Origin of the sequence: Nitrospira sp. NS4 (assembly GCF_049546785.1) — a bacterium.
GTDB lineage: Bacteria > Nitrospirota > Nitrospiria > Nitrospirales > Nitrospiraceae > Nitrospira_D.
Map to the genome: position 1 here is coordinate 222744 of NZ_JBMWAN010000002.1, position 55730 is coordinate 278473.

The following is a 55730-nucleotide window of genomic DNA, read 5'->3' on the forward strand; positions in this document are numbered from 1 at the left end:
CGGCCTGGCCACCCGCTTTCCGTAGAGATGCAGGACCGCTCCCGGAGTGGCCAACAGATCGCGACAGCCCTGACTGCTCGTCACGGCTTCCAGATCCTGGCCGATCACATTCACCATTGCCGCCGCGCTCAAGAGCCGGACCTCCCCGAGCGGCAACCCGCAGAGCGCCCGCACTTGCTGCTCGAATTGCGACACGGAGCAGGCGTCGAGTGTATAGTGCCCCGAGTTGTGAGGGCGCGGGGCAATTTCGTTAATGAGGAGCGCGCCGGTTCGTGTGTGAAACAGCTCCACACAGAAGACGCCGACGCCATTCAATGCGCGCACCGCGCGCATGGCCAGATCGCGGGCCTGCTCGGAGACCACGCCCGCAATCCTGGCAGGAGCCGTCGACAGGCGCAAGATTCCGCCTTCATGCCGGTTTTCCACGACGGGATAGACACGCTGATCGCCGTCCTGCCCCCGCACCACGAGGACCGACAGCTCCCGCTCGAAATTCACTCTCGACTCGACAATCCACCGTGCCCCCCGGGGCACCATGGCTCCGAGCGCTGCCTCTACACCCGCGGTTTCCGCCGGATGCCTGATGGTCCATTGGCCCTTTCCATCGTAGCCGGACGTCGCCGTCTTGCAAATGACAGAACCACCCAATTCATTGACGGCATCGGCAAGCCGGTGAGGGGCCTCAACTATCCGGAACGAGGGCACCGGAAATCCCCGCGCCTGAAGAAATTGTTTTTGTTCGATCCGGTCTTGAATGACCCGAAGGACCGCACCGGATGGCCGCACGGGATGGCGCTCTGCCAGCTGCTCGCAGAGCGCAGCCGGCACATTTTCCCATTCCAGCGTCACCGCGCTGACCGACCGGGTGAACTCCTGAGCCGCGATGGCATCAGAAAATGATTTGGTAAAGGAGAGGCCGGCGACACGATGCGCCGGGGCGTCGGAGTCGGGATCCCAGACCGCCACCCGGTAGCCCATACGCAGAGCAGCCGCCGCAAACATGGCACCCAGCTGCCCCCCACCTAACACGCCCAGGGTGGCTCCGGGATAAAGAGGCGCGTCGTTCACGACGACTGGCTCGTCCGGTCTGCCTGGAGATTGCCGACGCTGCGACCCTGCGCTTCCGGAGAATTCAACACGCTTTCAGTTTGCCCCTTGCGGAAGGCCTTGACCCGCTCGGCAATCCACGCGTAGCGACCGGCCAGAATTTGTGCCGCCAACAATCCGGCATTCTCCGCCCCGCCGATGGCCACGGTGGCGACCGGAATACCCTTGGGCATTTGCACGATGGACAAGAGCGAATCGAGCCCCCGAAGATTTTCCGTCGGGATGGGAACCCCGATAATCGGCAGGTGCGTCTTGGATGCCAGCATGCCGGGAAGATGAGCCGCTCCGCCTGCCCCGGCGATAATCACTTCGATGCCCCTGTCCGAAGCCGCCTCCGCATACTCAAAAAGCCGGTCAGGGGTCCGGTGGGCCGACACCACCAGGAGTTCATAGGGAATATCCAGATCCGAGAGGAGCGCGCCCGCTTTCTCCAGGATAGGAAAGTCCGACTTGCTACCCCCTAGAATGCCGATCAGCGGTTGATTTCCCCGTTTCATGCGAGGCATGGCCCGACGAGACGATCGTCCAGTTCCGCTCATAAAAACATCACCCCTTGTTCACTCACAACTACCGCCGATTCGTGCTTCTGGCTCCGGCCGCCACCTTAGCGATTCTCTCCCCATGGGTCAAGGCGACACCCGACAACGTCCTCCTGATCCGGCTGTTTCACCGCTTCAAATTGACCCGCGCCGTACGTTTCTTCTATGATGACCGGGTAGGGCATTTTCCTGACCCATCACGTAAGGGATCACCGTTGTGGCTCGCCCTGGCGTAGATCCGAAAAGCAAGCTCTCTGTACTCACTCCGCATGAGAGCGGACTGAGTGAGATCGCCGTCGATGACCTGGCGACCTCGACCCGACTCCAATCGTGGGAAGCGGTCCAAATTCCCGAGCGCCTGAAGTTTTCCTCTCGTCTCGCGATTAAACTGGTTGTCATTTTTCTGCTGATTATTGCGTTCCTCCCCTGGACGCAGACCATCACGGTCACCGGCCAACTTTCGGCCTATTCCCCCTTTGAACGTCCCCAGGACATCGAAGCCCAGATCACCGGACGCATCCAGAAATGGCATGTCTATGAAGGTGTGCGAGTCAAGAAGGGCGATCTCATCGTCGAGCTGGAAGACTACGACCCCAACTTCATGGCCCCGGACCTCCTGTCGTTCCTGGATCAACGCAAGAAGGCGTTGGACCAGACCAGACAAGCCGCACTAGCCCGCGCCGAACAACTCGATAAGCGCATCAAGGAAATGCAGAATCTCGTCAAGGCTGCCGTCCCCTCGGCCCAGGCCCGGGTGGTGGAGGCGGAGAACAAGGTCCGTGAGGCCTACCAAAAAGTCGAAGCCGCCAAGATCGCCGTCTCGACGGCGGAGTTGAACGTCGATCGGCACAAGCAACTGGCGGAACAGGGCCTCGTCTCCCAACGCGAACTGGAATTGACGATTCAATCCGCCATTGCCAGCAAGGCCGACCTCCAGGGGGCGCAAGCCAACCTCAGGGGAGCCGAGCAGGGCATGAAAGCGCTGAGCTTCGGCCGTGACCAGATCAACGCGGAAGTCCTCCAGCGCCTCCTTGATGCGGAGGCCGCACGTGATGCATCGGTTGGAGAAGCAGCGAAGGCCACGGATCAACTGGCCGATATCTCATTGAGAATGTCCAATGCGACCCAGCGCCGCATCGCCGGTAAAGTTCTGGCTCCGATCGACGGGACCGTCGTCAAGATGGCGGAGGCCGGAGCCGGCGAAACCGTTCGGCAGGGCGACAAGATCGTCCGTATCTCGCCCACAAGTCTCGACAAGGCCATCGAAATGACCGCGGACGGCATCGACGCGCCGCTGCTGAACGTCGGGCGAAAAGTGAAAATCCTGTTCTATGGAATCCCCGCCATCCCGCTGCCGGCCTGGCCTGAATTGATGTCCGGAACCTATACCGGCGTCATTAAAGTCATCGACCAGGTCGACGACGGCAAAGGCAATTTCCGCTTCTGGGTGGTGCCGGACCCGGAAGATCGCCCGTGGCCCGAACAAGCCCATGTGCGGCAGGGCACCAAAACCATGGGCTGGGTGATCCTGAATCGTGTCCCGCTCTGGTACGAACTGTGGCGGCGATTCAACCTCTTCCCGCCGGACTATCAGGAGCGTCCGCCCAGCTTGATCGACACCCTCTTGCCGAAAGCGGGACGAGGTGCCAAGTAATCGCCTCGCGTTCCGCAGGTCTTTGTCCATTCTCGTCTTCAGCGCCTACATATCCGTTCCATCTGCCGGCCCTTCGGCACATGGCCATTCATTCTATTGAGGGAACGAAAGGAGTATCCATGATGACGTTACGGTTGGGCCTGGCTTTGAGCCTGCTGTGCCTGTGCGCGTTCGCAAATCCCCGTCCTGCCGCCGCCGAGACGGATTCGGCCAAGGGACTCCCCGCCATTTCCTTGAGTCTCAATGAAATCCACGCCTGGATCGACCGTTCCCACCCCCTCTTGAAGGGAGCCGTCACCGAAAAAACCATGGCCCGCGGCCGCATGCTCAAAGCCCTCGGCGCGTTCGAACCCACGCTCATCAACGACACGGAGATCGAACGGTTTATTGACAAGGGAACCGGCCAGACCTTGAACGGAGGCTTCAACGACACCTTAATTGAAGCACGGGATCCGATGGGGTTCCGCTACAGCGCCGGCGTCCGTACAGCCCTTGGCACTGAAGCGAAGATTCCCGACCTTGCATTTGGCCCTAATAACCAGCAGCAAGTCATCCTGGGCGGGTTCTTTCCGCTCCTCAAAGGCTTGATGGTCAATCCGGAGAAGGCCGAATTGCAGCGCTCGGAACTTGCCGATCCGCGGGCCGATGTGCGCATCGCGCAGACCCGGCAGGATTTGTTCCTCGCGGCCGCCACGCAATTCTGGGACTGGGTCGCCGCCGTGCGCTATGTCGACATGCAACGCAAAGCCCTGAAGGTGGCGGAAGACCGGTTCAAACAGGTGGAAGGACGTGCCAAAGCCGGCGCCGTGGCTCCGCTCGACGTCGTCGAAGCGAATCAGGAAGTTCAGCGCCGACGCGAGGTGGCCATCGCCGCGCAACGTCAGGTCGAACAGGAGCAGTTCAAGCTCTCCATGTTTCTCTGGGAAAACAATGCGCCCACGCTGCCCGCGATCGACCGCGCGCCTGACTTCCCGGCACAGACACTCTCCCCCTCCCCATCCCCCGACACTGTCCAGGCGCACAAACTCCAGGCCAGGAATGAACGTCCGGAAATTAAGGAAATCACCATCGAGGCCAAGCTCAACGATATCGATCTCGAACTCGCCAAGAACAACCTGCTTCCCAGCCTCGACGCCGAAGCGGCGCCGGCCCGCGCGCCCGAGAAATTCGTCCTCGGACTCGGCTATCGGTTCGGGCTGGAATTGAAAATTCCGCTGCTCCAGCGCAAGAGCCGGGGCGAGGTGCTTGAAGCCCAAGGCAAAGCCGATCGATTCGTGATGGTCCAGAAATTCCGCGAGCAGCAGGTGGTCATCGACGTTGATAATGCCCTCTCCGCCATCGAGCGCGCCAAGGAACGGATGGAGGCCGCGGTGCAATCGCTGCGTCTGGCCAAAACCCTCGAGGAGGGGGAACGATTCCGGTTCAGCCTGGGCGCCACCAGCATCTTGTTCGTCAACCTCCGTGAACGGAATTCGGTGGATTCGGAAGCGCAGGTGATCCGCGCCAAAGCCGACTATCAGAAAGCCCTGGCCCTGTATCAATGGGCCATTGGCGCCTGGGCCTCCGGCACTCCCGGCCCCACCCCGGTCAATTACCGGGCCCGGGACTGAGTCTGACCGAACGTGGCATTTTCAGTGAGGATTTGCTAGGGTGACAGCATCGGCGGCGACCCCGGGCACAGGATAATCAGCCTGAGCCTGTCACCTTTCGTCGGGCAACGGCGGGGCGACTTAGCAGGATGCTGAAACAGTCCGCCAGCGGGGTTCTCGCGTCACGCAGAGACTCAACGTGCCAGAGCGTACGCCTCGCCTCTTCGATTGCTGCGGCCTTGCTGGACGGCCATTGTGAGCATCCTGGGAGCGATTTGTATATGGTTGTCTATACGAAACGATCACTGTGTTTTTAAAGGGAATTGAGTTTTTCCGCAGCCTGTTAGAGCGGGGATCAAGACGTCATGGCGCAAGGCCATTCCGACAACCAGCCAAACCTCTTCCAAGCCATGCTGGGGCACCTCGGTCTCCTCTTCCGGCTGGAACGGCGCATCCTCGCCCTCATCTTCTCATACTCCCTGGCGATCGGCCTCTTCTCCCTCATCGTCCCGCTGACCGTCCAGGAGCTGGTCAACACCTTTGCCTTTGCCATCCAGCCGATTACCATCGTCACACTCTCAGGCATCATGATCACCGGCCTGGCCTTCGTGGGCGCCTTCAAAACCCTCCAGTACTACGCCGTGGAAGTCCTTGAGCGCCGGGTCTTCGCCCGGATCACGATCGCCATGACCCAGCAACTGCCCAGAATGCAGTTTCAAGGGTTCAAGCCCAGGCTCGCAAACTACTTTCTGGAAACGGTGCTCATCCAGCGCGCGCTGTCCGTGCTGCTCGTTGACTTGATCAATGTGGTCGTCGGCGGCGCGGTCGGCATGTCGATCCTCGTCTTCTATCATCCCTATTTTCTGCTGTTCAACATCCTGCTCCTTGTCGGATTCAACATCGTCTTCTTCCTGATGTCCCATGGGGGGCTGCGCACCACGATCGCCGTCTCCCACGCAAAATACGATACGCTGCATTGGATGCAGGAAATCTCCTATAACCTGCTGCATTTCAAAGCCACCGATAGCCAACCGCTCCTCATGGAGAAATCCGACCAACTGGTCGATAAATATGTACAAACCCGGCGCGCGCGGTTTACCATTCTCGCCCGCCAGTACCTCAGTGCCGTGGGCTGGCAAGCCATCGTCCACGGCGGCTTGATCGCCACGGCCGGATGGCTCATCTCCATCGGGCAATTGACCATCGGCCAACTCGTGGCGGCCGAAGTGGTCGTCAGCGGCTTGCTGACGAATTTCGACGCGGTCGTGAAACGGATGGGCCACGTCTACTACTTCATGACCGGACTCACGGAGCTGAACGACTTATTCTCCCAGCCCAAAGACCAGGAATCGGCGGTGCTGTCTGTGCCGTTACCCGACCCCTCGATCCATGGCATCCGGCTCACATGCAAAGACCTGTCCGTGGCCAAGCCCGGCGCCCCTCCCGTCTTTGAAAATTTCAATCTGGAGGCCACTCCGGGAGAAAAAATCGGGATCTATGCCAGCACCTCCATCGCCAAGACGGCCCTGGCTCGTGTGCTGGCCGGCCTCGAGTCTCCCACGCACGGGGTGGTCCGGTATAACGGGGTGGATCTGCGTCACCTGGACCAGCTGGCCATCAACCGCTGCCGGGGATTCATCCTCGACTCCCAACTCACCCTCTTTGAGGGCACAATCGAAGAAAACATTACCTTGGGAAGGCCCTACGTTCCCTACAGCGACGTGCGATGGGCCCTGCGCTTTACTGAGCTTGAAGAAGAGATCGACGCCCTGCCCCAGGGCATCAAGACCCATGCACGGGCGCCCGGCAGAGTGCTGGCCCCATCACAGATTTTGCGGATTCTTCTGGCCCGCGCCATTCTCGCCAAGCCGCAGATTCTGATCTTTGACGGCATCATGCACAATCTGCAGCCGGCGCTGCGGGAAACCATCCTTCGACGCCTCTGCTCAAAGGATGAACCCTGGTCGGTCGTGTTCATTTCGAACGATCCGAACCTCACGCCGCACGTCGATCGTCGCATCATTCTTGAGTGACAAGGACGCTTTTGTGAGACTTTTCGACCGTATTCCGATTCCCAAACCGCGCGGCCCCCAGCTTCTCATCAGCCTCTTGATCGCGGGCCTCGGCTGGTACAGCGGCCAAGCCCTGAGCCAGGTCGACCAGGACTTGCGCATCATGTACACGGAATACACCCTTGGCGCCGCCGATCTAGCCCATATCTCCGCCGATGTGATGCGATACAGAAATACCATCATTCGCGCCTTGGAAGCCCACAGCCAGAAAGAGTTTGAACGCATCACCGAGTCCCTCCCGACTCAGCGGGCCAAGATTCAGCATGCCATCGACCGGTATGCCGCAGCCGGCCTGCGGGTCTCCCGCAGCGGACGGAGTGAGCCGGAGGATATCGAAGCGGTCCGGCGCAGCCTCGATCAATACTTCTCGGTCGCGAGCACCACCGTCCAGCTGCTGACGCAGGAATGGACCGTCACCTCCCTAGCGGAACGAGAGGCGCTTCGGAGAAAAGCCGAGGAGCACGCCTCGGACAATGCGGGCCCGAAAATGATTCAAGTCAGTCTGGCGCTCGACCGGCTGTTGGATACGGTGGCCGATGTGGCAAAGGATATGCGCGATGAGGGGACACGGACGATTCAAACCAGCAGCTCGTTGCTGGTGGGGGGCAGCTTCTGCATCGCCTTTCTGAACCTCTTTATCGGGAGGCGCAGATCCGGCCACGACGAACCCTCTGTCGACGATCAGCCGACATCCAATGAGCCCGGAACCCTGCGGGATGCGGCGCAATCGCCGGCCCCGATCCTGCCGAGCGACGCGCACTAACCCGCAACTCTGCCGACCGCCCGCAGCAGTTGAGTCCGCTCATCCTTCGTGAGCTCTTTCCATGTTCCGACCACGAGGCCCTCAATGCCGATGTGCATGATCCGCACGCGATGCAGGGCGGTCACACGGTAGCCCAGCGCCTGGCACATGCGGCGGATCTGGCGATTCCGTCCTTCCGTCAACACAATCCGGAACCGATTCGGCCGCACCCGCTCCATGCGGCATGGCTTGGTCCGGCTCCCGAGAATCACCACCCCGGCTGCCATCTGTCTCAGAAACGCCTCATCGAACGGATGATCGACGTCGACGACATATTCCCGCTCATGCCCGAACTCGGTCCGCAGGATCTCGTTGACGATATCCCCGTCGTTGGTGAGCAGAATGAGGCCGGATGAATCCTTGTCCAAGCGGCCGATGGGGAAGATCCGATCTGGATGGCCGATCTCCGCGATGATATTGCGCGGCACGTGGGACTCGCTGGTCGTCGTCACGCCAACCGGTTTGTGATACTTGATGTAGAGAAACGTCTGCCCCCAGGGAATGACGGTGCCGTCACGGGCGATCACGTCGGTCGGGCACACCTGATCGCCGAGCTTGGCCGTCCGGCCATTGATCGTGACCCGTCCTGATTCAATGAGGGAATCCGCCTCCCGGCGGGAGCACACGCCATGCTGGGTGAAAAACTTATTGATCCGGACGGAGGTGGAAGCAGGGAGCGCGGGCTCAGATTCGCGCGACATGGCTAAGGCGCTAATGCACTCGGCGGCCGGCTTTGATCCGGCCCAGCATGCGATAAATCAACCGGGCGATCGAAAACTGCGGGGCGACGAACCCGTCGATGGGCGCGATCTCGCTGATATCCATCCCCACAATGCCCGGCCCGTTGGCCAGGGCCGTGATCAGATGCAGGGTGTCGTACCAGCCCAGGCCGCCGGGCTCGGGCGTGCCAAGAGCCGGGATGATGGAGGCGTCCAACCCGTCGCAGTCGAACGTCACATACACCGGCCCCTTGCAGGCCGCCACCACCTCGGGAACCCAGCGCGACGCCCTGCCCTCGTACGGCCCGGACGGATCGAGAATCGAGGCGGCAAAGAATGTCGAAATGCGGTCCGTCGTCTTGATCCGTTGGACCTCTTCCTGGCAAATCGACCGGATCCCCACCTGCACCAGCGGGTGCCCCTCATCCACGACGCGCGCCATCACGCTGGCATGGCTGAAAGGATTGCCCTCATACGCCTGGCGTAAATCTCCATGCGCGTCGATTTGCACGACGCAGAGGTCCGGATACCGTTTCGCGTGGGCTCGAATCGCCCCCAGCGCACCGGTATGTTCCCCCGTCAGCGTCACGAGAAACCGGCCGGTCCCCACGTGCGGTGAGACAAAGGCTTCGATGGCATCCACCGCGGCGCCATCGACTTTTCCCCCGAGATCGAGAGGGGTCGCGGTCGCGATCCCCTTCCATTCCCTGAAGGGTTCGTAGCCAAGCTGCTCGTCGTAGAATTCGACCTGGTGCGAGGCCTCAAGAATGGCCGAAGGTCCGCGGTCCGACCCTAAAATGTAGCTGGAGGTATGTTCATAAGGCGCGGGGAGGACATAGACCCCGGCCTGGTTAGGGTGGCACCAGGGCTCGTCAATCCCTAAAAAGTTTCGGTCCGAACCTTCCCATCCCGATGGCAGCGCCACAGACAATCCTTTAGGCTAACAAGAGATGCGCGTCGGCGCAGCCCGGCATGTACTAGCGCCGCTCCCGCTTCGGCAGATTTTCAGACGGAATAAAGACCGCCAAGGCAACCACGGTCGTCCACTTGCCGGCTTTGCCGACGGCTGACTGAGTAATATTGAGCGTCCGCACGATCTTGCCGCCCATTTTGAACACTTGCTCGCGTTCCTTCCAGGCGCTGTTGGGATCAAATTCGACGCCCAAGGTGGTGGCCAGCATCTGAGCCGCCAGATCCTCGGTATATTCGCCCGTCTCCTCATCCGTTTCGCCGTGCGCATGGTGCTCGGACAGGTAGCCATAGGTATCCCGGTCCGTTGGAATAGCCAACCCGATTGAGGCCGAGACGAGGCGGTTGCGTTCGTTCGTTTCCGACCGCGCCATCACGCAGAACGTGATTTCTCCGGGATTCAGCAATTTCTCGCCGCGTTTCCGCGGGACAATCTTGCAGTTCGGCGGCAGAATGGAGGACACCGTCACGAGATTGCAGTACGCAACCCCGGCGCTGCGAAGGGCCTGCTCAAAGGAAGCGAGCTTCTCTTTGTGGACCCCTACCCCGCGTGTCAGAAACATATGTGTAGGAACCATCGTTCTCTTCTCCCTTGGCTATGCCCACAACCGTTCATCACCGCGCAGACTCATCACGCATCGGGCCGCTGTTGTACCAAGATTGTTCTGGGTTCGCAATATCCTGAGCGGTTTTTTTGCCTCACCCTCCGGCCGGTTCCTTGAGATTCAACACCAGCAGCCGGGGCTCCGTCATGTCTTCGATAGCCGCCCGCACCCCTTCCCGCCCCAATCCCGAGTCCTTCACCCCTCCGTAGGGCATGTGATCGGCACGGAAGGTGGGAATCTCGTTGGCCACGACGGCACCGACCTCCAGATGGCGAAACGCGTAAAACACCTTATTGATGTCCTGCGTGAAAATGCCCGCCTGGAGCCCGTAATCGGAGGCATTCAAGACCGCGATGGCATCGCTCAACTGGCGGTAGGACGAGACCGTCACGACGGGACCGAACACTTCCTGGCAGGACACCTTCATGTCCCGTTTGACGTTGGTCAGGACCGTCGCTTCCAAGACCGATCCCCGGCGCTTCCCGCCCAGCAACACCCTGGCTCCCTGGGCCACCGCCTCTTCAATCCATCCCTCGACTCGCTGGGTCGCCGCCTGATCGATCAGTGGACCCACAACGGTGGTCTCGTCCGCGGGGTCTCCGGCCTTCACCCGCGCCACTTGGAGGAGCAACTTCGTGGAGAACGCATCAGCGACCGAGTGGTGAACCAGGATGCGCTGGACCGAAATACAGGTCTGCCCCGCATACCCGAATCCACCCGCCGCACAGCGCTGCGCCGCAAGGTCGAGATCCGCGTCCGGCTCGATGATGACACCCGCGTTCCCGCCCAGCTCGAGCGTCACTTTTTTCTTTCCGCACTTAGTCTTCAGCATCCACCCCACCGCCGCACTGCCGGTAAAACTCAGCAGCTTGAACCGGGGATCCACCACCAGCCGTTCGGCGATCGCATTGTCGCAGGGCAGCACATTGAGCCCGCCGGGAGGCAGACCGGCCGCCAGCGCCACTTCGCCCAGCAACAACGCCGTCAGCGGAGCCTGAGGAGCCGGCTTGATGAGGATCGAATTGCCGGCCGCCAGCGCCGGGGCGACCTTGTGCGCCACAAGATTCAGCGGAAAATTAAAGGGAGTGATACCCAGGATCGGCCCGATGGGAAACCGGCGCAGCATCCCCAGAAACGACTCGGTGGTCGGGGTCCAATCGAGCGGAACCACCTCGCCGGGAATGCGCTTCGCTTCTTCTGCGGCAATCGTAAACGTCTGAACCGCGCGACCGACCTCCCGCCTCGCATCGGCAATCGGCTTGCCCGCTTCGGCGGTGATCGTCTGCGCAAACTCGTCACGCCGCTTGTAGAGGAGCGCCGCGATTTCTTGCAGGATATTGTACCGGGCGTGGGAGGCCAGCTTGCCCATCACAGGCGCAGCGGCAGCGGAAGACGCCATCGCCTCTTCGGCATCGGCCTCTCCGGCCTGGCAGACCTCCGCAATCAACTGACCATTGAATGGATTCGTGACCCGCGCAGTCGATGTGCCGGGCTTCCATTCGCCGTTGACGAGAAAAGGACGTGGTCCCTGCAAGACCGGCAATCTCCCTACGAAGAAGCGGGAAGGGCGGCGGACTCGGCCGCATCGGATGCTTGCTGCGCGGCGACGGCTTTGGCAATCAGCTCCTCGGTCCCCCAGTCGCGCACCGCCTCCAGCGTGAACGCTTCATAGGTGGACACGCCGTGGCAGCCCGGACAATCGGGCATCGGCACCTTGCGATAAAACACTTCGCCCAGACAGGACATGCACACGAAAAAATCAGCCAGGCCCTCTCGCTGAGGCACAGACCAGAATGATTGTGTAGACGCCATATTCACTCCTACATGAGCCCGTATAAATCGCCCACCTGTGATGCCGAGTGTGAGGGAACACTCGCCGGATCGATCGACAAACACATCCTGCAGCAGTTACGGCTTTGTCGCAAGCAGCCGGTCGATCTCTTCGGCAAACATCTCGAACGGGAACGCGCCGGGGATCGCGATGGCCGGCTCTTTCTCAGTCGGTTCGCTGGCCGTCCGCATGAGAATGAACCCGGGGGTTCCGTGGAAGCCCCAGCGATTCGCCTCCTCACGATCCGCAAAGATCGAGGCCAGGGAGGACTTTTCTTTCATGCAGCGCTCAAATGACGGCTGGTTCAACCCGATAGCCGCGGCATGGCGCAGAATAACGGCTTGATCTAACCGCCCCCCCTCCGCAAACAGCCGGTCGTGCATCGCCCAATACTTCCCTTGTCCGCCTGCACAACGCGCCGCAACTGCGGCCTCGACTCCTGGACCTTGATCGGCGCGGGGATAGTCGCGATAGATAAACTTGACCTTCCCGGTATCAACGTATCGCGCTTGAATTTTCGGCCAGGTCTCCTGGAAAAACTTCAGGCAATAACCACAGGTAAAGTCCGAATACTCGATCAGGGTGACGGGAGCCTTGGCTTGGCCTCTGACCCGTCCGTCAGCATCCGCCGGCTCTTTTGCACCGGACGGAGACACCAGCGCGACCACACAAAGCGCCACCAGTGTGGCTGTCCGGCCGAGAGATCGCCTCATGCGGTCCGCTTGCCGGCTGCACGCCGACGCTCCAGCAGCCCCATCATCAGCAACGGCCAGACGATCGTGGCATCGCTCAACACTTCGGCAAACCGGCCGCCTTCGCCGGGAGGCACAAATTTGCCCCAGGAAATCCCTTCCTGATATGTGCACCCGCTCAACCCGCCCCAGTAATCCGGCTCCGGACAAATCCGGACTCCGTACTGGAATCGCGGCGGCTGGACGTCCATGCCCAAACGATGATTGCCGATTTCGACATAGGGACCGACCTGCTGCGCCCAATTGCGCGGCACCCCGCCGCCGATCGTAAAGATGCCCAGCTTCTTGGCGGACAACATGCGCCCAGCATAACTATTGAGGTCAAGATAGGGATTGAAGGCCGGGTAGGCGTGATGAAGCTCCTGCAACAACGCGAGATCGCCACCCTGCTTGAGTTTCGAACGAGCCTGATCGATGACCCGTCCCATGGCCCAGGTCCCGACATCGAGTCCCATCTCCGAATCGGTGAAGGCCGGAATGTAGACCGGCACATTCTTGAGATACGCGCTCTTAAGAATCCCGGCGCCATCGAATTCTTCCGCTAAGGTCTTCCCGAGTTCGCGGGTAAGAATTTCAGAGGAAAGCATCTTGTCGGGATCGACGCGCTTCATTGTCTGGGAGACGACCTGCTCGACATAGTTGAGATTCGTCTCCATCTCCAACGTATCGTAGACGCGATTGTAGCCCTTCTTAAACAACTCCTCGTCGGACATCGACGGCTTCGCGCGATAATGCGTCTTGCCGACCGATTCGCTCAACCCGTGCGCGATCAGCGCGCCGGTGGATACGATGCAGTGAACCATGCCGTGGTCGATCATCGTGCTGACGATCTTCCCCATCTTGGCGATCGTCATCGCCCCGGACAGCGTCATCACGACCTTGCAATCGGGGTCCTCGACCATCGCCGACAGCACTTCGAAGGCCTCGCCCAACCGGCGGCCACCAAAGGCCGTCTTACCCATCGCGACGAGCAGCTCGTTGAACGAGCCGATCTTTTCCGGATCGAGCGGCTCCAGCGCCTCCAAGCCGTCCTTGGCGCCATCATGAAATTCGCGTGCACCCATCCCACATCACCTTCGTCAAAATCGTTGTGAAAGCGGATTCTTTATACACAACCGCTACCAGAGGCGTCAATGAAGCGCGCGACGCACCGCTCGCAAATGCTGCCCAAATCCCGATGTAGCGCGATGGCCTGCTCGCCTTCGGCGCACGCCGACATTTCACTTGCTATGTTGAGTGTTGATCGCGATACGTGCGATGTGAAAATGCTTGAGAATCCTGTATGGCTTCCCGCATACAAACATAAAAGCAAAACGCACAACACAGGCGAGGCGAAGACACAGAGGGGGATTTCAGGATTTAGCGGATCGCCACCCGAGGCGGCTCCCGCCAAGCGAGCTCGGGGTGGTGGTCCCAACGGGATTCGAACCCGTGTTTAAGCCTTGAGAGGGCTCCGTCCTAGGCCAGGCTAGACGATGGGACCATCCGATTCATCATGAGACACTGCCGCGTGACACCAGACTTTCGGCAGAGCTCCAGAAGGGCGTGCAGAACGGAGGAACGGTAGCATAGGCTCTTTCAGGTTTGCAAACGTCCCGGAAGGAAAGCTGATGCTGCTCCAACAACCACATGCCGGCGAGACCTCTTCCCACTTGCCTCTCACCTCGAGCTTGCCTATAACTGGACCAGTCTTTCGATCCCGACAACCTTGCAGACCCGGCCGGAGGCGTTCGATGCCCAACACACACACACCCAGCTCCCCCTGTTCCATCCCATCGATCCGGCAGCCGGAAACTTTCGTACGCCTCTCAGGAGTGCTGTTTGCGCTCGTTATCATATTAGGAGAATTCACGGCCTGTGCAAGCCCCCAGGCCAACAGGCCGGCGCCGCTCCGATGCCCCACGGCACTCAAAGCCATGGTGAGTCCCACGAAGCCCACGGTCCACGTCTCCTACACAGAACCATCCTTTAATAGTACGGGCGCCCCGCTCAAGACCCTGGCGAAGACCACGATCTACTATGACTTCGGCGACGGCCGCGTGCCCGCCCAAGAGGTCCCCGCGAGCAAGCCGACCGGAGGAGGAGACATCACCCAAACTGTGACTATTCCCCTCACCGGTCAGAGCGAGCAAGCCGTCTTCATCTGTGTCACGGCAACCGATAAGGCGGGGCACGAAAGTTCGACAATTCCTTAGCCCGCTGGCCGATTTCCTGACGAGGCGGCGCTCTTGACAGAGCGCGCGGTCAGGGCTAGCTTCAAGGCTATTCGGCCGCTCAACGATCGACCCGGCTGATACCGTCGCAGCCCATATGCCCCACCACCGAGGTTGACTATGGCAGAGTCCGTAGAGCCCCAACATACAGGCATCGCCTCACGCCAGGAGGCCCCCGATCCCCAGGCCTCCAGGCAGGGGCTGGAACTGCTCATCGGTTCGAATATTTTTCGCAATACCAACGGCGTGATCAAGATCCAGGGGAAAGAGCAGCTGTTTCTGGAATCGAAACCGGAGCAAGGCCTGCTCCTCGCGACGCTTGATCTGTACAGCGAGGCCGGCGTGCATGTCGGACATCTGCGGCGTAACGTGCTAGTGCTGAATCGCACGGAACAATTTGCCGTCGACGTCCATCGTACCGACGGGTCCAACCCATCCGATCTGCCCTCCGTCACCGTCACGGATCGCCTCACCGGCCGGACCGTGCTCGAAGCCCGTGCGGTCGCCGACAAGAAAGTGCAGATTGTGACCGGGAAATTTTATTCCCATAAAGGGATGCCGGTGGACATCACTCCGCACTACTGCCGCATCGGCTCCGGCACGACTCTCTTCGGCGACATAACCGAAAACAAGGGAAGCGCGGTCGTCCTGGGCTGACCCTTCACTTCGCACACACCGGGCCGCCAATCTCCCGCTTCCAGCCTGCCGCCACCGCAACGCGAAAGTGGAAGAATCCTTTGCGAAATCTCCTTCGTCACATAGAATGACCCCATGTCAGACATTGCCAAACCCAGCGTGCAGGCCTTCCTGGTCTGCGATCAGGTGATCGAAGACAGCCTCACCAAGAAAAAGAGCCTGATCGGGATCTTCACCCACTTACAGGCGGCGGCGTTCCCCTTCCAGCATAACCAGATGGGGCTCTATTTCTGCCTGACCGACGCCGAGGGCACCTACCACTTCGATATCGATCTGGTCTATCTCAACACCGAACAATTGGTCTGCCGCGCGACGCTCCCAAACATTGCGATCGGAGACCGGCTCCAGATTTCCGACTTCGGCATCAATATCCCCTCGCTGATCTTCCCCGCTCCCGGCCGCTACGAGTTTCGTCTAAGGATGGAAGGCCATCTCATCGCACAAAAAGACTTTCACGTGATTCAGATGCCCTCCGCCCAGCCACGCGAATCTCCCGAACCTCATTCCTGAAGGCCCTTCCTCCCCGCTTCTCGCTGAGACCCGACTGTGGTACAACTAGGCCGCGACCCGGCAGCCCCGTTCACCTCAGCAACCGGCGAGAGATCCCACAGATGACCGACCCGAACCCGACCGTGCCTTCAGACTTTATCCGCGACATCGTGGCGGCAGACTGTGCCGCCGGCAAACATAACGGACGCGTCGTCACCCGGTTTCCCCCGGAGCCGAACGGCTATCTGCACATCGGTCACGCCAAATCAATTTGCCTGAATTTCGGCATCGCCAAGGAAAATCCCGGCGGCATCTGCCACCTCCGGTTCGACGACACCAACCCCACCACCGAGGACCCGGAATACGTCGAGGCCATTCAGGACGATGTGCATTGGCTGGGCTTCGACTGGCAGGGGAAAAAGTTTTTCGCCTCTGACTATTTCGAGCAGCTCTACAGCTTCGCCGTCGTCCTGATTCAAAAGGGCAAGGCCTATGTCGATAGCCTGACCGCCGAGCAGATGCGTGAATATCGCGGGACACTGACGGAGCCCGGCAGGAACAGCCCCTTCAGAGCCCGCTCCATCGAAGAGAATTTCGATCTGTTCCGGCGGATGCGCGCCGGCGAATTCCCGGACGGCGCCCATGTGCTCAGGGCCAAGATCGACATGGGTTCTCCCAACATCAATCTGCGCGATCCCGTGCTGTATCGAATCCGACATGCCGCTCATTACCGGACCGGCACCGAGTGGTGCATTTATCCGGCGTACGACTACGCCCATCCTCTTTCAGATGCGATCGAAGGGATCACCCACTCCATCTGCACCCTGGAATTCGAGGACCACCGCCCCCTCTACGATTGGGTCGTGGCGGAAACCGACGCCCCCCATCGCCCACAGCAGATCGAGTTCGCCCGGCTGAATCTGACCTTTGCCGTCATGAGCAAGCGCAAGCTGCTCGAACTGGTTGACAAGAAACTCGTGGCGGGATGGGACGATCCGCGAATCCCGACCATCAAGGGGTTGCGGCGGCGCGGCTACACGGCCGAAGCCATCCGCGCCTTCTGCGAGCACATCGGCGTCGCCAAGCGCGATGCGGTCGTGGAAATGCAGCTCCTCGAGTATTTCATTCGCGAGGATTTGAACAAACGGTCCCCGCGCGTCATGGCGGTGCTCAACCCCTTGAAGGTGGTCATCGAGAACTATCCCGAGGGCACCGTCGAAGAGATGGAGGCCGTGAACAACCCCGAAGACCCGTCGGCCGGAACCAGGCGCGTGCCCTTCTCGCGGGTCTTGTACATCGAGCAGGACGATTTCCGCGAAGATCCGCCAAAGCAATTCTTCCGTTTGGCGCCAGGGCGAGAAGTCCGCTTGCGCTACGCCTACATCGTGAAATGCACCGGGGTCGTCAAAGATCCGCAGACCGGCACGATCACCGAATTGCGCTGCACCTACGATCCCGACACCAAGAGCGGGTCGTCGCAGGAACAACGGAAGGTCAAAGCGACCATTCACTGGGTCTCCGCCGCCCATGCCGTTCCGGCCGAAGTGCGCCTCTATAATCCATTGCTGACAACGGACCTGGCCAAGATTCCCCCGGACCAGGATTGGACGCAGTTGCTCAACCCGCAGTCGCTTGAACGCCTCACCGGATGCCTGGTCGAGCCGGGCCTCAAGCAGGCGCCGGTCGGTGCGCGGTTTCAATTCGAACGGACAGGATACTTCTGCGTCGATCCGGACAGCACGCAGACCGGCCTGGTCTTCAATCGCACCGTCTCCCTCAAGGATGCCTGGGCCAAGATCGAGAAGGCCCAAAAGACGAGCTGATCCCGATTCACCCCTTCCGCAATCCTACTCAGGCCGGCCGCCTGGACAGCGGCCGATTTTCACTTATTTCTTCGAACGAGAGACGCACTGGTCTACGATGGGCCCAGGACGGAGTCCGCTCGCAGTGAACCCCTGCGAGCGCCACCCCGCCGCTCACCCACGTTCAGGAGATCATCATGATCGAGTGCCGCGAGCATCCGCGTATTCCGGTTGAAGCCCAGGTTTACTTTTCCACCACCAACCACACCGACATCCGCCAGGGCACGATGTTCGACATCTCCGCCGGAGGCTGCGCCGTCATCAGCACCGTACCCATCAATCCCGGCTCCGGCGTCCGGCTCCTCATCCGGGCCACCGACCTGGGATCGGCGATCACCGTGCATGCCGCCGCGGTGCGCTGGGCCAACCACGGCGAATTCGGCGTCGAGTTTCTGAGCCTCTCGGATCTGGACCGGAGCCGCCTTCAGCGCTTCCTCCATGTCGTCAAGCCGCAGACAGCGTCCTAGCACAACGCCCCGCGCCCTTGCCTGACCCTGCCGGAAGAATGATACACTCTTGGCATGACCTGTCCGGTCTGCAAGAAAGCCACGACGTGGGAACAGAATCACTGGCGCCCGTTCTGTTCAGAGCGCTGTCAGATCACGGACCTGGGAACCTGGGCCGCGGAAGGCTACCGGATTGCCGGCACGCCGCTGACGATCGACCCTGAACAGGGCCAGGAAGAGGATTCAGGCCGGTAATACTCCGAACCGATTCACGCCACATCATTCATCGCAGACTGCCCCTAACAAACGGCGCCCACTCACGCATCAACTCGCACACCTGCCCCCCGCCATTTCCGGCATTACAACAAATCCACAAGGTGATGAATGTGCCGGCCGCGTCCTCATTTTCCCAGTTGGCAAGTTCCGTCCATCTTGCTAATGTCTCCCTTCCAACACACTCTCTCACCAGGAGCCCGCACCATGTTGCCGACAAAAGGCTATGCCGCCCTGACCGCCAAAGCCCCGTTGACGCCCTTCTCCTTCGAACGTCGCGCCGTCGGTCCTCACGATGTGCTGATCACCATCACGCATTGCGGCGTGTGCCATTCCGATATCCATCAAGCGCGCGACGAATGGGGCGGCTCGATTTTCCCCATGGTGCCGGGGCACGAAATCATCGGGACCGTGGCGCAGGCGGGGGCCGAGGTAACAAAGTTCAAAGCCGGGGACCGGGCCGGCGTCGGCTGCTTCGTCGACTCCTGCCGGACCTGCGCCGCCTGCCGGGAGGGGCTGGAACAGTATTGCGAGAAGGGGATGCTGCTCACCTACAGCGGACGAGCGGCAGACGGATCGATTACCCAAGGGGGCTACTCCACCCAGATCGTGGCGGATGAGCAGTATGTCTTGCGCATCCCCGAAAGCTTGTCGCCGGCCGGCGCGGCGCCGCTCTTGTGCGCGGGAATTACGACCTACTCTCCGCTGCGCCACTGGGGCGTGGGGAAATACCACAAACTGGCGGTGGTGGGCTTGGGCGGGCTCGGCCATATGGCGGTGAAGATCGCGCGGGCGCTCGGCACCGAAGTTACCGTCTTGAGCACCTCGGAGAGCAAGCGAGCCGACGCCATGCGGCTGGGGGCCCACAAATTCGTCGTCACCTCCCAGCCTATGGCGCTCGTCAGACTGCAACGGCACTTCGACTTTATCCTCGACACCGTCTCGGCTCCGCACGACTACAATATCTACCTCAACCTGCTGAAAACCGACGGCACCATGATCCTGGTCGGCGTCCCCGACAAACCGGCCCCGCTGGAGCCGTTCTCGCTGATTATGCACCGGCGCCGCATCGCCGGCTCCGTCATCGGCGGCATCCGTGAGACACAGGAAATGCTCGACTTCTGCGCCGAGCACAATATCGAATCCGATGTCGAAGTCATTCCGATCCATCAGGTGAACGAGGCCTACGAACGAGTTCTCAAGGGCGACGTCCGCTTCCGCTTCGTCATCGACCTGGCGTCGCTGAAATAGCGCATCCGTATTGCGCCCGCATCCATCAGCCTTCGACGGAAATCGCGATTCGTACATGCCTGGCAGGCCTGCTCTGCTCCGGCGAGAGGCGAAGCCGCATGGTGTCGCGCCCCGTTCGGCACTGCACCCTGTTCGATTCCAAACATCGTCAAAATGGAACAGCAAGGAGCGCTCTCCATCGCCGGCATGACCAACACCGGCTCGCCTGACTTCAACGCCGGCAGATCGGCGCCATGCAAGTTCTGTCGGACCTTTGCGAACTGGTTCCACTTCTCCGCCACACGAGCCTGGCAGCCCATCGCCTTGACCTCGGGGCAGAACCTTCAGCTCGGCCCATCGGCAGCGATACCCAGGCAAAATACCTAGCCGCTACACCGAGCCTCGCCGTCATGGCGTCGTGGAAACTACTACAAAATAATCGAAGGTCTTCCGATGGCACCTCCTGCTGGAAGATCGTATAAGACGACTCATCATTATTCACGCTGGTTTTCTCTTTTGACTCATGACAAGTAACCCGACACAACGGTCCGCGCCGGTTGAGAGACGCCAGCTCTGGATGGCACTGGCATGGCTCGGCCTCTGGTGGGCCTTGACGCTGTCGGTCGGCGTCGAGATTTTGCGGCATTCATTCTAGCGCCCTCCTATCCGCACACTCTTTTCAGGCATGGCCTCATCATAAAAAAACATAAAGAGGCCGGGATTCTTTGCTGGGCGCTTCCGGATATCGAGGGGGTCAGGCGTCCCGTTGATCAGACTCTTATCGCTGGTGCCTATTTCTCTCCCTCCCCTTGTGTAAGGGGAGGGACGGTGGGGTAGAGAACCTCGACGGCAGCAGGGCGCGGGTGGTTGGCCCACTGAGCCATGCCGCCGTGCTCAGAATTCGACCTCCCCCACCTCCTGACGAAGGAGAGGGCACCTGGGCATACTGGCGTCAATCCAAACGGGCACCCTGCTCACAGACCCACACGAAATCCTGACGCACCCTTTTCTGATCGCTCAGCCCGGTTTCTATCCGGCCATTCGCGTGAGGCCTGGTGCCAATCTCATCCGCTGAACAAATTGTGATGCAGATCCCACTTTGCTGTGTCTCTGACGACACAGCTTCTTCCGCGGCGTTTCTCAGCACCGGACGGTGATACCACTATATCCTGTGAGTCCCTTCAATCTTTTGCCCTGATATAGATTAGGTGACTTAAGATCTCGATCGGTACGAGCCTTGCTGTAGCAGTCGATGCAAGGAGGGATTCATCATGCGAGACCCTGCGTTATGGACAAGCTGGTACGTCGCTCTGCTCCTCTTCCCCCTGATCATCGTCGTCTTGCTGGTCCGGGATTTTCTTTACCAGCGAATACGCCGTCGCTGAGCGACCAAGCAGACGAGACAGCAACGGAGGGGGCGAGAATCTTCCTGATTGCTCAGTCTGATGAGCTTCAGACCGTTACGGCGCGCGGCGTTTCCCTGAGCCACCGATTTCCCAATGCAGCCATCGTTCAGCTGAGAGTGAAACATGCAGAATGGACCGCTCTTGCGGGCCTTTCACCGGCCACCCACTGAGCGATTTCGCTCAGATTGCACCGTGCAGAACAGCACAGAGTCGTTAACGTGCCTCCCTCAGCATCTGCGCTTGTGAAGTCTCTCGCTCCAATCTCTTTGCTTTGTTTGATTTCTTCTACATCCTTTTGGTCGTCCGCTGGCGCGTCTTCAGGGGAATACAACTTGCCTCTTCCACGGCTTCCAGGAAGATCCGCGTAACCCCAAGGAGAAGGGTATGCTGGAACAAGATACAGTGGCCGAGGAAATTCTCAATATGGTGAAGGCTCATCCCGGCTGCACATTGGATGAGCTCACGGAACGCCTGCCGAGATGGAATTGGTCCGAGGTCTTTATCGAAGTAGACCGCCTGAGTCGGCTGGGCCGCTTGCAGCTGACCCAGAGTGGGGCCGGATTTATTACGACGCTCCACCCGCTCTAAACACTGCCGGAGTCAGCGGCACTGTGGGAGCGGACCAGGAATGGACACGGGTGGAGGTTCTGGCAGTAGTCTTCCCTGCTGACCATGATGCGATCTCTTCTTCTCCTGGGAGAGACCTCCACCCCCATTCCTTCATGGCTCCCCGTCCCTCCGTAACACGCACAACCCGAACAGTCCTCACCCGTTGCGCGGCGGCTCATCCCGGCGGCTTGGCTGGGTTTGAGAGCGGGCTCCAAACTGAGATCGGGTCGCACGGCGCCCCTTCCCGGCTTGTTCTTCCCCTGGCATCGGGAGTAGGATAGCCCGGTTTGTTGACCATTGACGTTCATCATTACGAGGAGAGGTATCACCATGACGAATCGGCGTGTGCAGGCATTCGGTGTCATCGCATTGTTGGGCATGTTGGTGGGTGGTTGTGCGAGTGAGGGGACGACGGGATCATCATACGTCCCGCCTCAGGGCATCGACCGTATAGCTGCAGGAGGTGTGGAAGATACCTTGGAGGCTTGTAAGGCGCGCATCCCCAAGGACGCCACCGCGGGGCAGAGGATGCTGGCAGAGCAAAGCTGCAGCCGCGATCAGGCCGCCCGTCGCTAGTCCTGTTCTGCATAGAGGGGGAGACGGAGCCACATCGTCTCCCCCTCTCTTGTTTTGCTTCCTGCGCACTCCCTATCCAGCTTTCCTGACTGCTACGCGGCCTCTATGGTACGGCCACGCCCCCTGTGAGAGCGTACAGTTTGTCCCACCAATGCCGATGCAGCTCCGCCCACTCCGCTTCTCCCTGTTCGACACTCTCGACTGAACACACAAGCAACCGGCCGTCATTCTGTGGGACCGTTCGCTGAGGACGTATTTTCAGCCTGATCGCATCGAACTCCAGGAAGACCACGTGGTCCTGATCGAGAAAGTGAGCCTGTCGGGTCCACAAGGATAGGCCCGAGTAGGAAATGTCCCGCAACTGCACGTCGACCTGGCGCGTCCCGTCCACCAACCGACCGCGCCGGAGGCAGGGAATCCTGGGAACACGCCGCCGGCTGGGTTTATACGGCATATAGGCCGACGGAATCCCCTGTAGGACCGCCCAGAAACTCTTCCACAACCCTGTGGCTGGCCTGGCCCCCCGCCAGGTCTGATGGGACGAGAACATCAGGCGGATCAGCGCCTGTCGGGTCTCTGCCGGCAGGGTGCCGAACTGCACGCCGACCCGGCACTGCCGGGTGTCCCCTCTTTCCTGACGAACGACCCATCCGCGCACAGAAACGGGGGTCTCGCCATCCGGCAGAAACCGCACAAGCAGCCCTTCGGCGGAGGCCTCCAGGGGTTCCGGCACGACCAGCTGCGCGCCGAGCTCGCTCAGGTCGCTCGTAGTCCCTCTCAGACGACGGTTGCCGGCAAGCACCTCGCAGGGGAAATACATCGGCACGCGCACGCATTGCTGCCGCTGCGGAGGTTCATACGCCGTCGAAATCACCGCGCCGAGGAGGAGCAGATTGACGGCCGCCCAAAAGACGCCGATGGCCATTCCCGGTGACAGGTCCCATGCGGCGGCCCGCACCAGGCCGACAGCCACTCCCGCAGCAAGCAGGCCGAAGAGCACGAGATGCGGCAGCATCAGCCGATTCAGCACCGGGGCGCCCGGCATCCGCTCTCCCTTCGGAGTCACCACGAACGGCCGTCGCGCCCTCGGCGAAAGCAGCGTGCTGACGACCGCTCGGCTCACCGCGAAACACAGCATCGTTTCATAGATGTCGGACCAGATGGCGCTGCGCATCCCCCTGCTCACGGCGTGGGTCGTCATGAGAAAGGCGAGGAAATAGGAAAAGAAGAACACGACGAGCGTGAGGGGATCGGCCCGCAAGACGGGGATATCGAAATACAGCCAGGGCAAGGGCGCCGCCAGACAGATAATGCGTGGCAACCCGAACAGAAAGTAGTGAATCGCCCCCAGATAATCGAAGCGTTGCGCCACCGTTAAGCCCGGCGTCGTGAGGGGGTTCGCCCGAAACAACAACTGAATCGCCCCGGTCGCCCAGCGCATGCGTTGCGTGAGATAGCCGTGGAGCGTTTCCGGCAGCAGACCGGCCGAGAGTTCTCGATTCACGTAGCACGACCGGTAGCCCTTCGCATGGACCAAGAAACTGGTATGCAGGTCTTCCGTGATGGTTTCCTCCCGGAATCCTCCGACTTCCTCCAAGGCGCTGCGCCGGAACAGGCCGCTGCTGCCGGCAAAGAAGGCGCTATTGTGTCGATCACGCCCAGGCTGAATGACGTGGAAAAACAGTCGCTGCTCATCTTGGACCGTCTGCTGCAGCCGCAGATTCCGCTGGAAGATATCCCGATTATAGAAGCGATGCGCGGTTTGGACGATCCCGACCGCAGGATCTTCAAAAAACGGAACCGTCTCTTTGAGAAACGATCGAACCGGAACGTGATCCGTGTCGAACACGGCGATGCATTGTCCGTGGGAACGGGCGATCGCATAGTTCAAATTCCCGGCTTTCGCCGATTCTCCACGATTCGGACGCCGGAGGTAGTGACAGCCCAGTGACCGGGCCAGTTGTTCCACGTCCTCCCGATGACCATCGTCGAGCACGTGCACCTGGAACCGGTCACGCGGGTAATCCTGCTCCAGGCAGCCTACCAGCGTCCGCTCCAGGACAAACAGCGGTTCATGGACAATGGGAACCAGGATATCGACGGTTGGCGCGGACTTCATCGGAGGCGTGCCGCGCTCGACGGAATCCCAGGCCTGATAGACGAAAAACCCGATATGGACCAGATTGTAGAGCTCCGCGAGATAGACCGTGCCGCTGACCGCTATTCCCGCAGGACTGTCGGTGTTCAACGTATAGAGCCCGCGCCAGAGCATGTACTGGGCGCAGAGGAGGAGCAGCGCGCTGAGAATGAACTTCCGCCTGGTCGTGAACCAGGCCGAGAGAACCACCAGCCCGAACAACGTCACTGCCACCGTGCCGGCGACGGACAGACTATAATAAGAATCCAGCCAGCCTCTCACTAATGCCCCGAGTAACAATCCATCGAACGATACACTCAATTCTGGACAGACAGGCCGGCCATCAGCAGGATCGGGGTCTGGAATTATTCCGCAAGGGTGTCGGATATGACATGCGGCATAGACGCTCAGCGTTCCAACCCGGCAAGAGTTTACCCGACCAAAACGGTAATAACCAGGGTGATACCCTAGGTATCCTCAGGCAACAGAACGGCACACAAGACAGGCTCATGACGCGACTCATGCCGGATTCATGGACGTACGGAATGTCCACCCCCTTATTTACCGCATTTACCGCCCGGTCCCCCTGCACATCCCAGTCAAACAATTCGTCCTTATGCCTATACCTGCCGGCTTGCCCTCCTCATAGCTTGCGTCCTTTTGGGCGATGTTCCGTCTCTAGGAGTAGGCAGGTGAATCATCGCTTGTCGGTCACTAAGGAGGAGCCCATGAGACCCCATATATCACTCGATGTCCGAAACGTTCCCGCATCCGTTGAGTTCTATCGGAAGGTATTTAGCCTGGCGCCGCAGAAGCAGACGGCAGACTATGCCAAGTTCGACCTGACCGCCCCGTCGCTGAACCTGTCGCTGGTGTCATCCACGGGCAGAATCAGCTCCGTCGACCATCTGGGTATTGAAGTGAATTCCCCGGAAGAGATCATAGAATGGAAGGCCCGTTTGCAGACTGCCGGCATTCTCCAGAAGGTCGAGGAAAACACGACCTGCTGTTTCGCCCGGCAGGACAAGCTCTGGTTCACGGATCCCGATGGCAACGCTTGGGAAGTGTTCACGGTGCACGAGCAACTGGGGATCGAGGGGACGCTCAGCCAGACAGGCTGCTGCGTCCCGGCCCACCCAGGCTCGGCACAGGCCGCAACTTGCACCGCCTCCTGATGGCGTGTAGCGTAGGGATACGCCTTGTGGAGAAGCAGCCATGACGCAAGATGTACGGGATCTTTGGATGGAGGTGCGCGGGCGGCTGCGCACCTTCATCGCCAAGCGGGTGGAGGCCGACGCGGCGGTGGACGATCTTCTGCAAGAGGTTTTTCTGCGAATCCATGACAAGATCGACAGCCTGCAGGATCCCCGCCGCCTGGTTTCCTGGATCTTCCAGATCACGCGCCATGTCATTATCGACTATTACCGGGCTCCGCACCGGCAGCGGGAAGTGCCGGCCGGGCTTGCACCGGAAGTCGAGGAACAGATGACGCTGGCTGAGCAGGATGACGAGTCCGGTGAGCCACGCGCGCAACTGGCAGGCTGCCTGCGCCCCATGGTGGAGCAGCTCCCGGCAGACTACCGGGATGCGATCAGACTCGTCGAACTGGAGGGCCTCACGCAGCAGACTGCCGCAGCCAGGCTGGGCCTCTCCCTCTCCGGCATGAAGTCCCGTGTGCAACGGGGCCGCCGACGGTTGAAGGAGATGCTGCACGAATGCTGCCTGATCCAGCTCGATGGCAGGCGTGGCATCGCCGAGTTCGCCCTCCGCGACCCTGCCGCGAACCCCTGCGCCCCACCTGCTCCGATCCTCCCCGCCCGGCGACCACCACATTGAGTGCCGCCCATTGCGCTCAGCCCGCTGGGCTTGATAGAAAAGATGTCTTGACCTCTCACTGGAGCATCGTAACGATCATGTTCTCACGAACTGCCTGTAGCCTGCATGTCGTGCTGCTGACGACATCCCTCAGTCTGTCTCTGACCAGCCTGGCCCCGGCTCCGGTTCAAGCAGCCCCGCGAGGCGGCGGCAAGACGGAGGTCCTGCCCGCACAGAAGGCGGCCCCGGCCGCGGTATTCATCGAAACCGTCGGTACGGAATCCGAGTTGCGTCGCCAGCTGCGGCTCAAGAACGGGGTGATGGAGATGAAGGCTGAGAGCGCGCAGGTCCGTTTCTCGGAGGCTCCCCTCAACAGCTTCGGGTTTGTCCCACAGCAGGGGCTGGGCATGGCATTGGTCACACAGAGTCCCGACGTTATGTTGAACCGGGTGGCCCCGGCCGCCAACGCCTACGAGATCCATAAGCTGGCGGACGGCAGTGCCATGGTGGTGGGCTTCGTCGGGCCGGATCTCAAGCCGCAACTCACCCCGCAACTGCGCCCGAAAAATGTGCGGCTGGCGCTCTATTCCAATCCATCCGACAAGGCCCCTCACATCGTCGCCGTGCCGCTCGGCAAACTGGCCGTCGATCAGATGCCTCATCGCGTGGACCCCAAGAACCCGAACGGGCCGGTCGTGTTTGAGATGGATTTGCAGAGCAGCGCGAACCGGCAATCGCCCCATGGTGGACAGTAGGCCGCCGATCAGACCAAGGCCCGCCCAACGGACCCCGCCTGCGCTTGAACAATGAATTCGAAACGTGATTAACGAGAAATGGCTGGGGGACTAGGAATCGAACCTAGGTAGCCGGCTCCAAAGGCCGGCGTCCTACCGCTAGACGATCCCCCAGCGCGGTACGAAACCAAGACGTCGATCTGAGAGTACGGCGTGGGAAAGAGTTTTTGGCTGGGGGACTAGGAATCGAACCTAGGTAGTCAGATCCAGAGACTGACGTCCTACCGCTAGACGATCCCCCAACCGACGCCCACAGTAATATACGGCTTGTGATTCCGTCAAGATCGCGGCGGATTTATTAGCAGAATTCCGCCGATTAGGCCGACGCCCGTTCGATCCCCTGCCGGAGGCGTAGGAGGGTCCGGTCCCGGCCCAGGACCTCCATGACCTCAAACAGGCCCGGGCTGGCAGTCCTGCCGGTCAAGGCCACGCGCACCGGCTGAGCCAGCTGGCCCATCTTGAGGCCCTCTTCTTCGACGAGCTTCTTGAAGGATTCTTCCCATGCCTGCTTGGAAAAAGCGGGCAACGCTTCAAAGCGGGCAAGCAGCTTGCCGAGCACCGGCGCAATCGCCGGCGCGAGAAACTTCTTGGCCGCCTCTTCTTCAAAGACGACCGACTCGCCGAAGTAGGGCCGCACCCATTCCACCATCTCAACGAGTGTCTTAGCCCGTTCTTTGACCAGCACGACCAGCTGCGCCAGCCAGTCCATCGACATCGCCTTCACCTGTTCCTGCAACCCGGCCGCGTCCAGGAGTGGAACGAGCGCCTGCGCCACCTGGCTGGGCGGGCTGCTCTTGATATATTCGGCGTTGATCCAGAGCAGCTTCTCGGGATTGAACACAGCCGGAGAGGATTGCACATTCTTCCAGGAAAATTTTTCGATCAGTTCCTGCCGGCTGAACAGTTCCTGATCTCCGTGCGACCAGCCCAGCCGGACGAGATAGTTCACCATCGCTTCGGGGAGATAACCCATGTCTTTGTAGGCCATGATGGACGTGGCGCCATGGCGTTTGGATAGCCGGGCCTTGTCCGATCCGAGAATCATCGGCAAGTGGCCGAACTGCGGAACTGGAAACCCCAAAGCCTGGAAGATGGGCACTTGTCTCGGCGTGTTGGTCAAATGGTCGTCCCCGCGCACCACATGAGTGATCTTCATGAGCGCGTCGTCAACCACGACGGAGAAGTTGTAGGTCGGATAGCCGTTGGAACGGAGAATGATCAGATCGTCCGCTGCGCTGTTGTCAAACGTGATCTTCCCTTTGATCAAATCATCGACGACAATCTGCCCCTCTTGCGGCGCTTTGAATCGCAGCGCGGCATCGCTCGGCGGATTCGTGATCCCGAGATTGCGACAGCGCCCATCGTATCGGGGTGACAGCCCTTTCGCTTCCGCCTCTTTCCGTCGCGCTTCGAGTTCCTCGGCCTTGCAGACGCACCAGTAGGCTTGCCCCTTCTCCAGCAGCGCCATGGCGTGGCTGCGGTACAGTTCCATGCGCTCGGTTTGGCGATAGGGCCCCTCGTCCCAATCGAGCCCTACCCATTTCATCCCCTCGATGATGGCTTGGATCGATTCATCGGTGGACCGGCTCTGGTCCGTGTCTTCGATGCGGAGAATAAACACGCCCTGCTGCTGCCGGGCGAACAGCCAATTAAACAGAGCGGTGCGGACTCCGCCGATGTGAAGGAACCCGGTCGGACTCGGCGCAAAACGAACACGGACTTGGGTCATGCGGTCATCTCATTCGTAGGGGTGGAAAGGCCGGTATCTATAGCACGCAGGGAAAAGTCTTGTACAGAATCGCGGCGTTGTCAGCGGCCTGTAAATATCAGGCTAGTGGCCTTCCTTCACGAGGTTTTTGTTGACCGCGGGGATCTCGATCACGATGTCCTTGGTTCCGTTCGGGACACACTGGCAGCCGAGACGTGATTGCAACGTGGTCATCGGCGCTTCGTCGAGCTGATCAAACTCGTCGTCAGTCCCCTCGTTACAGCTCTCCAGCCCCTGCTTCACAATCACGTGGCAGGTCGAACAGGCACAGACCCCGCCGCAGACATGTTCCAATTCCACGCCGTTTGCCATCGCGATGTCCAGGATGCTGCCCGGAAGCCCCGTCTCTCCGTAGGGAATCTTGGCGGGATCTACCGTCACTTTGGTGACATCCCCGTCAGCCGCTACATAGGTGATGGTGTAGGGCTTCTCGGGAAGCTCATACTCCGCCTTCTCAATATAGGGGTTTGTCCCGCCCATGTTCCCATTCCTTTCTCTTCTCTGCCTGATGATTCCTTGGAATAACCCGTTGACAGCTCAGAAAGTTGCGTGGTATCTTTAGTCCGACCTTATTGATCGGAGATCATTATAGTCTCCGACTCCATCGATCGGCAATAGCCATGTTGAAGATTTCAAAAAAAGCCGACTACGCCCTCATGGCCCTCCAGCACATCGCATCGGTTCAATTCGGCGACGTGACACCCGGCCGTGTCGTGAACACGAAAGAAATCGCGGAAGAGTACCACATCCCGCTCGAACTGTTAGCCAAGGTGCTTCAGACCCTGGCCAAGAACGGGTTGATTGAAAGCCATAACGGCCCCAAGGGCGGGTATCTCCTGGCCCGCAGCGCAAGGCAGATCACGATCGCGCAGATCCTGGAAGGCATCGAGGGGCCGCTGGGCATCACGGATTGTTCCCATGAAAAAGAAGGCGAACCCTGCCTTCAACGAGAGCATTGCAACATCCGCACGCCGCTGCTCAAGGTTCAGGACAGCATCTACCAGTTACTCAGTAATATGACGCTGCAAGACATGCTGGGGGGCACCCCCCTGATTACGATTCAGTCTTCCACGGCACAAGGAGTCGCACAATGAAACTTCCGATTTTCCTCGATAATCATTCCACGACCCCCATGGACCCCCGGGTCCTCGACGCCATGCTGCCCTATTTCGTGGAGAAGTTCGGCAATGCGGCCAGCCGCAACCACGCGTTCGGCTGGGCGGCTGAAGAAGCGGTCGAGAACGCCCGCAAGCAGATCGCCAAGCTGATCAAGGCGGATCCCAAGGAAATCGTCTTCACCAGCGGCGCCACCGAATCGGACAATCTGGCGATCAAGGGCGTGCTGGAGATGTACAAGGAAAAGGGCGATCACATCATCACGTCGTCCACGGAGCACCGCGCGGTCATCGACACAGCCAAGGCCCTCGAAGCAAAGGGCAAGGCGACGGCGACCTATCTGCCCGTCGATAAGTATGGGATGGTGAACCCGGAAGACGTGCGGAACGCGATCACGGACAAGACAGTCCTGATCTCCGTGATGCTCGCTAACAATGAAATCGGCACAATTAATCCGGTCAAGGAGATCGGCAAGATCGCCAAGGAAAAGGGCATCCTCTTCCACTGCGATGCGACGCAAGGCGTCGGCAAGATCCCCGTCGATGTGCAGGACATGGGGATCGACCTGATGTCCTTCTCGGCCCATAAGATCTATGGCCCCAAGGGGGTCGGGGCGCTCTATGTCAGAAAGAAGAACCCCCGCGTGCGGATCGCCGCGCAAATGGACGGCGGCGGACACGAGCGCGGGATGCGGTCCGGCACCCTGCCGGTGCCGTTGATCGTCGGCTTCGGCAAGGCCTGCGAACTGTGCGAACAGGAAATGGCCACGGAAACCGCCCGGCTCACGGCGATGCGCGACCGTCTGCAGGCCGGGATCATGAAAGCCCTCGAAGAAAGTTATCTCAACGGCCATCCGACCCAGCGCTTGCCGCACAACCTGAATATTTCCTTCGCCTACGTCGAGGGCGAATCGCTCCTGATGGGCATGAAGGACATTGCCCTGTCATCCGGTTCCGCCTGCACCTCGGCGACGCTGGAACCGTCCTATGTCCTGAGAGCCCTGGGCGTCGGTGTGGAACTCGCTCACTCGTCGATCCGCTTCGGCCTGGGCCGCTTCAATACGGACGAAGAGATTGACTACACGATCAAGAAGGTTATTGAGATTGTGACCAAGCTGCGTGAAATGTCGCCGTTGTACGAAATGGCGAAAGAAGGGGTCGATTTGAAATCCGTTCAGTGGGCGGCCCACTGAACGGCGTGAAACGTGCCTCGTGAAGCGTACCTCGCATACAACGAACGACGCTTCACGAACGACGGGATACCAAGGAGGCTTTTATGGCATACAGTGACAAAGTCGTCGATCATTTCAACAATCCCCGGAACATGGGGAGCTTCAAGAAGGACGAAGAAGGCGTGGGCACCGGCATGGTCGGCGCGCCCGAGTGCGGCGACGTCATGAAGCTCCAGATCAAGGTCCAGAACGACACGATCGTCGATGCCAAGTTCAAGACCTTCGGTTGCGGCTCCGCCATTGCCAGCTCCAGCCTGGCCACCGAATGGCTCAAGGGTAAGACCATCGAAGAGGCCCAGAAGATCAAGAACACCGATATCGTCCAGGAACTGAACCTGCCGCCGGTCAAGATCCACTGCTCGGTCCTGGCCGAGGATGCGATCAAGGCGGCGCTGGCCGACTACCAGAAGAAAGCCGACTCGAAGTAACGGCAGAAGGGAGCCCACTATGGACGCCACGAATGCGGAAACCCAGACCCCGGTCATCACGCTCACGGACGCGGCCCTGAAGGAAATCAAGCGCCTGATCAACGTCCAAGGCATCGAAGAAGGCGGCCTTCGCCTGGGCGTCAAAGGAGGCGGCTGCTCCGGCCTGAGTTACACCATCAACTTCGACGAAAAGATCGGCCAGTACGACCAGGTCTACGACTTCGATGGCGTAAAGATCATTGTGGATGCCAAGAGCGCCATTTATCTTCAGGGCACGCAGTTGGATTACCATAAAGATCTGATGGGCGGAAATTTCAAATTCGTGAACCCGAACGCCAACAAGACCTGCGGCTGCGGAGAATCCTTTTCAGCGTAAACGGACAGCCCGATGGATGGACATACCCACAACACCGGCACCAGCGATCGACGCGAGCTGCAGATGGCCCGCAGCATGTGCTGGCACTGCCAGTCCGAAGTGTCGGGAGAATACTTCTGCGACCGCTGTGTGAAGGTTCAGCCGGTATCGAAGGAACTGGACTACTTCACCTGCTTCGGCTTTCCCCGACGCCTGTCCATCGATCAACAGAAGCTGGAAACCAAGTTCTACGAATTGAGCCGGGCGTTCCATCCCGACTTTTACCAGAATAAGAGCGATGCGGAGCAGACCATCAGCCTCGGCAACTCGGCCATGCTGAACACCGCCTATCGCACGCTGCGGGACCCGATCCAGCGCGCCGAATATCTCCTCGACTTGGAAGCCGGCGCCGTGAAAGATATCCGTACGACGCCCCCGGCCGACCTCTTCGAGGAAATCCTCGAACTGCAGGACACGCTCGACGAATTCCGCGCCAGCGACCGGACGTCTGACGCCGCCGCTGCGCTCCGCGCCACCCTCCAATCCGAGCGCGCCACGCTGGAGCAGCGTCAGCGGGATATGGAAGCACAGATTCTGCGGCTCTTCGGCCGATGGGATACGCTGCAGGACCGCGGCGAGGCGACCGAACAGGCACGCACCGAGCGCGAGCGCATCCTGAAAGAAATGCGGGACATCCTGTCCAACCGCACCTACGTGAAGAACATCGTCAACGATCTCGTCACGACCATCGCCTAAACACCATGTCACGAATCGTCGGCATCGATCTCGGCACCACCAACTCCCTTGTCGCCTATATGGACAAGGGCACGCCCCGCGTCATTGCAGGCCGCCATGAGCGGGCGATGGTCCCCTCCGTCGTTGCGTTGACCGACAACGGGCTCATCGTCGGTGATCCGGCCAAAGAACACCTGACCAGGAACCCGGAACGCACTGTCTATTCCGTGAAACGGTTTATGGGCAAAGGCCTGGCCGACGTCCAGGACGAGCTCGCCTATTTCCCCTACACATTGACCGAAAAGGGCGGAGTCATCCGCATCAAGCTCGGCGAGAAGACCTATTCCCCCCCACAAATCTCGGCCATGATCCTCAAGGAGCTGAAGCTCCGGGCGGAAGCCTTTCTCGGAGAGAGCATCACCAAAGCCGTTATCACGGTCCCGGCCTACTTCAACGACAGCCAGCGGCAGGCCACCAAAGATGCAGGCATGATCGCGGGACTTGAGGTCCTGCGTATCATCAACGAACCGACCGCCGCCTCGCTGGCCTATGGACTGCAACAGCGCACCCAGGGAACCATCGCAGTCTATGACTTGGGGGGTGGCACATTCGACATTTCAATCTTGAAGCTGAAGAACGGCATCTTCGAGGTACTGGCGACGAACGGCGATACGCACCTCGGTGGCGACGACTTCGACCGGCTGATTGCCGATCTGTTTCTGGCGGATATTCAGAACCAGTTCGGGCTCGACCTCAATGCTCATCCCGATCATATGCAAGGGATCCGGCTCGAAGCCGAACGGGCAAAGATACGCCTCTCAGACGAACTCAAAACCACGGCAACCCTTGATCTGCCGGAAGGCAAGGGCCGGTTCACGCGAGAACTGACGCGCGATCAACTGGAGTCCCTTTGCACCGCGTTGGTTGAACGTACACTGGGGCCCTGTCGCCTCGCGCTCAAGGACGCAGGACTCTCGCCTGCCGACATCGATGAAGTCGTGCTTGTCGGCGGCTCGACTCGCATGCCGCTGGTGCGCCAACGAGTCCAGGGACTCTTCGGCAAACAACCACACTGCGAACTCAATCCGGACGAAGTCGTGGCCCTCGGCGCCGCGGTGCAGGCCGACATCCTGAGCGGCGGCACCACCGACATGCTGCTTCTCGACGTGACACCCCTGTCTCTTGGCATCGAGACGATGGGTGGGGTCATGAGCAGCCTGATCCGCCGCAATACGACGATCCCCGCCAGCGCCAAGGAGATGTTTACCACCTATGTGGACGGCCAAACCGGCGTGGACATTCACATTCTCCAGGGTGAACGGGAACTGGCGAAAGACAACCGCAGCCTGGCCCGCTTCCGGCTGAAAGTTCCGCCCCTGCCGGCGGGGGTGCCGCGCATCGAGGTCACCTTCCTCATCGACGCCAACGGGATTTTGAACGTCAAGGCCACCGACATGCGGACCGGGCAGAGCCAGTCCATCGAGGTCAAGCCCTCCTACGGGTTGGCGGATCAAGAAGTGGAGCGGATGATCGAGGATTCGTTCAAGTTTGCCGCGGACGATGTCAGCGCGCGAAAATTGATCGAGGCCCGGCTTGACGCCGGGGCTCTGATCACCACGACGGAGAAATCTTTGGCCGACGGCGGACACCTGGTGTCGGCAGACGACATGACCGCCATCCGCAACGTGCTCTCGGCCCTGGCCGCCGCCAAAGACGGCAACGATCCCCGCGCTATCCGCGCGCGTATGGCCGAACTCGAACAGGCGGCAAAAGGCCTGACCGTTGCCATGCTGGACGACTCCCTCAAGCGGAGCTTGCAAGGGAAGAAGGTCTCCGACATCACCTGAACAGGCTAGAGACAAGAGGCTAGAGGCGGGGGGATGAACACACGCCCCCTGGCCACGTGCCTCTGGCCTCGCGCCAGGGAGAATCCCATGGATCTGAAATGGAACAACACGGAAGATATCGCGATTCGCCTGGTGGAGGAACACCCGGACACCGACCCGCTGACGGTCCGGTTCACAGATATGCACACCTGGATTGTGGCGTTGCCTGATTTTAAAGACGATCCGAAGAAATCAAACGAGAAGATTCTGGAAAGCATCCAAATGGCCTGGCACGAGGAATACCAGGACTCGAAGGCCTAATTCGTTACGGGGCTCCGGTCCCTTCCCCCACCGGCTGCCCCTCGGGAATCTGATCCAGCTTATAGAAGTCGGTCGGGTCGAGACGGCGCGGCGCAGCCTGGGTCGGCTCACTGCCCTTGGCGAACAACTCAACGGTTCCCTTTCCTTCCCCCTCCTGCTCCGTCTCCGACTCTAACAACCCGGTGGAAGGATCGACCTTTACAAACGTCACGCCATCGGGAATTTCAAACGGCGCGACCGGCAGTTTGAGCAGCGCCTCTTTCATAAACTGAATCCAGATCGGCAAAGCCGACCGCGCGCCGGTCTCCCCCTCGCCCAAGGGCCGCCGATCATCAAACCCGACGTACACGCCGGCCACGAGATTCGGCGCGCCGCCGATGAACCAGGCATTCAGATATTCGTTTGTCGTACCGGTTTTCCCCGCAATCGGCCGGGCGAGCAATTTGGCTGCCTGCCCGGTCCCCTTCTGAATCACATCTTCCATCATGTTGGTAATCAGGTAGGCCGTTTCCTTCGTGATCACTTCATGTGGCTGCTCTTCCATCACCTCAAGCACCTTGCCCGCGTTGTCCTTGACCGTCTTGATCGTAAACGGCTCAACTCTCATCCCTTGGTTGAGAAACACCCCATAGACCGACGTCAATTCCAACAACCCCATGGAGGAGGTCCCCAATCCCAGCGACAGATCGGCGGGCAGCGGACTGGTGATACCGACCGTTTTCGCGAAGTCGATGACGTTCCGGATCCCCACCTTATCCAGCAACCGCACCGTCGCCAGATTGTGGGAATGAGCCAACGCCTCCCGCAACGTCACCATGCCGTGAAACTTGCGGCCATAGTTCTCCGGCTTCCAGATCTTGTCTTCCGCTTCCTGCTCGTAGACCACCGGCGCATCCAGAATCTGGGTGGCAGGACTCATCCCCTGGCTCATCGCAGTGGCGTAAATCACCGGTTTGAACGCCGAGCCGGGTTGCCGATGGGCCTGGATCGCACGGTTATACTCGCTGCGGGAAAAATCGTATCCTCCCACCATGGCCCGAATGGCGCCGGTCCGCGGATCGATCGCCACGAGCCCGCCTTCGACGACCGGCGTCTGCTCCAACACCACTTGCAGACCGTCTTTGGCAACCTTCTTCACCCCGACTTCGATGACATCGCCGGGTTTGAGGATCTTTTTCGGATCGGGATTGAGCACGACATCCTGCGTCGGATCCGGTCCTTTGAGAAAGCGTTTCGCCCAGGCCATATCGTCGAAGGCCAGCTTCGCCGTCACCTCGCCGACCTGGACGACATAATGATCCTTGGCAAACTTGAGCACGATGCCGTCAACCAGATCGCCCGGTTTCAGCGAAGCATCGGCAGCCGGCACACCCGGCGCCGGCAGTGCGGCCGGATCAACCGTCTTTTTGGGACCGCGCCACCCCTGCCGCTTATCGAGATCGCGCACGCCGGCCAGAAACGCTTTCTCCGCCGCCTTCTGCATCTCCAGGTTCAGCGTCGTATAGATTTGCAGGCCGCCTTTATAGACGCTCGTCTCGCCGTACTTGGCGACGAGTTGCTGTCGGACATGCTCCACAAAATACGGCGCGATGTGTTCGCTGCCGGGCCGGCGGAAATTCAGCGTTTCGGCGATCGCCGCATCCCGCTCGGCCGCCGAAATGAACCCCGCCTCCGCCATGCGCGACAACACATGTTCCTGGCGCTTCTTCGCCCGCTCATAGTTGGTGAACGGCGAAAACCGGCTGGGCGACTTCGGCAACCCGGCGAGAAACGCCGACTCCGCCAGGGTCAAGGTCCCGATCTCTTTCCCGAAGTAGGATTGCGCCGCCGACCCCACCCCGTAGGCCCCCTGGCCGAAATAGATTTGATTGAGATAGGTCTCCAGAATCTGCTCTTTCGAGGACACCGCTTCCATCTTGTAGGCCAGGATCAATTCGCGCAGCTTCCGATCGTACGAGCGTTCCGACGAGAGAAACAGCGAACGGGCTAACTGCTGCGTGATCGTGCTCGCCCCTTCGACCTTCCGGCCGCCATGCCGGATGTTCGTCCAGAACGCGCGGAGAATGCCGATGTAGTCCAGCCCCGGATGGTCGAAAAATCGGACATCCTCCGTGGCGATGACCGCCTGCGTCAGCGTCTTTGGAATGTCCGCCAGCGGAGTCAAAATGCGCCGTTCGATGAAGAACTGACCGATCGGCTGACGATCGTCCGCGTAGACCGTGGTGACCAGGCTGGGTTGATAGCTTTGGAGCAGATCGAGCGACGGGAGATCCTGCGAAAAGTGCCAGACCACCCCGGCGGCCGCCGTCACTCCCGCGAGCACCAGTGCCAGCAGGCTGAGCAGGGCGACCTGCCACCAGCGCCACATCCGGCTCCGGGAACGCTCTTGAATCTCAACGAACCGGTCGTCGCCAGCCATACCTGCACGCTCCTTAAGGGAATAAAAACGGGGCGGGATAGTGCTGTCACCTTACAATGCCATCCCTCAAAACTCAAGCAAGGCCGCCGATCAGACAATGGGATACGTCCACCGCGGATCGAGCCTCCCCGCCCCCAGAAACGACCGCCATCACTGACGCTCACCCGCTCAAGAATTCACAGGAACCACCGAGAAAGAATACAGAGCAATCAGACAAGTCCATCGCCCACCGTCCTGTCCGGAGAGACGCACCGAACTTCGCGCGGCCTTCGCAGCAAGCGGGAGAGAGTGCCTTCGATGAAACCCACCCCCACACTCCAAAACGAGCAGCGGCGGCTGGAAGCACTGTTTCGCTCTGACATGCTGGATACTGAACCGGACCGGACGTTCGAAGATCTCGTCCATCTGGCCGCGCACGCGTGCGACGTGACGATGGCCTCTATCAGCTTTCTCGACCGGGACCGCGAATGGCTTCATGCGAAGGCTGGACTGCCCGGCAGCGAATGGTCCGGAGACCGATCCTGGGGTGCCCATCCAAATCTACACCAGCCGAGCGTGATCGTTCCCCACACCCTGGCCGACCATCGATCTACCAACTACCCCATGGTGATAAGCGCCCCGCGGTCGGAGGGCTAGGGCCTCTCGATAGGCGACGGCCTCTTCCAGATAGCGTCGCTCCGTCTCAAGCTTGCGGGCGAGTTCGAACAGACGGGCCACCTCCGCACCGGGTGGAGGCGGCTGGCAGGTCGCCGATCAACGCGATGCTCATCATCTCCGGCGCATTCGGACTGTTTCACAAGGACACCGTCGTCGGCATCGGCGGGTACCGGCACGACACCCTCGGCGAAGACATGGAACTCGTCGTGCGACTCCATCGCCATCTCCGGCTCACAGGCAAACCCTACCGTATTACGTTTACACCCGATCCCGTGTGTTGGACCGAAGCTCAGGAGGACCTCAAGACGCTCAAGAATCAGCGTATTCGCTGGCAGCGGGGCCTGTGTGAGAGCCTGACCAAGAATCTCGACCTGCTGTGTCATCCCAAAGGGGAAACTGTCGGATGGCTGGCCTTCCCGTTCATGGCCCTCTTCGAATGGCTCGGCCCCGCCATCGAAGTCTTCGGCTATCTCTTTGTAACCGTTGGGGATTGATCGTCGGGTTCGTCTCGCTCAAAACCTGGCTGACGCTGCTGCTCGCCGCGGTCAGCATGGGCATCTTATTGTCCGTGAGCACGCTCTTTCTGGAAGAGATTTACTTCCACGTCTATCCGAATCCCCGGCATGTGCTCCTGCTTTTTCTGGGAGCCGTGCTGGAGAAATTTGGCTACCGGCAATTGAATTCGCTCTGGAAACTCATCGGGTTATATCAATGGGTGCGCGGGAGAAAAGCCTCCTGGGGCACGATGACCCGCAAGGCCTCCTGGCAAACCCGCTGACCGGATCCCCCGTCAGTCCTACTCAATCACCAGACAATCAGACCCCTTCCAGACCCATTCGAGGCCCCGCCACCTGTCGGCTTGTGCGATGCGGGACAGTTCATGTATACTGCCCCGTTACGCCTCACTGTCGAGGCGTCTTTTTTTTGACCGAGAGAAGACCACGACTATGACACAGACACGCGCCCCTCACGACCGCCGGAACGATATCCGGAACATCGCCATTATCGCCCACGTCGACCACGGCAAAACGACTCTGGTCGATGCCGTGCTGCGGCAGACCCACGTCCATCGCAAGATCGACGATATGGGCGAACGCATCATGGACTCGATGGACCAGGAGCGTGAGCGCGGCATCACGATTCGCGCGAAGAACGCCAGCGTCACCTATAAAGGGGTGAAGATCAACATCGTCGATACCCCCGGCCACGCCGATTTCGGCGGCGAAGTGGAGCGCACCTTGCGGATGGTCGACGGCGTGTTGATCCTCGTCGATGCCAAAGAAGGCCCGATGCCGCAGACGACCTTTGTGTTGCGGAAGGCCCTCGCGCTGGGACACAAGGCCATTGTCGTCATCAACAAGATCGACCGCCCCGACGCCGTGATCGACGACGTGGTGAACCGCACGTTCGATCTCTTCGTCCACCTGGGCGCCACTGACGAACAGCTCGACTTTCCGATCGTCTACGCGGCCGCCATCAAAGGGCAGGCCACGCTGGATGTGAATAAGCCGGGCACGGACATCACGCCCCTGCTGGACACGGTACTCGAGAAGATTCCGGCCCCGGCCATCAACGCCAATGCGCCGCTGCAAATCCTCGTGCTCGCGCTCGTGCAGGACGCCTATAAAGGCAAGATGGGCATCGGCAAGATTCAGTCCGGCTCGATCGCCCGCCGGCAGAATGTCATGCTAATGGGAAAGGACGGCGCACAGATTCCCGGGAAAGTCTCCGACCTGGCGGTCTATTCGGGCCTTGAGAGGGTGGATGCGGACCAGGCGGCAGCGGGAGAAATCGTCGCGGTTGCCGGGCTCGACGACGTGAGCATCGGCGACACGATCGCCGATGCTGAGAACCCGATCGCGCTCCCGCGCGTGACCATCGATGAACCGACCGTCCAGATGACCTTCTCCGTCAACAACAGCCCCTTCGCGGGACGGGAGGGCAAGTATCTGACCTCGCGGCACCTGCGCGACCGGCTGTTCAAGGAACTCGAAACGAACGTGTCCTTGCGCGTGCATGAAACGGACAGCGCGGACCGCTTCCTCGTCGCCGGACGCGGCGAACTCCATCTCGGCGTCTTGATCGAGCAGATGCGGCGCGAAGGCTATGAGCTCCAGGTCTCGCAACCGGAGGTCATTGTCCATCGCGACGTCGACGGCAAGGTCACGGAACCGTATGAGGAACTCACCATTCAGGTGCCCGAGATCTACCAGGGAGCCGTCATCGAAGAGTTGGGCAAGCGCCGCGGCGAACTGCGGCATATGCGGCTGATCCATTCCGACGTCGGCACCAGCGAAATGCATCTCGAGTACCATATTCCCACCCGCGGGATCATGGGATTGAAGAACATTCTGCTCGCGAAAACCCGCGGCACGATCATCATGCACCATGTGTTTGCGGCCTATGAGCCCGCGGAAGAACGGGATCTGCTGGTGTCGCCGCACGGGTCGCTGGTCGCCTTTGAAGACGGCACGAGCACCGGCTACGCCATCTTCATGGTGCAGGAGCGCGGCACCATGTTCATCGGCCCCGGCGTCGATGTCTACCGCGGGATGGTCATCGGCGAGAACAGCCGTGACGAAGACCTGGACGTGAACGTCTGCAAGGAAAAGCACCTGTCGAACATGCGGGCCTCGGGATCCGACGAAGCCCTGGTACTCACACCGCCGAAAGAAATGTCGTTGGAATTCGCGCTGGAATACATCGGCCCGGACGAGCTGGTCGAGATCACCCCGCAGAACTTGCGACTGCGCAAGCGGATCCTGAACCCGGACGAACGGCGCAAAGCGAAAAAAGCCGGCAAGTAACGGACTCACTCATGAGAATTAAGAAGAAAGTTCCGAAACCGTCATCGAAACGGCCCCCGCTGTATTTCATCGGCTATCGCGGAACCGCCCCGGCCACGGATGAACTTAAGATCTGGTACGAACGGGAGTATGGCGGCCCCCTGACCATTCGACCGGAAGCCGAGGCTCCGGAGTCGTGGCAGGCCACGCATGGCCCCTGGTCGGCGCACGTCGTGATGCCGTTACCCACGACACATACCGACGACATCATGAAAAACATGGCCTGGGAGCACAACCTGATGGGAGCCATCGCCCCCTCAATCGTGCCCAACCGCGACATGCCCGACACCGTGCTCTTTGCGGCCCGTCTCGCGCGCGGCCTGACGCTATTGACCCAAGGCACGGCCTACGATATCGCGACCCAAGCCTACATCAATCCGTCGGACTGGCAGAACCGGACCCTCGTCAGCTTCCTGGTGGACGACCATATCGCCATCACCCACGACGAGGCCGCGAAACCGGACCAGATCTGGTGTCATACGCTGGGATTGACCAAATTCGGCCTCGATGAGATCGAAACATTCTACGGGAAAGGCCTCTCCGAGAGTGCCGCGAAGGATTTGCTGACGGAGTCGGCGAACGAACTGCTCCGTATCGGCCAATCCCCCAAAGTCGGCACGGCGTTTCGCCTCCCCCTGTTAGGCCGGACCATCCGGATCGTGAATCACCGGACTGCGGCCCCGACCGGTCGCATGATCGGCTTTCGAGAGCTCCAGGGGTAGGCAAATCTTCCGTAAGTTCGACGGGTTAGAACCCATGGCCCAGACTCATAGGCCTTCAGGCCCGTTGACAAGCTTTCAAACCACAAGGTACAAAGTTTGAGCTTCTTGAAGGGTTCTCTCAACCTGAGAGCTCATTTCCGCCACCATATAGCGATGTTCCCAAAGGAGGATCTGCAATGAGCGATGTAGCACCGGAAATCAAGGTGGGCGATACCGCCCCGGATTTTAATCTGAAGGACCAAGACCAGCAGGATGTGAAGCTGAGCGACTATCGGGGCAAGAAGAATGTCGTGCTGTGCTTCTACCCGCTGGACTGGAGCCCGGTCTGTCAGGGAGAAAACAAGTGCCTGACCGATGATTTCCCCAAGTTCCAATCGGCCAACGCGGAGCTCTTCGGCGTCAGCTGCGACAGCTTCTTCTCCCACAAGGCCTGGGCCGACTCCATGGATCTCAAGCACCGCCTGCTGTCCGATGTGCACCGGACCACGGCCAAGGCCTACGGCTTGTACTTCGAGCCGTTGAACTGCTCCAAGCGCGCGACCGTCATTGTCGATAAGAACGGCAAGGTCGCCTACGTGAAGGTGCAGGAAATCAAGGTGGCGCGCGAGGATAAGGACATTCTCGACGCCCTCGCGAAGTTAAGCTAACCATCAGTCCTGAGTGCTGGGTGCTGAGGGCCGGGATACCGGCCTACTCAGCACTCAGAACTCGGCATGCAGGACATCCATGAGCACCATACTCGACGTCAGCGACGCCAACTACAAGGAATTTACGGATGCCCCGGCATCCATCGTCGCCTACGGGCTTGCCACCTGTGAGCCCTGTAAGCAATACGATCCCATCCTGGAAGAAACCGCGTCGAAGTTCCCGGCCGTCAAGGTCGGCAAGGCCAAAATGCACGTGCCGGGCCGCTGCCGTGAAATCAAGAAGACCCATACGTTCGAAACCTACCCTACCACCCACTTTTTCTCCAACGGCGCACTCCTCCTGACCCGCGAAGGCGTGGTGGAACCGGCTGAGCTGGCGGCCCTGATAGCGGATCATCTGCTGAAGTAATCCGCCCGGCTCCGGTCTTTTCGGCTTCCGCGCTTATAGAATCCTTCTTCTGCTTGACTCACGGCATCCGTATAGTAATGTCGGGGGAGCCGGCGCGATACCAAGGATTGGCGGTCGTAGCCTGTGTCCAGCGGAGACCTTGGCCGCGCATCCATTACCCGAGGCATACCGGATGTCGTCATCTTCATCCTCCTCCCATCTCCCGCAGTACGACGCGCAGACGCTGCTCAATTCCCAGCCGGTGATTGTGACCGTCATCGATCCCGCCACCTATCATGTGCAATTTCAGAACGAGACGGGTCTCAAGAAATTCGGCAACATCGCCGGGAACGCCTGTTATGAGAAAATCGCGGGATGCCCGGCCCCCTGTACCTTTTGCCGGATGCCCGAAGCGCTGAACACCGGCTCCGTGGTTTCCAGCGAAGTCCCCCTGCCAGGGAATCAGTTCCTCCTCGTCCATTGGTCGAAAGCCACGACCGACGAAGGGCACACCCACATCATCGAGACGATCGCCGATATCACCGACCACAAGCGCACCGAACAGGCGCTCCACCAGTCGCAGAAAATGGAGGCGGTGGGGCGGCTGGCGGGCGGGATCGCCCATGACTTCAACAATCTCATGACGGTCGTCATCGGCCATGCCCATCGGCTGACACAGCAACTCGCCGCGCATCCGGCGACGCGGGAAATCGACATCATCAGCCAGGCCGGCCTGCGAGCCGCCGCCCTGACGAAAAAACTCCTGACCTTCAGCCACCGGCAGGTGTTTGAACCCAGGGAACTGGACATCAACGCGGCCATCCACGACATGGAGGATCTGCTTCAACGCATGATCGGCGAGCATGTCCAGATGGTGGTGGTACTGCACCCCGATGCGGGCTATGCCCTGATGGACCCCGTCCAGCTCGAACAGATCATCATGAACCTGGCCGTGAACGCCCGTGACGCCATGCCGGACGGGGGGCTGCTGAATATCGAAACGGATCGCGCCGACCTCGATGAGCAGTTTATCCGGCTTCATCAGGGGGCCACCGCCGGATCCTTCGTCAAAATCACCGTTCAAGACGGCGGATGCGGGATGGATGCCAATACGCTGGCACACATTTTTGAGCCCTTCTTTACCACCAAAGGACCTGAAAAAGGCACCGGACTCGGATTGGCCACCGTCTACGGCATCCTGAAGCAAAGCCGCGGGTACATCGACGCGGCCAGCCAGCCGGGCCAAGGCTCACGATTTACGGTGTACCTTCCGCGCGTAGAGGGGACAAGAGCCGTGGCGGCTGTCGCGCCGGCAGCCGACAAGCCTGAAGGTTCCCAGGAAACCATTCTGCTGGTTGAGGACGATGACAGCATCCGCACCCTGATCACCACCGTCCTGCAAGACCAGGGGTTTCGCGTGCTGGTGGCGGAGGACGGGGTGCAGGCGCTCCAGCGCATGCAAGTCCACAAGGGGCCCTGCCATCTGGTCATTACCGATGTGATCATGCCCCGCATGAAGAGTTCGGTGCTTGTCGAGAGTATACGGGCCATGAAGCCGGACACCCGCGTCCTCTACATGTCAGGCTATGGAGGAGAGACGCTGCAGGCCAACGGTATTCTCGAGGATACGGCCTTTCTGCAGAAGCCGTTCCTCCCCACCACGCTCATCGAGAAAGTTCGAGCGCTGCTCAAACCGTCTTCCCCGCGCTAAGAGAGACGGCACATCGACTCCCCGTCCCCCTGCTTCTCGTGACGATTTCCCGGATTACCTCCATGCTCCCCTTCTGCAATCATGCCGCGAACGATCAGCAGGAGCCCCCGAATGGGTCATGCCGCAAAGAGGCCTGAGCAACACCCAATGCCGGCAACCCTCCTGCAGCCATGAGAACAGTCACACGCACTAGCGCAGGGAATAGGTCTCGCGGCGTGCAGACCAGGAATTTTGACTGTTTCTCGATTGGAGGACATTCGCAAGGAGACCAGGTCGGGATGGCAACGATCTATGGCATTATGACCAAGAGTGGGGGTACCATTGGCGCCAACGGTGCAATCAGCCGGCGCTGAGCCTATTCACTGACCGGTCCCCTTGTCGATACAGAGGCGATACACACCATGGAGCGACCCGATCAACCGAAGGCAGAGACGAGGACGATTCTGCTGGTCGATGACGACAGCATTGTGCGGGAGATTGCGAGTGAAATCTTAACGATGCAGGGCTACCATGTCATAGAGGCGCCGAACGGCCATGAGGCGCTCCAACGGATGTCGAACGGGAATGGCCCGATCCATCTCCTGTTGACCGATATCATGATGCCGGGCATGAACGGACGCGAACTCGCGGAACAGCTCATCGTCAAACAGCCGACTCTTCGAGTAGTCTTTATGTCGGGATACAATGAAGACGACCTCCTGCGCAAAGGAATCTCCAGCCGCTCAGTCACCTTTGTGGCTAAGCCCTTTACCATCCAAAGCCTGTCATCTGCCGTGAAAGCCGTCCTGGACGGGCAGGACAACACATAAAACGGACCCTCCGTCCAACGAGTCTCCTCCCGCTGAATGAACCGGAAAAGGTCCGGCAGGGCCTCGGTGAAACCTTTGTCGCTCGTTTCACGGGGAATCCCCGTTGAAGGGGAATCGGGCAGGAACCGTCGGCGAATCAGCCGGCGTATTCGAAGGTCAGATCACGGGTCTGTACAAGGCTCACTTTCTGTAACGTCCCGCCTGACACGCGGCCGGTGAGCCGTTCCCAGATGGCCCTGGCGAGCTGGTCGCCGGTCAGAGACGACACCCCCAGGACCTCACCCAGGTGGTGCTGATCGAAGGGCTTCACTACCCGCGCCTGCATCAGCCGATCGAGCGCGCCGATGTCCGTCACCATGCCGGTCACCGGGTCGATAGGGCCGTGCACCGTGACAAAACAATCCCAGGTGTGGCCCTTGCAGCCATCCAGCACGGCCGTGAACGAATAGCGCCGCACCACGCTGGCCACATCCGGTCCGGCCGCCTCACTCACTTCGGCATAGAGGTCTTCATCTTCGCACAGGCGAACCTGGTGCAGCCTCCCGATATCCGGCTGCGACTCCAGCTTGCTCCACAGCACCTGGGCGATGTTTTCAGACGTCGGAATCCGGTCGGTGAAATAGGGCATGTCCAGATTGAAATTCTTATGGTCGAACTCCTCGATCATATCGAGCAACACCCGCTTCAGATCGAAGAGGTTGATGACCATGCCGGTCTTCGGATCCACTTCACCGGCCACGGTCACTTCGAGCAGATAGTTATGGCCATGCGCCGGCGGGTTGTAGCAGGGACCAAAGACCGCGCGATTCTTGGCCTCATCCCATTCCGTCCTGACATACCGATGGGAGGAGGAAAACTCGATGCGCTTGGTCAGTAAGACAGGGGGCATGTGATCTCCCACATTCTAAGTGCTGAGTGCTGCGTGGCAACTACAAAAACCGGACGCTCCAATACCTCACTCAGCACGCGGCACTCAATTCTCGGCACGTTGGGTCAAGTCTGAGAGCCATTCTTCCCGCATGCTCCCAGGCACGGAAGCCGCTTCGCGGTAGCCATTGTGATCGACACTGAGGGTGACGCGCTGGCGAAGATCGGCCAGCGCCGCAATCATCGCCGGAGTCGGGCGGAACCGGACGAAGTGCACGGCGCTGATCTTGGTCTCGTGGCTATGACCGCCTTCGAACTCGCCGAAAATCCGCTCGTTTCCGGCGACAATCGCCACCTTCTGGCCGTGATCCAACCCCATAAAGGTATCGAGCCAGTGTTTCATTCTGGCTTCATCCGTAATCTCGATCAAAAGAGTCGCGCTGAGTTCGCCATCTGATGGCAACAGGGCATTATAGACATCCAGCTCTTCCTGCACTTTCACCGGATCGAAAATCCGTTCGACCCGGATCATCTCCTGGATCTGAAATTTCAGCGTCTCCCGATTCTCGAACACCAGGGTGATCAGCGGACCGACTGAAATCCTTCGGCGCTGCTTGAGCGCAATGATGCGGGACCGAAATTCCTCCCGCTGCCGCTCATAGTCGGCGTAGGGGATGACTTCATCCAGGGTGATGCCCCTCATCGCCGGTCTCTGCTCCACTGGTTGGAGGGCTCGACACGCGTACCACGTGACAGGTGACGAGTTCTCATGACGGCAACCCGTACGCATCACGAACGATTTGGATCGGATGCTTGGCCGGCCGCCCGCCGACGTGCGCCGACGCGCCGGCTTGATCGAGCTGCAACCCGGCCAACGGACAGTCCGACGCAACGAGGTCGGCAGGCGCTTGTTCAATGGCCCGCACCGCTTTCTTCGCAATGGTCATGGACAGAGGAAAAAATTCCGTCTTGGCGGACCAGGACCCGTCATGACCGGAGCATTTTTCGATCACGTCGACCTGCGCCCCGGCACATTCCATCAGTTCTTTCGATTTGAACCCGATATTCTGATCACGCAGGTGACAGGGAATCTGGTAGGCCACGCGGCCGGGCTTGCGCACAAAATCCGTCGCCAACACACCCTCGCGCTTCAGCATCATCAGGTATTCGCAGATATCAAAGGTGCGTTCGCTGACCTTCCTGGGTTCGTCACCGGCGAGCAATGCCGGATATTCCCGCTTGAGCATGAGGCTGCAGCTGGGCACGGGGACCACGACATCATATCCCTGCTCGACCCAGGGAAGCAGCGCACCGATATTGGCTTGCGCCGCTTTCTGCATCGCGACTGTGTCGCCGAAATCGAAGGACGGCATGCCGCAGCATTGCTGATCCGGCACGGTGACGATAATTCCGTTTTTCTCCAACACCTGTACCGTCGCCTTCCCCACATCGGAAGCCTGGTAATTGACCAGGCAACTGGCAAACAGGGCGACTTTCTTCTGCGCCGGCCTCGGAACAGGTGGGGCCGGTCTGCGCTGAAACCACCGTACAAATGTTTCCGATGAAAAATGCATGATCCGGCGCTCTCGATGGACGCCCATCACCCATTCCATCACTCGACGGACCGGGCCCAAGGCCAGCACCCGATTCGTAAACGGCGCCGCGATCGTAGACAATCGGCCGATCAGATCGGTCTGGACTAACAGACGATCGCGCCAGCTCACCCCTCGCTCAGCGGCGAACCGCTGCTTCCACAACACCATGAGCTTGGGAAAATCCAGCGCGTATTGATGCGGCGGGGTATAGGGGCAATGGTTGTAACAGAGCTTGCAGTAGTAGCACTCATCGACGACCCGCTGATGCTCAACCGACATGACCTTCTCGACATGGCCGTGGTGCCGATCGACGCCGTCAAGGAGCGTGTTAAAGGAGGGGCACAGGTTGAAACAGCGGCGGCACCCGTCGCAGATTTCATAAATCCGCAAGGTGTCCTTTTCCAGCTGCGCCGGATCCACTGGCGAGATGAGGCTCAGACCTTTCATGGCCGGTATTGTCTCCCGATATCCTGCGAGAACACAAGGCGGAAAATAGGAAGGGTGGATCAAGCCGCAGCCTGATCCACCCTTCGGTATACTCTGCGCCGGACCGGAACTAGCCCTGCTTCAGGCTGTCGAGTCCCTTCTGGAACCGGTTGGCATGCGACCGTTCCGCCTTCGCGAGGGTTTCAAACCACTCGGCGAGTTCGGCAAATCCTTCGTCCCGCGCGGTCTTCGCCATACCCGGATACATCTGGGTATATTCGTAGGTCTCACCCTCGATCGCGGACTTGAGATTGGCCTCCGTATTGCCGATCGGCACCCCGGTGGCCGGATCGCCGACTTCCTTCAAGAAATCGAGGTGGCCGAACGCATGGCCGGTTTCGGCCTCCGACGTGTCGCGGAACAACCCGCCCACATCGGGATATCCCTCAATGTCCGCGCGCCGCGCGAAATACAGGTAGCGCCGGTTGGCCTGCGACTCGCCGGCAAACGCGTGTTTGAGATTCTCATGGCTCTTGGTTCCCTTTAAGCTATTTCCCATTTAAGTCCTCCTCCTACCTAGGGATCGAATGGTTCTGACTGTATGACGGCCTACCTGACAGCCTAGGCCGTATAACACAGCCGCCTCGCCGGATCAACGGGCCAGAAGGCTCATGGCGTTCCGGACCACTCCGGCGGATTACCGTCCGTCTCCGACAAGGCCTTGCAGTCCTGAGCGTTTGACGACAGCAACGGGGGCACGATCCGCCTGGCAATCGCCAAGCCGGGATCGTTCAATAGGATACCCCGCGCAGGCCGCGAACAATCCCAGGCTCAATCAGGAAGACCCCGTCAAGCGTCGTCTGGCTCATCTGCATGTCGCCCCCCATTCATCGACTCATGTCGCTTGAGGGGCGAAGGACCTTGCGGGACAAACAGCGCATTCTCACCGTGTCAGATCGGCCCACCGGATTCTTCGGGTGAGGATCCGCCCGGATCGACAATATCGGGCCCTTCGGGGTACAGTTGCTGGAGCCGGTCGATGAGCGGTTGGGCGGCCGGCGTACTGGGGCGCGTCGGTTCGCTGGGCGGATGGTCCCACGTGATGGTGCGGATACCGGCCTCACGCAAGACTGAACGGATCGCCTCGAGGCAGGCCTCTAAGGTAAGCTCGTCGCCGTGGCGAAGATCCAGCACCCGTTCCTGCCGAAGCGCAGGGGGCGGATCGGTATTGACGAGCGCCCAGCACCGGTCGAAAATCACCCTGCGCACCGCCGGAGGAATGTTCAGCGAATCGAGATCAGAGGTACAGAGCGCCGACACGAAGAGGACAAACTGCAAATCCGGCATGCCGGGATTGTTGATATCTAAGGATTGCATAACGGAGCTATTATCGGTGGACGCTGCCACCGAGTCAACGTCTGCGCCCTCTATCGGCGGCCTCGTCACAGGAACAAAGGAGTCGTCCGCAATGGTCACCATCATGCTCACAGGCCAACTACAAACCGCCGACGGAGAACGCGATCTGGCCTGCGAAATCCCGACCTCGATGTCCGTCCGGCAAGTGATTCAACGCCAAGGCGTGCAACTCCGCCATCTGTTGCAACTCCTGCGCGAAAAGAAGGTGTTGGTTACCATCAATAAGCGGATTGCGAGCGAGGATTCGCTGGTACAAGACGGGGACGCCATTCGCCTCGTCGGACACGACGGGATGGGAGGAAGCGGCCTGGGCCCCTCCCACGTATGAGACGTTCCCCGCAGACAACCGGACGGGAACCCGGTCTCGGCTTCGCGTACACCTGATCGTCAAAACACTGCCGCACTGATCAGCCTTCTGTCCGAAACGGAAAGGGCCGGTTTCCACGAGGGAAACCGGCCCTTCTTGTGTCGTCATCTGCAGCGGATGAAGCCGGATGAACGGCCATGGCGCTGCAACGGCGCCAGACGGAAATCCTGTTACTTCTTTCCGAGGATTGCGTCCTTCGCCACCTTCGCGACGCGGAACTTCACCACACGCTTGGCCGGGATCTTGATCGGCTCACCGGTCTGCGGGTTCCGGCCCATGCGGGCCTTGCGGTTCGCCAGCACCAACTTGCCGATACCGGGCACGGTGAACACATTCTTGGCTTCACGATAGGCCAAGGCGGCGAAATCGTCCATCATCTGGACGGCAGCCTTCTTGGTCAAACCGGTCTTCTGGGCCATGTAGTCGGCGATCTGCGACTTCGTCATTGATTTTGCCATTCGAGAACCTCCTTGGAATTGAGAGAAAGTAAGAACACGGAACCGATGTTGCCTTGCCTCTCGTACGAACACCCGGACTCAAATTCGTGTATCGAAAAACCCGCCTCGCTGCGTGATACCGCTAAAACCCGCGAGAGTGTAGCCAAGAGTCTCCAGGCTGTCAACGGGAAAAGCTCCCGTCTGGCGTGGGAAACAGCCTACAGAGCCCTCTTGCAGTTCCAAGACACCCAGGGGTAGAGTAGCCGCTATGTGGGGTCAGCGGCCCGCCCTCGTTCATCCACGGTGACCGGCGCGAAAGGATTTTCATGGGCAAGGAACTCCCGATTCTTCCGGCAGCGGCGCAGCCTTCGTCATCCGAACAGGCTGAAGCGTTTGTCTATTCCCGCGTATTCTGCCAGAAGGAAAACTCGCCCCCCCTCAGGCTCTTGATCGACTTCCTGAAAGCCCGCGGCCAAACGCCGATCGTGCCCTCCAACATCGACGACGCGGCGCTCGACGAATGGGCCTGGGTCAGAATTTCACTGGGTTATCATCGCGATCGCCAGCCGGTGCAGCTGTTTTGCGTGCGCGACCGGGGCAGCTACCAGGATGTGTTTGAGCAGGAGCAGAAACAATTTGTCGATCTCCTGACCGCCTATGAGGATATTGAGGCGCAGCTCGCGCAAGAATATGTCACCCGATCGCGGTTCATCCTGACCACCCGTTTCTCCAAATCTGACATCACCGACGAAGGCTATGATTTCAACGGCTGGATTCTGGAGTTCTACCAGGACCAGTGCAATGGCATCGTGCAAATCGACGACCAGGGATTCTACTCTCCGAAGGGCGATCTGATCGTCGATATGGCCCCCCAAGAGGATTAGCCCTCGTGGCCTCTACGCCTCCACTGGCGGTGCTCCCCTCCACACTTTCGCAAAAGACGTCACGGTGGTTTGAACGGGCCACGGCAGCCCTCTTGGGCCAAGTGCCCTGCCGCGCAGGCTGCTGTCGCTGCTGCATCGGACCCTTTCCCATTACCATCCTGGATCGCAAAAACATCGAACGTGGACTGACTGAGCTCTCCACTCACCGACGGCAGGCAATTCAAGAACGGGCGCTCACCCAAATCGCCGGCATGGAAGCGGCATTCCCACAGCTCGCCGCATCCCCCTTTCTCGATCACTGGCCCGATCCGCTGATCGAACAGCTCGTCGAACAATTTGCCGACCTGCCCTGTCCGGCGCTCGACTCCGACGGGCGCTGCGCCATCTACGCCTTCCGGCCCCTCACCTGCCGGTCTATGGGAATCCCCTCAGAAGAGGACGGAACGGTGGAGGGAGCCTGCGAGATACAAACGTCTCTCCCCGTCATTCGACTCTCCTCGGCGCTTCGCCGGGAAGAAGAGCAGCTGGCCGGAGAAGAGGCCGAGCAACTGGCTGCCATGCAGCGAGAACACCACGTGGCAGGAGAAGAACTCCTCCTGCCGTACGCCTTTCTCCCGGAAAATCCGGCCCTCACAATCGACAAGCCCTCCTAGACAGAGTCTTTGGCCCTGTGCTATGGTGACGCTCCTTGCTTGCGGGAGCGCCTGTAGCTCAGCTGGATAGAGCATCAGCCTCCGGAGCTGAGGGCCACAGGTTCAAATCCTGTCAGGCGCACCACCAGCAAGCAGACAAGGATTACGACCGCCGCACATCCCCGCAACGTACATACCTAGGTGGGCCGTTAGCTCAGTTGGTAGAGCAGCTGACTCTTAATCAGCGGGCCGTAGGTTCGACCCCTACACGGCCCACCAAAATCAACCACTTACAAGCCGCAGTCCTCCTCCAAGTCGCCGGGGTAGACACCGTGTAGACGGTCACAGAAAATATTTTCTGTGATTTTTCTATTTCTTCTCCCCCTGGAACCAGTACTGAAGAAGATCTTTCAAAGCGGGTTGGTCTTTGAAATTTTTTGTCATATTTCTTTCAAAGCCAGCATGATCGACAAAGGGAAAGAAGGCGCGGCGGGTACTGTTGATTGAGGGGAATTTCTCGCATTACCCAGTAACTTTTTCTAACTTCTTGGCAATCTTCGTCCGTATGGTCCCGCGTCGCTGCCCGCGTGGAGCCTTCCGGACTGTGACTTCGACATCTTGTCCGAGCAGCGAGAGAAAATGGACCAGCCGTTCAATGGAAAATCCCGCCATCTGCCCTGCCAACAATTTTGATACCTTCGCTTGGTCAATGCCCAACTGATCCGCCGCGTCAACCTGCTTCCACCCTCGTCCTTTAATCGTCTCTTGGAGTGCTTGAAGCAGACTGCTTTTCAAAATCAGTTCGGCGGACTTTTCTTCGGAGAATCCCAAATCCCGAAACACATTCCCGCTGCCCTTGGTCACCGCTGCACGTGTCATAAATCTTGCTCCTTCCGCCACTTCACCAAATCAGCATAGCGCCCCTTGGCTAGCTGGATATCGCCTTTCGGGGTCTTCTGAGACCGCTTCTCAAAGACATGCAGCACATAGACGGCTTCTTCAAACTTCGCCAGGTAGAGCACTCGATAGGCTCCGCTCTCATCCCGCACTCGGATCTCATTGACCCCAGCCCCAACCGTGGGCATAGGCTTCCAATCGTCCGGCTCTTTCCCCTGCTGCACTTTGAAAAGCTGGTGCCCCGCTGTCTCCCTGGCATCCGCAGGAAGCTCCCGCATGTCCTCCCGCGAAGCCCCTACAAAATGCACCGGCTTCATTCAATCCCACTCATGGCTTTATGATATGCCATAACTGGCATATCAGCAAGAGGCTTGCAGATAGCAAACCGCCTTGAACCTGGAGTAACGGGGATACAAGCGAAATGACTCGGCAAACTCTTGTGGCCCGCTCCTCTTCATCAGCGGGCCGTAGGTTCGACCCCTACACGGCCCACCAAACCGCACTTCGTGAGACCCGCCCGCACTTTATCGCTTTATCGTAATTATTGCGGGCGGATAAACCCCTTGGCACGGGCCCTTCTCTCCCAACCAATCCTAATCATACCGTAACCGCAATTTGCCCTCTCAAGACTGGCTTGGCATCGCCTCTTCAGCCCGCCTCCACCGTGCCAGGCACCCTAGAGCTGTCCTTAGCTCAAGGCACACACAGAGCCCCTGCGTCAAAACCGATAGCTGCCGCCAAGCGAATAGATCGTATCGTTAAAGTCTTTCGTCGCCACCGTAGAGGTTCGCTGGGTCCGCTGGAAGGACGCCGAGAGACTCACCACAGGGCTGAGGCGATAGCGAAACTCCGCCATGCCCTGGTGGCTGTCATCATGCCGGTTGAAATGCGTATCCCCGACCAAATCACTGGTAAAGTCTTTGCGCCGGTAGATGTAGGCCAGATGCAGGAGAAGCGACTCCGTCAGCGTGAGGTCCGTTCCGGCCCAAACGGCGTGCAAGCGGTACGAAACATCATCGTTGAATTGCGTATCACCGCGGCCATCAGCCAGACCCAGTTCATAGAGGTAGCCCAACCCCAGGGAGACCCGGGCATTGACCGCATACTGAACTTGCGGGCCGAGGGTCCAGAACTTCGTGTCACGCTCCGCAAACGCCTCATTGTACGTGCGGAGCCCATAACGCCCGATGAGCGTCACCGTCCACGACTCATTCATTCGATGCTCGAGTTCCGCGCGCACCGTCTGCGAGGAGACGCGCTCCTCCTGGATCAACTGGTTCCCGGTGCGACGCTCGAAATTGGGGCCCAGAAACTGGTTGGGCACATTCCGGTACCGGAGAAGGAGCGAGGTGTCCCGGGAGAGCCCCTGTTTGAATTGCGCCCGGAAATCGCCGTGGTTGTAGCTCGGATTGTTGGTAAAAATGAATCCCTGGGCTTTGATGGAAAGCTCGTTGGGTCCGAGCGTCGAGGAAGAAGAGCGGATCACTTCAAGCGAGGGATCCCAGATGACGTCGGACAACCGGCTTGGGAGGCCGGTGGGCTGGCTCGGGTCTTCGCTGAATTTCAGACGGCGGGCGGCGGAAAAATTGGTCACGTCATCAGTGTACGAAACCTTGCCCTCGGCAATCGCCGACCATTGCGCCATCGCGCGATGAGGCATGAAGAGCGGAGCCAAGAATCCCAGGAGGAGCACGAAGCCGGTAAGAGGAAATGCGCGGGCCATCCGGGCCTGCTTACGGCCGGCCGAACGACCGCACGTAGAGCAGCACCTGCCACGCTTCTTCTTCGGTAAGGATAAGCGGGACAAACGACGCCATATCGGTCCCGGGACTGCCATTCTTGAGGATCCACAAGAGTTCGCCGTCCGTTCTGGCCGCCTGCCAGACCTTGTCGGTGAAATTGCGGGGGAGCTTGCCCCGCAGCCCCTCGATATCTCCCAGCCCCTTTCCATCGCGCCCATGGCAGGTCACACAGAAGGCCTTCCCGTGAAACAGCGCTTTCCCCTTCTCGATATTGTCCTCGGTTGAGGGAAAGGGGTTCGTCCAGGTTCGGGCCTCTTCAATCTTATCGATCGGCACCCGTGGCCGCAGGACGGCTTCGTCTGCAGCCCAGGCCAACCCGCTCCACAGGCTTGAACCCGATAGGACAAGCGCCGCGAGCCTGCTCCAATACGGCCGCTGAAGACGCATGCTCCCTGACTCCTGATGTGAGTGATCTCCGCGCGCGGGACACGACCAGGCCGGCCCGATCCATTAAGAAACGAGCCGGCCGTTCGTCGGTTGCTTACTTATCAGAATGACCGGGGAACTTGTGGCCCAGCGACTGCGGGAAGCTCACCGTGCCGTCCGGGAATTCCTGGCCATGCTGCCACAGATGATAAATCACGCCATCCGTCCCTGCCGCGACTTCCGCCACTTTCGCGGCCTGGTCCGCCGGCATATCGAGAATCTGGACACGGCCTGTGGCGATTTCTACTTTATGATCGTGGAAGTGACGATGCCACTGAATGGCCGGGAGCTTTCTGGTCAGATCTTTCGCCACAAAGTACTCGATCCCCACAAGCGGGGCCTTGGGATCAGTCGATTCAAACAGCAGGCACTGGAGTATCTTGTCTGAAATTCCCTTGCAGTAATGGTGGTACGGGCCACCCGGCGTGCCGTCGGCCATCAGGTGTGGAGCCTGCACATGGATATCGTATCCAACGGCAGGGCTTGTGGGCTCGCCGCTGACCGCCTTCTGAGGGGCCACGCCGGCACAACCAATGGCCGCCACCGCAATCATGGCTAACAGTCCTTTTTTCATAACCAGTTACCTCCTGATGTGGGTTGGATGATGGAACCGAGTGACCTCCTGATCCCCAGAGAAAGCCTTACCCGTTTAGAGTGACGTGGGCGAAAAACGATTCAGAACATTTCTCCCGAATCCGTCGCGCCCTCTGCACAATAAACATGAGTTGCCATTTATGCCTGCGGACCTGTCGCCGCTCATCATCGACAGCCGCCCTGTGGAGACGCACTTCGGCAAGGTCTATTCGCCCAATCCCCC

General features: G+C 59.8%; 59 protein-coding genes and 5 tRNA genes (1 of these 64 only partly in view). 37 read left to right on the forward strand and 27 right to left on the reverse strand.

Annotation, left to right across the window (positions count from 1 at the left end; genetic code table 11):
* Nucleotides 1-1068 carry the 5' portion of a 5-(carboxyamino)imidazole ribonucleotide synthase gene (locus ACO9S2_RS05525; protein WP_423720950.1) on the reverse strand. 93 nt of this gene lie to the left of the window's left edge, so 1068 of the gene's 1161 nt are visible here — the first part of the coding sequence; its start codon is at nt 1066-1068; its stop codon lies beyond the left edge, outside the window.
* Nucleotides 1065-1604: a 5-(carboxyamino)imidazole ribonucleotide mutase gene (gene purE, locus ACO9S2_RS05530; RefSeq protein WP_423721564.1), complete on the reverse strand. Its 540-nt coding sequence runs from the start codon at nt 1602-1604 to the stop codon at nt 1065-1067. The genes ACO9S2_RS05525 and purE overlap by 4 nt, the downstream gene beginning before the upstream one ends.
* Before the next feature lie 259 nt (nt 1605-1863).
* Here purE and ACO9S2_RS05535 point away from each other — a divergent pair, with 259 nt between their 5' ends.
* The 4 genes from ACO9S2_RS05535 to ACO9S2_RS05550 all read left to right on the forward strand — a co-directional run bounded on the left by ACO9S2_RS05535 (nt 1864) and on the right by ACO9S2_RS05550 (nt 7724).
* Complete coding sequence (locus tag ACO9S2_RS05535) at nt 1864-3300, forward strand: HlyD family secretion protein (protein WP_423720951.1); 1437 nt, start codon at nt 1864-1866, stop codon at nt 3298-3300.
* A 119-nt stretch (nt 3301-3419) separates the two neighbouring features.
* The gene (locus tag ACO9S2_RS05540) at nt 3420-4910 is read left to right on the forward strand and encodes a TolC family protein (RefSeq protein WP_423720952.1); all 1491 of its coding nucleotides are present in this window, start codon (nt 3420-3422) and stop codon (nt 4908-4910) included.
* A gap of 344 nt (nt 4911-5254) precedes the next feature.
* Nucleotides 5255-6922, forward strand: a complete 1668-nt coding sequence (locus ACO9S2_RS05545) for an ATP-binding cassette domain-containing protein (RefSeq protein WP_423720953.1) — start codon at nt 5255-5257, stop codon at nt 6920-6922.
* A 13-nt stretch (nt 6923-6935) separates the two neighbouring features.
* Nucleotides 6936-7724, forward strand: a complete 789-nt coding sequence (locus ACO9S2_RS05550) for an MCP four helix bundle domain-containing protein (RefSeq protein WP_423720954.1) — start codon at nt 6936-6938, stop codon at nt 7722-7724.
* On the opposite strand, the gene ACO9S2_RS05555 is transcribed toward ACO9S2_RS05550, so the two are convergent.
* From ACO9S2_RS05555 to ACO9S2_RS05590, 8 genes are all read right to left on the reverse strand, one after another.
* Nucleotides 7721-8464 (reverse strand): pseudouridine synthase, encoded by a 744-nt coding sequence (locus ACO9S2_RS05555; RefSeq protein WP_423720955.1) that lies wholly within the window; start codon nt 8462-8464, stop codon nt 7721-7723. The two genes, ACO9S2_RS05550 and ACO9S2_RS05555, sit on opposite strands and share 4 nt — an antisense overlap.
* 10 nt (nt 8465-8474) lie before the next feature.
* The gene (gene speB / locus ACO9S2_RS05560) at nt 8475-9407 is read right to left on the reverse strand and encodes an agmatinase (RefSeq protein ID WP_423720956.1); all 933 of its coding nucleotides are present in this window, start codon (nt 9405-9407) and stop codon (nt 8475-8477) included.
* Between the two features lie 52 nt (nt 9408-9459).
* Nucleotides 9460-10029 (reverse strand): pyruvoyl-dependent arginine decarboxylase, encoded by a 570-nt coding sequence (locus ACO9S2_RS05565; protein ID WP_423720957.1) that lies wholly within the window; start codon nt 10027-10029, stop codon nt 9460-9462.
* Between the two features lie 121 nt (nt 10030-10150).
* Nucleotides 10151-11590, reverse strand: a complete 1440-nt coding sequence (locus tag ACO9S2_RS05570) for an aldehyde dehydrogenase family protein (RefSeq protein ID WP_423720958.1) — start codon at nt 11588-11590, stop codon at nt 10151-10153.
* 14 nt (nt 11591-11604) lie between these two features.
* The gene (locus ACO9S2_RS05575; protein WP_423720959.1) at nt 11605-11868 is read right to left on the reverse strand and encodes a hypothetical protein; all 264 of its coding nucleotides are present in this window, start codon (nt 11866-11868) and stop codon (nt 11605-11607) included.
* A gap of 96 nt (nt 11869-11964) precedes the next feature.
* A complete protein-coding gene (locus ACO9S2_RS05580; protein ID WP_423720961.1) occupies nt 11965-12600 on the reverse strand; it encodes a DsbA family protein in 636 nt (211 codons plus the stop codon).
* On the reverse strand, nt 12597-13703 hold the full coding sequence (locus ACO9S2_RS05585; RefSeq protein WP_423720962.1) for a deoxyhypusine synthase family protein: 1107 nt from the start codon (nt 13701-13703) through the stop codon (nt 12597-12599). Before ACO9S2_RS05585 ends, ACO9S2_RS05580 begins: the two co-directional genes overlap by 4 nt.
* A gap of 341 nt (nt 13704-14044) precedes the next feature.
* Nucleotides 14045-14122: transfer RNA gene (locus ACO9S2_RS05590), tRNA-Glu, on the reverse strand.
* A gap of 250 nt (nt 14123-14372) precedes the next feature.
* Between ACO9S2_RS05590 and ACO9S2_RS05595 the strand changes: the two genes are divergently transcribed.
* The 9 genes from ACO9S2_RS05595 (at nt 14373) to ACO9S2_RS05635 (ending at nt 22439) form a co-directional block, all read left to right on the forward strand.
* Nucleotides 14373-14834 carry a hypothetical protein gene (locus tag ACO9S2_RS05595; RefSeq protein ID WP_423720963.1) on the forward strand — a complete coding sequence of 154 codons (462 nt, stop codon included), beginning with the start codon at nt 14373-14375 and terminating at the stop codon, nt 14832-14834.
* 138 nt (nt 14835-14972) lie between these two features.
* Nucleotides 14973-15509 (forward strand): hypothetical protein, encoded by a 537-nt coding sequence (locus tag ACO9S2_RS05600; protein ID WP_423720964.1) that lies wholly within the window; start codon nt 14973-14975, stop codon nt 15507-15509.
* 114 nt (nt 15510-15623) lie between these two features.
* Nucleotides 15624-16058, forward strand: coding sequence for a DUF6941 family protein (locus ACO9S2_RS05605; RefSeq protein ID WP_423720965.1), 435 nt, complete (start codon nt 15624-15626; stop codon nt 16056-16058).
* 101 nt (nt 16059-16159) lie between these two features.
* Nucleotides 16160-17860, forward strand: a complete 1701-nt coding sequence (locus ACO9S2_RS05610) for a glutamine--tRNA ligase/YqeY domain fusion protein (protein WP_423720966.1) — start codon at nt 16160-16162, stop codon at nt 17858-17860.
* 176 nt (nt 17861-18036) lie between these two features.
* Entirely contained in the window at nt 18037-18366 is a 330-nt protein-coding gene (locus tag ACO9S2_RS05615; RefSeq protein ID WP_423720967.1) for a PilZ domain-containing protein, read from the forward strand.
* Nucleotides 18367-18420: 54 nt separating this feature from the next.
* Nucleotides 18421-18600, forward strand: a complete 180-nt coding sequence (locus ACO9S2_RS05620; protein ID WP_423720968.1) for a DNA gyrase inhibitor YacG — start codon at nt 18421-18423, stop codon at nt 18598-18600.
* Nucleotides 18601-18825: 225 nt separating this feature from the next.
* Nucleotides 18826-19869 (forward strand): NAD(P)-dependent alcohol dehydrogenase, encoded by a 1044-nt coding sequence (locus ACO9S2_RS05625; RefSeq protein WP_423720969.1) that lies wholly within the window; start codon nt 18826-18828, stop codon nt 19867-19869.
* Between the two features lie 1769 nt (nt 19870-21638).
* Nucleotides 21639-21842, forward strand: a complete 204-nt coding sequence (locus ACO9S2_RS05630; RefSeq protein WP_423720970.1) for a hypothetical protein — start codon at nt 21639-21641, stop codon at nt 21840-21842.
* Between the two features lie 351 nt (nt 21843-22193).
* Nucleotides 22194-22439, forward strand: coding sequence for a hypothetical protein (locus tag ACO9S2_RS05635; RefSeq protein ID WP_423720971.1), 246 nt, complete (start codon nt 22194-22196; stop codon nt 22437-22439).
* A gap of 103 nt (nt 22440-22542) precedes the next feature.
* Here ACO9S2_RS05635 and ACO9S2_RS05640 read toward each other — a convergent pair whose 3' ends face one another.
* On the reverse strand, nt 22543-24858 hold the full coding sequence (locus ACO9S2_RS05640) for a PilZ domain-containing protein (RefSeq protein WP_423720972.1): 2316 nt from the start codon (nt 24856-24858) through the stop codon (nt 22543-22545).
* Nucleotides 24859-25304: 446 nt separating this feature from the next.
* Between ACO9S2_RS05640 and ACO9S2_RS05645 the strand changes: the two genes are divergently transcribed.
* The 3 genes from ACO9S2_RS05645 to ACO9S2_RS05655 all read left to right on the forward strand — a co-directional run bounded on the left by ACO9S2_RS05645 (nt 25305) and on the right by ACO9S2_RS05655 (nt 27146).
* The gene (locus ACO9S2_RS05645) at nt 25305-25751 is read left to right on the forward strand and encodes an ArsI/CadI family heavy metal resistance metalloenzyme (protein WP_423720973.1); all 447 of its coding nucleotides are present in this window, start codon (nt 25305-25307) and stop codon (nt 25749-25751) included.
* A gap of 40 nt (nt 25752-25791) precedes the next feature.
* Nucleotides 25792-26412: an RNA polymerase sigma factor SigZ gene (sigZ, locus tag ACO9S2_RS05650; RefSeq protein ID WP_423720974.1), complete on the forward strand. Its 621-nt coding sequence runs from the start codon at nt 25792-25794 to the stop codon at nt 26410-26412.
* 77 nt (nt 26413-26489) lie between these two features.
* The gene (locus tag ACO9S2_RS05655; RefSeq protein ID WP_423720975.1) at nt 26490-27146 is read left to right on the forward strand and encodes a hypothetical protein; all 657 of its coding nucleotides are present in this window, start codon (nt 26490-26492) and stop codon (nt 27144-27146) included.
* Nucleotides 27147-27225: 79 nt separating this feature from the next.
* Here ACO9S2_RS05655 and ACO9S2_RS05660 read toward each other — a convergent pair.
* From ACO9S2_RS05660 to ACO9S2_RS05675, 4 genes are all read right to left on the reverse strand, one after another.
* Nucleotides 27226-27299: transfer RNA gene (locus tag ACO9S2_RS05660), tRNA-Gln, on the reverse strand.
* A 54-nt stretch (nt 27300-27353) separates the two neighbouring features.
* Nucleotides 27354-27427 (reverse strand) — tRNA-Gln (locus tag ACO9S2_RS05665).
* 74 nt (nt 27428-27501) lie between these two features.
* On the reverse strand, nt 27502-28914 hold the full coding sequence (gene gltX, locus ACO9S2_RS05670; protein ID WP_423720976.1) for a glutamate--tRNA ligase: 1413 nt from the start codon (nt 28912-28914) through the stop codon (nt 27502-27504).
* Between the two features lie 102 nt (nt 28915-29016).
* A complete protein-coding gene (locus ACO9S2_RS05675; RefSeq protein WP_423720977.1) occupies nt 29017-29433 on the reverse strand; it encodes a 2Fe-2S iron-sulfur cluster-binding protein in 417 nt (138 codons plus the stop codon).
* Between the two features lie 140 nt (nt 29434-29573).
* On the opposite strand from ACO9S2_RS05675, the gene ACO9S2_RS05680 reads away from it, so the two are divergent.
* The 7 genes from ACO9S2_RS05680 to iscX all read left to right on the forward strand — a co-directional run bounded on the left by ACO9S2_RS05680 (nt 29574) and on the right by iscX (nt 34965).
* Nucleotides 29574-30047 (forward strand): RrF2 family transcriptional regulator, encoded by a 474-nt coding sequence (locus ACO9S2_RS05680; protein WP_423720978.1) that lies wholly within the window; start codon nt 29574-29576, stop codon nt 30045-30047.
* A complete protein-coding gene (locus ACO9S2_RS05685) occupies nt 30044-31261 on the forward strand; it encodes an IscS subfamily cysteine desulfurase (protein WP_423720979.1) in 1218 nt (405 codons plus the stop codon). Before ACO9S2_RS05680 ends, ACO9S2_RS05685 begins: the two co-directional genes overlap by 4 nt.
* 83 nt (nt 31262-31344) lie before the next feature.
* A complete protein-coding gene (gene iscU, locus ACO9S2_RS05690) occupies nt 31345-31728 on the forward strand; it encodes a Fe-S cluster assembly scaffold IscU (protein ID WP_423720980.1) in 384 nt (127 codons plus the stop codon).
* Between the two features lie 19 nt (nt 31729-31747).
* Nucleotides 31748-32104 carry a HesB/IscA family protein gene (locus ACO9S2_RS05695; RefSeq protein ID WP_423720981.1) on the forward strand — a complete coding sequence of 119 codons (357 nt, stop codon included), beginning with the start codon at nt 31748-31750 and terminating at the stop codon, nt 32102-32104.
* Between the two features lie 12 nt (nt 32105-32116).
* Nucleotides 32117-32839: a Fe-S protein assembly co-chaperone HscB gene (gene hscB / locus ACO9S2_RS05700; protein WP_423720982.1), complete on the forward strand. Its 723-nt coding sequence runs from the start codon at nt 32117-32119 to the stop codon at nt 32837-32839.
* A gap of 5 nt (nt 32840-32844) precedes the next feature.
* Nucleotides 32845-34665 carry a molecular chaperone DnaK gene (dnaK, locus tag ACO9S2_RS05705; RefSeq protein ID WP_423720983.1) on the forward strand — a complete coding sequence of 607 codons (1821 nt, stop codon included), beginning with the start codon at nt 32845-32847 and terminating at the stop codon, nt 34663-34665.
* A gap of 87 nt (nt 34666-34752) precedes the next feature.
* Nucleotides 34753-34965 (forward strand): Fe-S cluster assembly protein IscX, encoded by a 213-nt coding sequence (gene iscX, locus ACO9S2_RS05710; protein WP_423720984.1) that lies wholly within the window; start codon nt 34753-34755, stop codon nt 34963-34965.
* A gap of 4 nt (nt 34966-34969) precedes the next feature.
* Here iscX and ACO9S2_RS05715 read toward each other — a convergent pair whose 3' ends face one another.
* On the reverse strand, nt 34970-37384 hold the full coding sequence (locus ACO9S2_RS05715; protein WP_423720985.1) for a penicillin-binding protein 1A: 2415 nt from the start codon (nt 37382-37384) through the stop codon (nt 34970-34972).
* 297 nt (nt 37385-37681) lie between these two features.
* Here ACO9S2_RS05715 and ACO9S2_RS05720 point away from each other — a divergent pair, with 297 nt between their 5' ends.
* The 9 genes from ACO9S2_RS05720 to ACO9S2_RS05760 all read left to right on the forward strand — a co-directional run bounded on the left by ACO9S2_RS05720 (nt 37682) and on the right by ACO9S2_RS05760 (nt 45164).
* A complete protein-coding gene (locus ACO9S2_RS05720; RefSeq protein ID WP_423720986.1) occupies nt 37682-38020 on the forward strand; it encodes a hypothetical protein in 339 nt (112 codons plus the stop codon).
* Nucleotides 38021-38145: 125 nt separating this feature from the next.
* The gene (locus ACO9S2_RS05725) at nt 38146-38535 is read left to right on the forward strand and encodes a glycosyltransferase (RefSeq protein ID WP_423720987.1); all 390 of its coding nucleotides are present in this window, start codon (nt 38146-38148) and stop codon (nt 38533-38535) included.
* Nucleotides 38532-38819 (forward strand): hypothetical protein, encoded by a 288-nt coding sequence (locus ACO9S2_RS05730; protein WP_423720988.1) that lies wholly within the window; start codon nt 38532-38534, stop codon nt 38817-38819. Before ACO9S2_RS05725 ends, ACO9S2_RS05730 begins: the two co-directional genes overlap by 4 nt.
* Before the next feature lie 169 nt (nt 38820-38988).
* Entirely contained in the window at nt 38989-40848 is a 1860-nt protein-coding gene (typA, locus tag ACO9S2_RS05735; RefSeq protein ID WP_423720989.1) for a translational GTPase TypA, read from the forward strand.
* Between the two features lie 11 nt (nt 40849-40859).
* Nucleotides 40860-41609: a hypothetical protein gene (locus ACO9S2_RS05740; protein ID WP_423720991.1), complete on the forward strand. Its 750-nt coding sequence runs from the start codon at nt 40860-40862 to the stop codon at nt 41607-41609.
* Between the two features lie 176 nt (nt 41610-41785).
* Complete coding sequence (locus ACO9S2_RS05745) at nt 41786-42256, forward strand: redoxin domain-containing protein (protein ID WP_423720992.1); 471 nt, start codon at nt 41786-41788, stop codon at nt 42254-42256.
* A gap of 79 nt (nt 42257-42335) precedes the next feature.
* Complete coding sequence (locus tag ACO9S2_RS05750; RefSeq protein ID WP_423720993.1) at nt 42336-42665, forward strand: thioredoxin family protein; 330 nt, start codon at nt 42336-42338, stop codon at nt 42663-42665.
* A gap of 172 nt (nt 42666-42837) precedes the next feature.
* Nucleotides 42838-44355: an ATP-binding protein gene (locus ACO9S2_RS05755; protein WP_423720994.1), complete on the forward strand. Its 1518-nt coding sequence runs from the start codon at nt 42838-42840 to the stop codon at nt 44353-44355.
* 401 nt (nt 44356-44756) lie between these two features.
* On the forward strand, nt 44757-45164 hold the full coding sequence (locus tag ACO9S2_RS05760; protein WP_423720995.1) for a response regulator: 408 nt from the start codon (nt 44757-44759) through the stop codon (nt 45162-45164).
* Between the two features lie 136 nt (nt 45165-45300).
* Here the strand turns inward: ACO9S2_RS05760 and ACO9S2_RS05765 are convergent, their stop codons facing one another.
* The 5 genes from ACO9S2_RS05765 to ACO9S2_RS05785 form a co-directional block, all read right to left on the reverse strand.
* A complete protein-coding gene (locus ACO9S2_RS05765) occupies nt 45301-46053 on the reverse strand; it encodes a 6-carboxytetrahydropterin synthase (RefSeq protein ID WP_423720996.1) in 753 nt (250 codons plus the stop codon).
* Between the two features lie 84 nt (nt 46054-46137).
* Entirely contained in the window at nt 46138-46734 is a 597-nt protein-coding gene (locus tag ACO9S2_RS05770; protein WP_423720997.1) for a DUF3501 family protein, read from the reverse strand.
* Between the two features lie 64 nt (nt 46735-46798).
* Nucleotides 46799-48073, reverse strand: a complete 1275-nt coding sequence (locus ACO9S2_RS05775; RefSeq protein ID WP_423720998.1) for a heterodisulfide reductase-related iron-sulfur binding cluster — start codon at nt 48071-48073, stop codon at nt 46799-46801.
* Between the two features lie 109 nt (nt 48074-48182).
* Nucleotides 48183-48611 (reverse strand): rubrerythrin family protein, encoded by a 429-nt coding sequence (locus ACO9S2_RS05780; protein WP_423720999.1) that lies wholly within the window; start codon nt 48609-48611, stop codon nt 48183-48185.
* Nucleotides 48612-49003: 392 nt separating this feature from the next.
* Nucleotides 49004-49429, reverse strand: coding sequence for a hypothetical protein (locus ACO9S2_RS05785; protein WP_423721000.1), 426 nt, complete (start codon nt 49427-49429; stop codon nt 49004-49006).
* A gap of 91 nt (nt 49430-49520) precedes the next feature.
* Between ACO9S2_RS05785 and ACO9S2_RS05790 the strand changes: the two genes are divergently transcribed.
* Nucleotides 49521-49796, forward strand: a complete 276-nt coding sequence (locus ACO9S2_RS05790) for a MoaD/ThiS family protein (RefSeq protein WP_423721001.1) — start codon at nt 49521-49523, stop codon at nt 49794-49796.
* 209 nt (nt 49797-50005) lie between these two features.
* Here the strand turns inward: ACO9S2_RS05790 and ACO9S2_RS05795 are convergent, their stop codons facing one another.
* On the reverse strand, nt 50006-50293 hold the full coding sequence (locus ACO9S2_RS05795) for an HU family DNA-binding protein (RefSeq protein ID WP_423721002.1): 288 nt from the start codon (nt 50291-50293) through the stop codon (nt 50006-50008).
* A gap of 305 nt (nt 50294-50598) precedes the next feature.
* Here ACO9S2_RS05795 and ACO9S2_RS05800 point away from each other — a divergent pair, with 305 nt between their 5' ends.
* From ACO9S2_RS05800 to ACO9S2_RS05815, 4 genes are all read left to right on the forward strand, one after another.
* On the forward strand, nt 50599-51156 hold the full coding sequence (locus ACO9S2_RS05800) for a hypothetical protein (RefSeq protein ID WP_423721003.1): 558 nt from the start codon (nt 50599-50601) through the stop codon (nt 51154-51156).
* A gap of 5 nt (nt 51157-51161) precedes the next feature.
* Entirely contained in the window at nt 51162-51809 is a 648-nt protein-coding gene (locus ACO9S2_RS05805) for a YkgJ family cysteine cluster protein (protein WP_423721004.1), read from the forward strand.
* 47 nt (nt 51810-51856) lie between these two features.
* Nucleotides 51857-51933, forward strand: a tRNA-Arg gene (locus tag ACO9S2_RS05810).
* A gap of 58 nt (nt 51934-51991) precedes the next feature.
* Nucleotides 51992-52067: transfer RNA gene (locus tag ACO9S2_RS05815), tRNA-Lys, on the forward strand.
* Between the two features lie 243 nt (nt 52068-52310).
* On the opposite strand, the gene ACO9S2_RS05820 is transcribed toward ACO9S2_RS05815, so the two are convergent.
* The 5 genes from ACO9S2_RS05820 to ACO9S2_RS05840 form a co-directional block, all read right to left on the reverse strand.
* Nucleotides 52311-52667, reverse strand: a complete 357-nt coding sequence (locus ACO9S2_RS05820) for a helix-turn-helix domain-containing protein (RefSeq protein WP_423721005.1) — start codon at nt 52665-52667, stop codon at nt 52311-52313.
* Entirely contained in the window at nt 52664-53002 is a 339-nt protein-coding gene (locus ACO9S2_RS05825; RefSeq protein WP_423721006.1) for a type II toxin-antitoxin system RelE/ParE family toxin, read from the reverse strand. Before ACO9S2_RS05825 ends, ACO9S2_RS05820 begins: the two co-directional genes overlap by 4 nt.
* 401 nt (nt 53003-53403) lie before the next feature.
* Complete coding sequence (locus ACO9S2_RS05830) at nt 53404-54408, reverse strand: hypothetical protein (RefSeq protein ID WP_423721007.1); 1005 nt, start codon at nt 54406-54408, stop codon at nt 53404-53406.
* 10 nt (nt 54409-54418) lie between these two features.
* Nucleotides 54419-54874, reverse strand: a complete 456-nt coding sequence (locus ACO9S2_RS05835; protein WP_423721008.1) for a c-type cytochrome — start codon at nt 54872-54874, stop codon at nt 54419-54421.
* 94 nt (nt 54875-54968) lie between these two features.
* Nucleotides 54969-55487 (reverse strand): DUF1264 domain-containing protein, encoded by a 519-nt coding sequence (locus tag ACO9S2_RS05840; protein ID WP_423721009.1) that lies wholly within the window; start codon nt 55485-55487, stop codon nt 54969-54971.
* Nucleotides 55488-55730 lie beyond the last annotated feature (243 nt).

Coding starts and splice junctions, on each gene's coding strand:
- ACO9S2_RS05540 (WP_423720952.1), top strand. CDS start 3,420: ATGATGACGTTACGGTTGGGCCTGGCTTTGAGCCTGCTGTGCCTGTGC.
- ACO9S2_RS05680 (WP_423720978.1), top strand. CDS start 29,574: ATGTTGAAGATTTCAAAAAAAGCCGACTACGCCCTCATGGCCCTCCAG.
- ACO9S2_RS05785 (WP_423721000.1), bottom strand. CDS start 49,429: ATGCAATCCTTAGATATCAACAATCCCGGCATGCCGGATTTGCAGTTT.
- ACO9S2_RS05715 (WP_423720985.1), bottom strand. CDS start 37,384: ATGGCTGGCGACGACCGGTTCGTTGAGATTCAAGAGCGTTCCCGGAGC.
- ACO9S2_RS05740 (WP_423720991.1), top strand. CDS start 40,860: ATGAGAATTAAGAAGAAAGTTCCGAAACCGTCATCGAAACGGCCCCCG.
- iscU (WP_423720980.1), top strand. CDS start 31,345: ATGGCATACAGTGACAAAGTCGTCGATCATTTCAACAATCCCCGGAAC.
- sigZ (WP_423720974.1), top strand. CDS start 25,792: ATGACGCAAGATGTACGGGATCTTTGGATGGAGGTGCGCGGGCGGCTG.
- dnaK (WP_423720983.1), top strand. CDS start 32,845: ATGTCACGAATCGTCGGCATCGATCTCGGCACCACCAACTCCCTTGTC.
- ACO9S2_RS05575 (WP_423720959.1), bottom strand. CDS start 11,868: ATGGCGTCTACACAATCATTCTGGTCTGTGCCTCAGCGAGAGGGCCTG.
- ACO9S2_RS05770 (WP_423720997.1), bottom strand. CDS start 46,734: ATGAGGGGCATCACCCTGGATGAAGTCATCCCCTACGCCGACTATGAG.
- ACO9S2_RS05840 (WP_423721009.1), bottom strand. CDS start 55,487: ATGAAAAAAGGACTGTTAGCCATGATTGCGGTGGCGGCCATTGGTTGT.
- ACO9S2_RS05835 (WP_423721008.1), bottom strand. CDS start 54,874: ATGCGTCTTCAGCGGCCGTATTGGAGCAGGCTCGCGGCGCTTGTCCTA.
- ACO9S2_RS05635 (WP_423720971.1), top strand. CDS start 22,194: ATGACGAATCGGCGTGTGCAGGCATTCGGTGTCATCGCATTGTTGGGC.
- ACO9S2_RS05675 (WP_423720977.1), bottom strand. CDS start 29,433: ATGGGCGGGACAAACCCCTATATTGAGAAGGCGGAGTATGAGCTTCCC.
- ACO9S2_RS05645 (WP_423720973.1), top strand. CDS start 25,305: ATGAGACCCCATATATCACTCGATGTCCGAAACGTTCCCGCATCCGTT.
- ACO9S2_RS05605 (WP_423720965.1), top strand. CDS start 15,624: ATGTCAGACATTGCCAAACCCAGCGTGCAGGCCTTCCTGGTCTGCGAT.
- ACO9S2_RS05545 (WP_423720953.1), top strand. CDS start 5,255: ATGGCGCAAGGCCATTCCGACAACCAGCCAAACCTCTTCCAAGCCATG.
- typA (WP_423720989.1), top strand. CDS start 38,989: ATGACACAGACACGCGCCCCTCACGACCGCCGGAACGATATCCGGAAC.
- ACO9S2_RS05750 (WP_423720993.1), top strand. CDS start 42,336: ATGAGCACCATACTCGACGTCAGCGACGCCAACTACAAGGAATTTACG.
- ACO9S2_RS05760 (WP_423720995.1), top strand. CDS start 44,757: ATGGAGCGACCCGATCAACCGAAGGCAGAGACGAGGACGATTCTGCTG.
- ACO9S2_RS05580 (WP_423720961.1), bottom strand. CDS start 12,600: ATGAGGCGATCTCTCGGCCGGACAGCCACACTGGTGGCGCTTTGTGTG.
- ACO9S2_RS05600 (WP_423720964.1), top strand. CDS start 14,973: ATGGCAGAGTCCGTAGAGCCCCAACATACAGGCATCGCCTCACGCCAG.
- ACO9S2_RS05595 (WP_423720963.1), top strand. CDS start 14,373: ATGCCCAACACACACACACCCAGCTCCCCCTGTTCCATCCCATCGATC.
- ACO9S2_RS05820 (WP_423721005.1), bottom strand. CDS start 52,667: ATGACACGTGCAGCGGTGACCAAGGGCAGCGGGAATGTGTTTCGGGAT.
- ACO9S2_RS05755 (WP_423720994.1), top strand. CDS start 42,838: ATGTCGTCATCTTCATCCTCCTCCCATCTCCCGCAGTACGACGCGCAG.
- ACO9S2_RS05655 (WP_423720975.1), top strand. CDS start 26,490: ATGTTCTCACGAACTGCCTGTAGCCTGCATGTCGTGCTGCTGACGACA.
- purE (WP_423721564.1), bottom strand. CDS start 1,604: ATGAAACGGGGAAATCAACCGCTGATCGGCATTCTAGGGGGTAGCAAG.
- ACO9S2_RS05825 (WP_423721006.1), bottom strand. CDS start 53,002: ATGAAGCCGGTGCATTTTGTAGGGGCTTCGCGGGAGGACATGCGGGAG.
- ACO9S2_RS05725 (WP_423720987.1), top strand. CDS start 38,146: ATGCTCATCATCTCCGGCGCATTCGGACTGTTTCACAAGGACACCGTC.
- ACO9S2_RS05830 (WP_423721007.1), bottom strand. CDS start 54,408: ATGGCCCGCGCATTTCCTCTTACCGGCTTCGTGCTCCTCCTGGGATTC.
- ACO9S2_RS05765 (WP_423720996.1), bottom strand. CDS start 46,053: ATGCCCCCTGTCTTACTGACCAAGCGCATCGAGTTTTCCTCCTCCCAT.
- iscX (WP_423720984.1), top strand. CDS start 34,753: ATGGATCTGAAATGGAACAACACGGAAGATATCGCGATTCGCCTGGTG.
- ACO9S2_RS05780 (WP_423720999.1), bottom strand. CDS start 48,611: ATGGGAAATAGCTTAAAGGGAACCAAGAGCCATGAGAATCTCAAACAC.
- ACO9S2_RS05745 (WP_423720992.1), top strand. CDS start 41,786: ATGAGCGATGTAGCACCGGAAATCAAGGTGGGCGATACCGCCCCGGAT.
- ACO9S2_RS05775 (WP_423720998.1), bottom strand. CDS start 48,073: ATGAAAGGTCTGAGCCTCATCTCGCCAGTGGATCCGGCGCAGCTGGAA.
- ACO9S2_RS05565 (WP_423720957.1), bottom strand. CDS start 10,029: ATGGTTCCTACACATATGTTTCTGACACGCGGGGTAGGGGTCCACAAA.
- ACO9S2_RS05695 (WP_423720981.1), top strand. CDS start 31,748: ATGGACGCCACGAATGCGGAAACCCAGACCCCGGTCATCACGCTCACG.
- ACO9S2_RS05800 (WP_423721003.1), top strand. CDS start 50,599: ATGGGCAAGGAACTCCCGATTCTTCCGGCAGCGGCGCAGCCTTCGTCA.
- ACO9S2_RS05630 (WP_423720970.1), top strand. CDS start 21,639: ATGCTGGAACAAGATACAGTGGCCGAGGAAATTCTCAATATGGTGAAG.
- hscB (WP_423720982.1), top strand. CDS start 32,117: ATGGATGGACATACCCACAACACCGGCACCAGCGATCGACGCGAGCTG.
- ACO9S2_RS05610 (WP_423720966.1), top strand. CDS start 16,160: ATGACCGACCCGAACCCGACCGTGCCTTCAGACTTTATCCGCGACATC.
- ACO9S2_RS05790 (WP_423721001.1), top strand. CDS start 49,521: ATGGTCACCATCATGCTCACAGGCCAACTACAAACCGCCGACGGAGAA.
- ACO9S2_RS05615 (WP_423720967.1), top strand. CDS start 18,037: ATGATCGAGTGCCGCGAGCATCCGCGTATTCCGGTTGAAGCCCAGGTT.
- ACO9S2_RS05555 (WP_423720955.1), bottom strand. CDS start 8,464: ATGTCGCGCGAATCTGAGCCCGCGCTCCCTGCTTCCACCTCCGTCCGG.
- ACO9S2_RS05625 (WP_423720969.1), top strand. CDS start 18,826: ATGTTGCCGACAAAAGGCTATGCCGCCCTGACCGCCAAAGCCCCGTTG.
- gltX (WP_423720976.1), bottom strand. CDS start 28,914: ATGACCCAAGTCCGTGTTCGTTTTGCGCCGAGTCCGACCGGGTTCCTT.
- ACO9S2_RS05720 (WP_423720986.1), top strand. CDS start 37,682: ATGAAACCCACCCCCACACTCCAAAACGAGCAGCGGCGGCTGGAAGCA.
- ACO9S2_RS05585 (WP_423720962.1), bottom strand. CDS start 13,703: ATGGGTGCACGCGAATTTCATGATGGCGCCAAGGACGGCTTGGAGGCG.
- ACO9S2_RS05685 (WP_423720979.1), top strand. CDS start 30,044: ATGAAACTTCCGATTTTCCTCGATAATCATTCCACGACCCCCATGGAC.
- ACO9S2_RS05795 (WP_423721002.1), bottom strand. CDS start 50,293: ATGGCAAAATCAATGACGAAGTCGCAGATCGCCGACTACATGGCCCAG.
- ACO9S2_RS05620 (WP_423720968.1), top strand. CDS start 18,421: ATGACCTGTCCGGTCTGCAAGAAAGCCACGACGTGGGAACAGAATCAC.